At 46.8% G+C, this 57,435-nt stretch carries 48 protein-coding genes, 1 tRNA gene and 2 pseudogenes; 24 read left to right on the forward strand and 27 right to left on the reverse strand.

The features are described from left to right. The 7 genes and pseudogenes from ACO4R2_RS06025 to ACO4R2_RS06055 all read right to left on the reverse strand — a co-directional run. Positions 1-316: pseudogene (locus ACO4R2_RS06025) on the reverse strand (PcfJ domain-containing protein); the annotation flags it as partial. A gap of 4 nt (positions 317-320) precedes the next feature. After that, complete coding sequence (locus ACO4R2_RS06030; protein ID WP_484769556.1) at positions 321-740, reverse strand: PcfK-like family protein; 420 nt, start codon at positions 738-740, stop codon at positions 321-323. Between the two features lie 22 nt (positions 741-762). After that, complete coding sequence (locus ACO4R2_RS06035) at positions 763-1,194, reverse strand: hypothetical protein (protein ID WP_484769557.1); 432 nt, start codon at positions 1,192-1,194, stop codon at positions 763-765. Between the two features lie 354 nt (positions 1,195-1,548). Continuing rightward, a complete protein-coding gene (locus ACO4R2_RS06040; protein WP_315407899.1) occupies positions 1,549-1,896 on the reverse strand; it encodes a hypothetical protein in 348 nt (115 codons plus the stop codon). 137 nt (positions 1,897-2,033) lie between these two features. Further along, positions 2,034-2,501 (reverse strand): DUF1896 domain-containing protein, encoded by a 468-nt coding sequence (locus ACO4R2_RS06045; RefSeq protein ID WP_006046175.1) that lies wholly within the window; start codon positions 2,499-2,501, stop codon positions 2,034-2,036. A 25-nt stretch (positions 2,502-2,526) separates the two neighbouring features. Further along, on the reverse strand, positions 2,527-3,759 hold the full coding sequence (locus ACO4R2_RS06050; protein WP_484769558.1) for a site-specific integrase: 1,233 nt from the start codon (positions 3,757-3,759) through the stop codon (positions 2,527-2,529). Positions 3,760-4,071: 312 nt separating this feature from the next. Next, positions 4,072-4,156: transfer RNA gene (locus ACO4R2_RS06055), tRNA-Ser, on the reverse strand. A 336-nt stretch (positions 4,157-4,492) separates the two neighbouring features. On the opposite strand from ACO4R2_RS06055, the gene fldA reads away from it, so the two are divergent. From fldA to ACO4R2_RS06085, 6 genes are all read left to right on the forward strand, one after another. Next, on the forward strand, positions 4,493-4,981 hold the full coding sequence (gene fldA / locus ACO4R2_RS06060; RefSeq protein WP_484769559.1) for a flavodoxin FldA: 489 nt from the start codon (positions 4,493-4,495) through the stop codon (positions 4,979-4,981). Positions 4,982-5,135: 154 nt separating this feature from the next. After that, positions 5,136-5,459, forward strand: coding sequence for a cupin domain-containing protein (locus ACO4R2_RS06065; RefSeq protein WP_183695271.1), 324 nt, complete (start codon positions 5,136-5,138; stop codon positions 5,457-5,459). A 128-nt stretch (positions 5,460-5,587) separates the two neighbouring features. After that, the gene (eno, locus tag ACO4R2_RS06070; protein WP_484769560.1) at positions 5,588-6,889 is read left to right on the forward strand and encodes a phosphopyruvate hydratase; all 1,302 of its coding nucleotides are present in this window, start codon (positions 5,588-5,590) and stop codon (positions 6,887-6,889) included. A gap of 372 nt (positions 6,890-7,261) precedes the next feature. Further along, on the forward strand, positions 7,262-8,044 hold the full coding sequence (locus ACO4R2_RS06075) for a ZIP family metal transporter (RefSeq protein WP_484769561.1): 783 nt from the start codon (positions 7,262-7,264) through the stop codon (positions 8,042-8,044). Positions 8,045-8,066: 22 nt separating this feature from the next. Further along, on the forward strand, positions 8,067-8,876 hold the full coding sequence (locus ACO4R2_RS06080; RefSeq protein ID WP_484769562.1) for a LytTR family DNA-binding domain-containing protein: 810 nt from the start codon (positions 8,067-8,069) through the stop codon (positions 8,874-8,876). Positions 8,877-9,141: 265 nt separating this feature from the next. Then, the gene (locus ACO4R2_RS06085; protein WP_484769563.1) at positions 9,142-9,687 is read left to right on the forward strand and encodes a tetratricopeptide repeat protein; all 546 of its coding nucleotides are present in this window, start codon (positions 9,142-9,144) and stop codon (positions 9,685-9,687) included. 144 nt (positions 9,688-9,831) lie between these two features. Here ACO4R2_RS06085 and ACO4R2_RS06090 read toward each other — a convergent pair whose 3' ends face one another. Next, entirely contained in the window at positions 9,832-12,252 is a 2,421-nt protein-coding gene (locus tag ACO4R2_RS06090; RefSeq protein WP_484769564.1) for a TonB-dependent receptor, read from the reverse strand. A 203-nt stretch (positions 12,253-12,455) separates the two neighbouring features. Between ACO4R2_RS06090 and ACO4R2_RS06095 the strand changes: the two genes are divergently transcribed. After that, positions 12,456-13,391, forward strand: coding sequence for a LuxR C-terminal-related transcriptional regulator (locus ACO4R2_RS06095; RefSeq protein WP_311490599.1), 936 nt, complete (start codon positions 12,456-12,458; stop codon positions 13,389-13,391). Positions 13,392-13,990: 599 nt separating this feature from the next. Here ACO4R2_RS06095 and ACO4R2_RS06100 read toward each other — a convergent pair. Beyond that, complete coding sequence (locus tag ACO4R2_RS06100; RefSeq protein ID WP_484769565.1) at positions 13,991-14,572, reverse strand: UpxY family transcription antiterminator; 582 nt, start codon at positions 14,570-14,572, stop codon at positions 13,991-13,993. 266 nt (positions 14,573-14,838) lie between these two features. Here ACO4R2_RS06100 and purL point away from each other — a divergent pair, with 266 nt between their 5' ends. Then, entirely contained in the window at positions 14,839-18,540 is a 3,702-nt protein-coding gene (gene purL, locus ACO4R2_RS06105; protein ID WP_484769566.1) for a phosphoribosylformylglycinamidine synthase, read from the forward strand. Positions 18,541-18,658: 118 nt separating this feature from the next. On the opposite strand, the gene ACO4R2_RS06110 is transcribed toward purL, so the two are convergent. Further along, positions 18,659-19,060 (reverse strand): DUF2442 domain-containing protein, encoded by a 402-nt coding sequence (locus ACO4R2_RS06110; RefSeq protein WP_484769567.1) that lies wholly within the window; start codon positions 19,058-19,060, stop codon positions 18,659-18,661. 2 nt (positions 19,061-19,062) lie between these two features. Next, positions 19,063-19,305 (reverse strand): DUF4160 domain-containing protein, encoded by a 243-nt coding sequence (locus tag ACO4R2_RS06115; protein WP_009348446.1) that lies wholly within the window; start codon positions 19,303-19,305, stop codon positions 19,063-19,065. Between the two features lie 1,090 nt (positions 19,306-20,395). Between ACO4R2_RS06115 and ACO4R2_RS06120 the strand changes: the two genes are divergently transcribed. The 4 genes from ACO4R2_RS06120 (at position 20,396) to ACO4R2_RS06135 (ending at position 22,709) form a co-directional block, all read left to right on the forward strand. Further along, positions 20,396-20,623 carry a hypothetical protein gene (locus tag ACO4R2_RS06120; protein WP_484769568.1) on the forward strand — a complete coding sequence of 76 codons (228 nt, stop codon included), beginning with the start codon at positions 20,396-20,398 and terminating at the stop codon, positions 20,621-20,623. A 12-nt stretch (positions 20,624-20,635) separates the two neighbouring features. Continuing rightward, positions 20,636-20,980, forward strand: coding sequence for a hypothetical protein (locus ACO4R2_RS06125; RefSeq protein WP_484769569.1), 345 nt, complete (start codon positions 20,636-20,638; stop codon positions 20,978-20,980). An 80-nt stretch (positions 20,981-21,060) separates the two neighbouring features. Further along, a complete protein-coding gene (locus tag ACO4R2_RS06130; RefSeq protein WP_484769570.1) occupies positions 21,061-21,900 on the forward strand; it encodes a BRO-N domain-containing protein in 840 nt (279 codons plus the stop codon). A 110-nt stretch (positions 21,901-22,010) separates the two neighbouring features. Then, a complete protein-coding gene (locus ACO4R2_RS06135) occupies positions 22,011-22,709 on the forward strand; it encodes a hypothetical protein (protein WP_484769571.1) in 699 nt (232 codons plus the stop codon). Positions 22,710-23,519: 810 nt separating this feature from the next. Here ACO4R2_RS06135 and ACO4R2_RS06140 read toward each other — a convergent pair. The 5 genes from ACO4R2_RS06140 to ACO4R2_RS06160 are packed head-to-tail and all read right to left on the reverse strand — an operon-like array spanning position 23,520 to position 27,544. After that, entirely contained in the window at positions 23,520-24,749 is a 1,230-nt protein-coding gene (locus tag ACO4R2_RS06140; RefSeq protein ID WP_484769572.1) for a carbohydrate-binding domain-containing protein, read from the reverse strand. Further along, a complete protein-coding gene (locus ACO4R2_RS06145) occupies positions 24,746-25,204 on the reverse strand; it encodes a T9SS type A sorting domain-containing protein (RefSeq protein WP_484769573.1) in 459 nt (152 codons plus the stop codon). The genes ACO4R2_RS06140 and ACO4R2_RS06145 overlap by 4 nt, the downstream gene beginning before the upstream one ends. An 18-nt stretch (positions 25,205-25,222) precedes the next feature. After that, positions 25,223-26,044 (reverse strand): DUF2490 domain-containing protein, encoded by an 822-nt coding sequence (locus tag ACO4R2_RS06150; protein ID WP_484769574.1) that lies wholly within the window; start codon positions 26,042-26,044, stop codon positions 25,223-25,225. Continuing rightward, positions 26,037-26,729, reverse strand: coding sequence for a DUF4956 domain-containing protein (locus ACO4R2_RS06155; RefSeq protein ID WP_484769575.1), 693 nt, complete (start codon positions 26,727-26,729; stop codon positions 26,037-26,039). The genes ACO4R2_RS06150 and ACO4R2_RS06155 overlap by 8 nt, the downstream gene beginning before the upstream one ends. A gap of 14 nt (positions 26,730-26,743) precedes the next feature. Further along, positions 26,744-27,544, reverse strand: coding sequence for a polyphosphate polymerase domain-containing protein (locus ACO4R2_RS06160; protein WP_311490607.1), 801 nt, complete (start codon positions 27,542-27,544; stop codon positions 26,744-26,746). Positions 27,545-27,814: 270 nt separating this feature from the next. Here ACO4R2_RS06160 and ACO4R2_RS06165 point away from each other — a divergent pair, with 270 nt between their 5' ends. The 5 genes from ACO4R2_RS06165 to ACO4R2_RS06185 all read left to right on the forward strand — a co-directional run bounded on the left by ACO4R2_RS06165 (position 27,815) and on the right by ACO4R2_RS06185 (position 34,977). After that, positions 27,815-27,985: a DUF362 domain-containing protein gene (locus ACO4R2_RS06165; RefSeq protein ID WP_183697900.1), complete on the forward strand. Its 171-nt coding sequence runs from the start codon at positions 27,815-27,817 to the stop codon at positions 27,983-27,985. A gap of 206 nt (positions 27,986-28,191) precedes the next feature. After that, complete coding sequence (porT, locus tag ACO4R2_RS06170) at positions 28,192-28,905, forward strand: type IX secretion/gliding motility protein PorT/SprT (RefSeq protein WP_484769576.1); 714 nt, start codon at positions 28,192-28,194, stop codon at positions 28,903-28,905. A gap of 158 nt (positions 28,906-29,063) precedes the next feature. Continuing rightward, positions 29,064-30,239 (forward strand): DUF6361 family protein, encoded by a 1,176-nt coding sequence (locus ACO4R2_RS06175; protein ID WP_484769577.1) that lies wholly within the window; start codon positions 29,064-29,066, stop codon positions 30,237-30,239. Next, the gene (locus ACO4R2_RS06180) at positions 30,236-32,017 is read left to right on the forward strand and encodes a phospholipase D family protein (RefSeq protein ID WP_484769578.1); all 1,782 of its coding nucleotides are present in this window, start codon (positions 30,236-30,238) and stop codon (positions 32,015-32,017) included. The genes ACO4R2_RS06175 and ACO4R2_RS06180 overlap by 4 nt, the downstream gene beginning before the upstream one ends. Further along, entirely contained in the window at positions 32,014-34,977 is a 2,964-nt protein-coding gene (locus ACO4R2_RS06185) for a helicase C-terminal domain-containing protein (protein ID WP_484769579.1), read from the forward strand. The genes ACO4R2_RS06180 and ACO4R2_RS06185 overlap by 4 nt, the downstream gene beginning before the upstream one ends. Before the next feature lie 605 nt (positions 34,978-35,582). Here the strand turns inward: ACO4R2_RS06185 and ACO4R2_RS06190 are convergent. Beyond that, positions 35,583-36,842, reverse strand: coding sequence for an acyloxyacyl hydrolase (locus ACO4R2_RS06190; RefSeq protein ID WP_484769580.1), 1,260 nt, complete (start codon positions 36,840-36,842; stop codon positions 35,583-35,585). A gap of 85 nt (positions 36,843-36,927) precedes the next feature. Between ACO4R2_RS06190 and ACO4R2_RS06195 the strand changes: the two genes are divergently transcribed. The 3 genes from ACO4R2_RS06195 (at position 36,928) to bamJ (ending at position 40,547) form a co-directional block, all read left to right on the forward strand. Then, positions 36,928-38,157, forward strand: a complete 1,230-nt coding sequence (locus ACO4R2_RS06195; protein WP_484769581.1) for a hypothetical protein — start codon at positions 36,928-36,930, stop codon at positions 38,155-38,157. A gap of 114 nt (positions 38,158-38,271) precedes the next feature. Then, the gene (locus tag ACO4R2_RS06200; protein WP_484769582.1) at positions 38,272-39,816 is read left to right on the forward strand and encodes a glycine--tRNA ligase; all 1,545 of its coding nucleotides are present in this window, start codon (positions 38,272-38,274) and stop codon (positions 39,814-39,816) included. 68 nt (positions 39,817-39,884) lie between these two features. Continuing rightward, complete coding sequence (gene bamJ, locus ACO4R2_RS06205; RefSeq protein ID WP_484769583.1) at positions 39,885-40,547, forward strand: BamJ family beta-barrel-assembly machinery protein; 663 nt, start codon at positions 39,885-39,887, stop codon at positions 40,545-40,547. Positions 40,548-40,631: 84 nt separating this feature from the next. On the opposite strand, the gene ACO4R2_RS06210 is transcribed toward bamJ, so the two are convergent. The 3 genes from ACO4R2_RS06210 to ACO4R2_RS06220 all read right to left on the reverse strand — a co-directional run bounded on the left by ACO4R2_RS06210 (position 40,632) and on the right by ACO4R2_RS06220 (position 44,999). Further along, positions 40,632-42,761, reverse strand: a complete 2,130-nt coding sequence (locus tag ACO4R2_RS06210) for a family 20 glycosylhydrolase (protein ID WP_484769584.1) — start codon at positions 42,759-42,761, stop codon at positions 40,632-40,634. A gap of 33 nt (positions 42,762-42,794) precedes the next feature. Then, on the reverse strand, positions 42,795-43,217 hold the full coding sequence (gene tsaE, locus ACO4R2_RS06215; protein WP_347719326.1) for a tRNA (adenosine(37)-N6)-threonylcarbamoyltransferase complex ATPase subunit type 1 TsaE: 423 nt from the start codon (positions 43,215-43,217) through the stop codon (positions 42,795-42,797). Between the two features lie 246 nt (positions 43,218-43,463). Next, entirely contained in the window at positions 43,464-44,999 is a 1,536-nt protein-coding gene (locus ACO4R2_RS06220; RefSeq protein ID WP_484769585.1) for a DUF438 domain-containing protein, read from the reverse strand. A 444-nt stretch (positions 45,000-45,443) separates the two neighbouring features. Here ACO4R2_RS06220 and ACO4R2_RS06225 point away from each other — a divergent pair, with 444 nt between their 5' ends. Then, on the forward strand, positions 45,444-48,233 hold the full coding sequence (locus ACO4R2_RS06225; RefSeq protein WP_484769586.1) for a hypothetical protein: 2,790 nt from the start codon (positions 45,444-45,446) through the stop codon (positions 48,231-48,233). 7 nt (positions 48,234-48,240) lie between these two features. Continuing rightward, positions 48,241-48,339 (forward strand): annotated as a pseudogene (locus ACO4R2_RS06230) (cysteine peptidase family C39 domain-containing protein); the annotation flags it as partial. 241 nt (positions 48,340-48,580) lie between these two features. Here ACO4R2_RS06230 and ACO4R2_RS06235 read toward each other — a convergent pair. The 3 genes from ACO4R2_RS06235 to ACO4R2_RS06245 all read right to left on the reverse strand — a co-directional run bounded on the left by ACO4R2_RS06235 (position 48,581) and on the right by ACO4R2_RS06245 (position 50,609). Next, positions 48,581-49,516, reverse strand: a complete 936-nt coding sequence (locus ACO4R2_RS06235; RefSeq protein WP_484769587.1) for an IS982 family transposase — start codon at positions 49,514-49,516, stop codon at positions 48,581-48,583. Positions 49,517-50,037: 521 nt separating this feature from the next. Next, complete coding sequence (locus tag ACO4R2_RS06240; protein ID WP_347719324.1) at positions 50,038-50,373, reverse strand: addiction module toxin RelE; 336 nt, start codon at positions 50,371-50,373, stop codon at positions 50,038-50,040. Next, the gene (locus tag ACO4R2_RS06245; protein ID WP_347719323.1) at positions 50,370-50,609 is read right to left on the reverse strand and encodes a hypothetical protein; all 240 of its coding nucleotides are present in this window, start codon (positions 50,607-50,609) and stop codon (positions 50,370-50,372) included. Before ACO4R2_RS06245 ends, ACO4R2_RS06240 begins: the two co-directional genes overlap by 4 nt. A gap of 539 nt (positions 50,610-51,148) precedes the next feature. Between ACO4R2_RS06245 and ACO4R2_RS06250 the strand changes: the two genes are divergently transcribed. Both ACO4R2_RS06250 and groL read left to right on the forward strand, forming a co-directional pair. Further along, positions 51,149-51,424, forward strand: a complete 276-nt coding sequence (locus tag ACO4R2_RS06250; RefSeq protein ID WP_484769588.1) for a co-chaperone GroES — start codon at positions 51,149-51,151, stop codon at positions 51,422-51,424. Positions 51,425-51,470: 46 nt separating this feature from the next. Further along, the gene (gene groL, locus ACO4R2_RS06255) at positions 51,471-53,099 is read left to right on the forward strand and encodes a chaperonin GroEL (RefSeq protein ID WP_009348470.1); all 1,629 of its coding nucleotides are present in this window, start codon (positions 51,471-51,473) and stop codon (positions 53,097-53,099) included. Positions 53,100-53,356: 257 nt separating this feature from the next. Here groL and ACO4R2_RS06260 read toward each other — a convergent pair whose 3' ends face one another. The 4 genes from ACO4R2_RS06260 to ACO4R2_RS06275 all read right to left on the reverse strand — a co-directional run bounded on the left by ACO4R2_RS06260 (position 53,357) and on the right by ACO4R2_RS06275 (position 57,110). After that, positions 53,357-53,869, reverse strand: coding sequence for a TIGR00645 family protein (locus ACO4R2_RS06260; RefSeq protein WP_347719322.1), 513 nt, complete (start codon positions 53,867-53,869; stop codon positions 53,357-53,359). A gap of 12 nt (positions 53,870-53,881) precedes the next feature. Further along, positions 53,882-55,576 (reverse strand): DUF262 domain-containing protein, encoded by a 1,695-nt coding sequence (locus tag ACO4R2_RS06265; protein WP_484769589.1) that lies wholly within the window; start codon positions 55,574-55,576, stop codon positions 53,882-53,884. Between the two features lie 59 nt (positions 55,577-55,635). Further along, positions 55,636-55,941, reverse strand: coding sequence for a hypothetical protein (locus ACO4R2_RS06270; protein WP_183697873.1), 306 nt, complete (start codon positions 55,939-55,941; stop codon positions 55,636-55,638). A gap of 506 nt (positions 55,942-56,447) precedes the next feature. Next, positions 56,448-57,110: a DUF4923 family protein gene (locus ACO4R2_RS06275; protein ID WP_484769590.1), complete on the reverse strand. Its 663-nt coding sequence runs from the start codon at positions 57,108-57,110 to the stop codon at positions 56,448-56,450. Positions 57,111-57,435: the final 325 nt, after the last annotated feature.

The raw sequence follows: 57,435 nt of genomic DNA on the forward strand, positions 1-57,435 counted from the left end.
GTAGGAACATACGTAATACTTGAAACTCTCCACAAGTGGTAAGTAGGGTGAAATACTGCTTCTGCTGCAACTTGCGCTCATAGGTTTCCTTGACCTGTAACTTTGCCCTGCAATGAGGGCAAGTGCAAGTTTCTTTATGTTTGTTCATTACCCAACTATGCCCACAATCCATACAAGTGGTGCGACCTTTTGGCAAGCGGTAGGCAAAGTGGTCTATGCACTCACGGAATGCCCACTTGCCTTGTGTCTTGGTTATTGGGCGAAGATGCTTGCTTTGTTCCAAAACCTCCTTCTCAAATTTGTTTCTCGGTTTCATAGGCTTAAAAATCGAATAGTGATGGTTGTACTTGGGTTGCTATGTTCTCGGTCTTTTTAACTCGTGCGTTACGGCTCTGTATCTTTGCAAGTTCCTCACGCTGATATTGCTTAATGGCTTCCTGCCTTGCTTCGGCTTTTTCTTCCTCTGTGAGTTCTACAATGTGATTGACGGTAACTTGGCAAGAAATAGCCTTACCCACCTCTATATCGTCTTCATCGTAGTAATGCACAGCCATAGAGAAGATTTCATCATCATCAAAGCCGTTGCAACCGCTTTTCTGCACTTCATTAAGAATGTAGGTGATGCACTCCTCGATATTCTTGTTCGGCTTCATCAAGTTAGGGGCAAACAAGGGGTCTGCCATAGCACGCTGATTGAGATACTCGGCTATTGTCCGTGTGAAATGTTCTGTTCCTTTCATTGTCGTATATGTTTTGATGTTGTTAATACTTGGGAATTTCTACTATTTGATTGATGCGCCCATATAGGTAGGCTCTTAGGCTTGTTCTGTCGGGTGCGTAATACTCTGTCCATTGTCCGTACTGATTGACAAGGTATTTCTTCAGTACATCAAAGAAGTCAAAGCGATAGCCTTGCAGGGGAACGGCTGTGCGGAAATAGGTGTTTGAGTTCACCGCTTCGGCAAGCCAATTCTTTTCCTCACGGCTCATCATTTCGCCACGATAGAGTTTCATACGCAGGAGATATACTTTGCTATTACAAAGGCTCTCCAAAGGGGGAACGTCCCATTGTACAAACTTAATTGCCAACACTTGCTCACTTTTTTCAGCCACAGGGTTAATGCGGTAATGAGAGGAGGAGCTATATCCTTTTCTGTTCATCGAAGATGTTGTATTTACTTTCTGCTTATCCATAGCGACATTTTTTTTTATGCGTCCAAAGATCGGAGTATGCTGATTCCTTTTTGTAGCAAAATAGAGGTAGCGGGGCGGGCTTACACAAGGTTTTGGCGGAAAATACAACCCGTAGGTGTGGAGATTTTCCAGACAAACCAAGCGGCATAGACCTTTTGAAAGCCACAAGCCCCGTACTACCTTTGCGGATAAAAAGGGAACAACATCCGTCTTCTTGTCATCGCATATCGTGGAGCATTGGAAAAGAAGCAAAAGTGCAACGCTCGTAGTGGAAAATAGAAAAGGTGGCTATCTCAATATGCGAGATAACCACCTAATGAACGATAAATGAAAGGTATTGCAGAGCCGTGCTTCTCAAAGCACGCATAGCAGGATGGCACAGAGAATTGCCAGCCAGAAGAGAATGCTCAGCAGCGTAAAGGTAACTTGGAGAATGACTCTGACGATAAAGCGCAGTATCAGAAAACCTGCAATGACTGACACGGCGGTAACGACCTGTGACGTTACAATCTTTGAGATAAGCCAAACAGCACCGATAACGATAGAAAACAGGATAGCGAGTTCGATGAAGCGTGTCCAAGAGAAGCAGCGGACTTGCTTGGGAGAAGTCTGCTGCTGCTTGATATTATCGGTTTTGTTCGATGCGTCTGCCTTGATGAAGGCAGGTGTGTGAACGTCTTGATTCATGATGATTGTATTCATATCGGAGCTTTTAATAGTTCAAGAGCAGTTACAAGATACTCTTCCACACAAAGCCAAGTGTTTGTAAAACTATTGGTGTGTGGAGAAGAGTGGTTATCTTGGCTCTTGACACTACAAAAGCTCCCGATGGTGTTACATCAAGTCATGTTCTCACCGCCTATCGTTGGCAGACCATTGACCTCAATGATCAGAACGATTATCCCTGTCAGTTCAGTGTAGAGTTTCTCATACTCTGGACTCGCCCCAAAGTCGTCTGTCAGTTCATACTTATCGAAAACGCTTTGCACAGCCTTATTCTTCAGAAGCATAGGTGTTAGTCTTTCAGGAAGAGGAGAAGGGAGTTCTTTCTCGAACTCATTTTCCAAGACAGACACAAGCGTGTCGTACTTGGAAAAATGCAAATCTTGGTATAATACTTCACTTGCCATTGTCTCAGCTTCGGGATGCGAGAAGCCCTGTGTCACTGCATCGCAGTAAGCTGTCAATGCTTCGTCGGCTCTTGCCGTTATGAATGATTTGTCACTTAACATTTCGGGGAAATGCTCACTGAGGTAGTTCTCTAACTTCAAACGGAAGTAAGAAAGCTCTTTCTTTGTTGTTGTCATAATCTTCTTGGTTTAGGGTTATACATTATTTTGAGTTGATGCCCATAGCAACATTGAACTTGTCTAACTTGCCAGCCAACTGTTCCATATCGTGTTCTATTTTCTTATTGGTAATGCGAGCATAAATTTGTGTAGTTTTAATGTTGGTATGTCCCAGCATCTTCGACACGCTTTCCATTGGAACGCCCTTACTTAGCGACATAGTGGCAAATGTATGCCTTGCAAGATGAAAGGTCAGGTTCTTCTTGACACCGCAAAGGTCGGCTATTTCTTTCAAATATGCGTTGGTTTTCTGATTCGTTAAGATGGGAAACAGTTTGCCGTTCCGATAGGTCTTATGACTGTACTTGGCGATGATACTCTTTGGAATGTCAAGAAGCAACACATTTGTTTCCACACTTGTTTTCTGCCTTCTGGTCATAATCCACTGCTTATCATCAAGTGTTACGATATTGTCTGGTGTGAGATTGGAAACATCAATATATGCTAGACCTGTGAAACATGAAAAGATGAAAACATCCCTTACTAACTCCAAGCGTTGAATAGCAAGATACTTGTTGGCTATCTTCATAATTTCCTCATCCGTGAGAAAACCACGATTAACTGGCTCCAAGTGAAAACGATGATTGAGGAAGGGGTCGTGAAGAAGATAACCATGTTTTTGCGCATAGATGGTTACGGTCTTGAGTGCCTTCATTTTCTTGACAGACGTGTTGTAAGCGCAGCCTGCCACCGTGCTCAGATACAACTCAAAATCCTGTACCACGGATGGCGTGAACTCTGTGAGTCCTATATCCTTCCTTCCATATTTATGGATAAGGAACTCTGAGAAATGTCTTCTCAAAACACTGTACTTTTGCAAACTATCTTTGCTGATGGTGTGTCCGACACGCTGTCTGACATCTTCGTTGAACTTGTCAAATACCGGGAGAAAAGTCGTGTATTCCCTGTCTTTTCCTACAAAGAAAGAACGGATTTTATCCAATGACAGGGACTCGTCATCCTCAAACTTGTGGTAAATTCCATTCAGCATTGTGGAAATGGAGTCCAATGCGGCATTAGCGGATAAGGCTTCTGCCGTCCGACCTTTGAGCCTGCTGGTAGTGTTATTCCACAGCGACTTGTCCACGAATATTTTCGTAGATCCGAAATTAGCCATCTCTCCGTTAAGGAATACTCGGAGCATTACAGGCGACTTTCCTTCTTTGTTCTCATAGTTTGAGCGTAGGTAGAAGGACACCTTGAAAGTTGTTCTCATAATGCATCATTCTTTTGTGTAGCACTCGGCTGCAAAGTTAATATATAACACTCTGAAAAAGAAAGAATTAATGCCGTCAATATGGTATTCAGAATACCGTCACTGCTACATTTTTTGCTACTGCAATTTTTGTGTAGCAGTTTATGTAGCAGAATTTGACCGAATGATGATTGTCAAAACATAGGGTTATGCCGTCAGGCGATAAAGGTATATACAAAGAAAAATCGTTGTAAAACCTTGATTTTACAACGATTATCTAATTTTTAAAGGCTAAAATGAAGACCCTTGTGAAGACCTTTTAAAGCCTATTAGCGGAGAGAGAGGGATTCGAACCCCCGGTGCCTCTCAGCACGGCGGTTTTCAAGACCGCTGTAATCGACCACTCTACCATCTCTCCTTTCAGTCGCTTGACGCGATGGCTTTTAGTCGAAAAGCGGTGCAAAGATAAAGGTATTTTTGGATACAACAAAGGGAAAAGGCATTTATTTTATATTTTTTTGAAATTTAGTTGATTTGGCCCAAAATAGAACAGGGGACACTGATTCGCGCGCCAAAGCATGGGGATTTCTTTTTCAAAGGTGTTGGGAGGTTTAAGGTGGAGGAAACAAGATGGGAGGAGTATTATACCGCGAAAGGGGTAGTTGAGACAGGAAAGGCTTTGCGTAATTTTGCAACCACCAAAAGAAATGAAAGTTTAGAAATATATTCATTAAAGAAAATAACAAAGAAAATTATGAAGAAGACATTAGTGGTGTTTGGTTCCAGCACCGGAACTCTCGAGGGCATTGCAGAAGACATTGCCAGCAAGTTAGGAGCCGATGTTAAGAATGTATCAGAAATTGATGCAGCTTTACTCGAAGAATATGACAACCTGCTGTTGGGATCTTCCACTTGGGGCGCTGGCGAAGTTCAGGACGACTGGTACGATGGCCTCGAAGTGCTGAAACAAGCTAATTTGGCAGGCAAGACGATTGCGCTATACGGTTGCGGCGACGCTGAAAGCTACGGCGACACATTCTGTGGTGCACTGATCGAGCTCTACAACGCAGTGGTTAACAGTGGTGCCAAACTGGTAGGTGCTGTTGATGCATCAACTTATAACTATGTAGAGTCTGAAGCCGTTATTGATGGAAAGTTCGTGGGCTTGGCTCTCGATGTTAACGAGGACAACGACGAGCGCATCGCCAATTGGTTGGAAGAAATCAAAGGCGAGTTGGCTTAATCTCTTTCCGAAGCTTAGCTGGGCACATTTGTTACCCGACCTGACAGTCCCCTACTCGCGGCATTCCTTTTGTTTAAGGAGTTTGTCAGAAAGAAGATTCCGCTTGCGGAACGAATAAAGGGCTGGTCCCGTAACTCACAAACACATTTTTATTATGGCAAAGTTTGAAAAAGGTAAGATTTTCGTAGCAAACGATTTGGTAGACTATGCAGAAGGTGGCGTAGTAAGTAAGGAATTGGTACACAGCAATGCTGGTAGCGTAACGCTGTTTAGCTTTGACGAAGGCCAAGGTCTCTCCGAACACCTCGCACCTTTCGACGCCTTCATCCAAGTGACTGATGGCGAGATGCTACTCAACGTTGAAGGTACGGACAATCGCATCAAAGCCGGCGAGAGCTTCATCATTCCCAGTGGGGCACGTCACAGCGTAAAAGCTGAACGTCCCTTCAAAATGATTATTACAATGATACGAGGGTAGACACGAGGGGGACGACAACAAGATACAAGGGACGAGCATTAGAGCGGAGATGTTTTCTTCAACCAAGATCTCGTACGAGGTGACTTGCAAAATCGTCCCCCGCCCTTTGTTATAAAACAAAAGAAACAATGAAAATCGAAAAAATTCACGCAAGAGAAATCCTCGATTCAAGAGGTAACCCCACAATAGAGGTAGAAGTGACACTCGAAAACGGTGTAATGGGTCGCGCCAGCGTTCCCTCTGGTGCTTCTACAGGTGAAAACGAAGCACTCGAACTTCGCGATGGCGACAAGGCTCGTTATGGTGGTAAGGGCGTTTTGAAAGCTGTTGAGAATGTCAATAACATTATTGCTCCCGCGCTTCGTGGCGACAATGTGCTCAATCAGCGCGCCATCGACTATAAGATGCTCGACCTCGACGGTACGCCGACGAAGAGCAACCTGGGTGCTAACGCCATTTTGGGCGTGAGCTTGGCTGTGGCTCAAACGGCTGCCAAAGCCCTGAATATGCCGCTTTATCGCTACATTGGTGGCACTAACACCTATGTACTTCCTGTCCCGATGATGAACATTATCAATGGTGGTGCTCATAGTGATGCCCCCATCGCCTTCCAAGAATTCATGATTCGTCCGGTAGGTGCAAGTTCTGAGAAGGAAGCTATCCGCATGGGTGCAGAAGTGTTCCACGCATTGCAGAAGGATCTCAAGAAGCGCGGCCTCTCCACTGCTGTGGGCGACGAAGGCGGTTTCGCACCAGCTCTCGACGGCATTGAAGACGCCCTGCAGAGCATCGTCGACGCCATTCGCAACGCGGGCTACGAACCGGGCAAGGACATCCGCATCGCTATGGACTGCGCAGCGAGCGAGTTTGCCTCTGTTCGCGATGGTAAGTACTACTACAACTACAAGCAACTCTCCAACGGAATGCCTAAAGATCCGAACGGCAAGGAACTTTCCGATGACGAACAGATTGCTTATCTCGAAGAACTCATCACCAAGTATCCTATCGACTCTATTGAGGACGGTCTGGATCAGAACGACTGGGAAGGCTGGAAGAAGCTCACCGCTGCCATTGGCCACCGCTGCCAGCTTGTGGGCGATGACCTCTTCGTCACCAACACGCGTTTCCTAAAGAAGGGTATCGAACTGGGTGCAGCCAACTCTATTCTGATCAAGGTTAATCAGATTGGTTCGCTCACCGAAACTCTTGAAGCCATCGAAATGGCTCACCGTCACGGCTACACCTCTGTAACTTCTCACCGCTCGGGCGAGACGGAGGATACCACGATTGCTGACATCGCTGTGGCTACCAACTCTGGACAGATCAAGACAGGTAGTATGAGCCGCACCGACCGTATGGCTAAGTACAACCAGCTTATTCGTATCGAAGAGGAACTGGGAGCCTGCGCAAGATATGGCTATGAGGCTTAAAAATTGGACAATTTAGGCGGACACTACTATCCGTCCTAAAAAATACTCAAAACGAGGTACAAGAACAGAGAGGTTTTCCCTCCACTTGTACCTCGTTTTTCTTGTGTGCTAAAAGCCATCTTGGGAAATGGCAAAATTGAGAAACACACTCACCGTAAACCACTGACAAACAAGCGTATAAAGAAGGGTAAAAATATCCTTATTGTGTCAGCTGACAGAATAAGGCTGTCAGTTCACGCAATAAGGCTGTCAGCTGACAGTCTTATTGTATTTTTGTCCCCTCATATACTTATTCTTTCCTACCTCAACTCTTGTATTTCGCAGCTCACAACTTCTCCTTATCTTTGCATAAGAAAATCAAAAAGAAGAAATATGACATCTGATATTATCTGGGGAATACTCATCCCCCTCATAGGCACAACGCTGGGTGCCACCTTTGTGTTTTTGCTCCGAAAAGAGTTGACCCTCTCCGTCAACCGAATGCTCACAGGTTTTGCTGCCGGAGTGATGGTGGCAGCCTCTGTGTGGAGCCTTCTCATCCCCGCCATCGAGCAAAGTAGCCAGATGGGGCGATGGTCCTTTGTTCCAGCCGTCATCGGCTTTTGGATAGGTATCCTTTTCTTGTTGCTGCTCGACAAAATCATCCCCCACCTCCACGCAGGAGCCGTTGCACCAGAAGGTCCGAAGAGCCATTTGCAGCGTACCACGATGATGGTACTCGCCGTCGTACTCCACAACATCCCCGAAGGTATGGCCGTGGGAGCTATCTACTCCGGACTCTTGGGCGGCTCCAGCAGCGTGACGGCGGCGGGAGCTCTGACGCTCTCCATCGGTATTGCCATCCAGAACGTGCCCGAGGGAGCTATCATCTCGATGCCACTGAAGAGTGCGGGAATGAGGAAGCCGAAAGCCTTCCTTATGGGCTTCCTCTCGGGCGTGGTAGAACCCATTGCGGCCGTCCTTGTGCTCGTGGCTACAAGTGTTTTGCTCCCTGTTCTCCCCTACACGCTTGCCTTTGCAGCGGGTGCAATGATCTATGTCGTAGTGGAAGAGCTGATTCCAGAGATGTCGGAAGGACCTCACTCCAACATTGGCACCATCTTCTTTGCCGTGGGCTTCAGCGTGATGATGATGCTCGATGTGGCGTTGGGATAAACCGTAGAAAAACAGAAGAAAAATGATGCTACTTCGAAAATACCCCTTCAAGGAAAGCACCTGGGGAGAACAGTTGCTCTATGCCGCCATCGTTTTCCTTATTCTCTATTTGCTGCGCCCCTTTGGGCTGGCAGCTGCCAAAGGCAACATTTTGCTGCCGTGCCTTGCGTCGGGCCTCATCACCTTTCTCCTCGAGATGGTGCATACACTCGTTGCACGGCAGGTGATGAAGCACAAAGCGAAATGGACAATCCTCGACGCCAGTATCGCCACGATTCTGCTCGTCGTCTTTATCGGCGTGGGGAATTTCGCCTTTTGGGGTTTGTATTTCGGGGTGAGTCTGTTTAATCTCTCCTTGCTTCTTACTTTCCTCTATTGGACCTCCATCATTGGCTTTTTTATCACGTTCATCTCCATAGGCATTAGCTACAATCGCCTACTGCGAACAGAACTCGCTTCTATGCTCAACAAAACGGCGGAGCAGCAAACCGACATCCGCGTGAGCATCCGCGATGCAGCAGTGAGGGGACAAGCTCTGGAGTTGCCCATCAACGATTTCCTCTTTGCCGAGTCGGTGAGAAACGACATTATTGTTCACTACAAGCAGCAGGACACCGTTGCCACCCGAACGTTCCGCCTGACCATTGCCGAACTCATGCAGCAACTCCCCTACGACAATGTCTTTCAGTGTCACCGCTCCTTTATTGTCAATCTCAACAACATCACGAACGCCAAGGGTAATTCCAACGGCTATGTCCTCACGCTATCTCCAGCCCAAGAGACTGTACCCGTGTCGCGCTCCTATGTGGCGAAGCTCAAAACGTTCTTATAAAAACAGAGAAAGAAAATCGGATTTATCAACTCAAAGATAGGTCCGATTTTTTGATAATTATTTGCAGAAAAAACTTAGTTGTTCGTCCCCAGAACTCGCTGCTCGTCCCACGCAGTAGTTATTTCTCCCAGAAAGTGGTTGTGCGTCACAACTATTTGCACGGTATTTTTCCCTTACATAATTTTGTTGCAGGAAATCGAACTGATACGGCCGTTTCTCCTTCGATCCAGATTCATTAAAGTTCCACTAAAAAACAACAAAACTTATGAAAACTATCATTTCAAACCTCGCCTTCGCCTTCTTCTTTATTGCAAGTATGAGTTTCTCCGCTTCGGCTCAAACCACCAAGGAAAAACCGCTCGACATGAAGCAGCAAATCAGCGCTTGCCTTAGTCAGATGCAAGCTCCCACGCCCGAAAACCTCCTCAACTGCATTACACAGATGGAGCAAATAGAGGCACAGTTCCCCGACAGTGTACAACCAAAGTATCAAGCGGCGCGCCTCTGCCTCATCTTTGCTGTGATGAATCCCCAAAACGACCAGGCCGACGGCCTCGCCAAAGCGGCAGACCGACGCATCAGCCAACTCCGACAGATGAAAACGGCTTCACCCTCCGATGTCTATACACTGCAAGGTTTCTACCTCACTGCGCTCATCGTGAAAGACCCGATGAAAGAAGGCCCTGTCTATTATCGCGACGCGCTCGACTGCTTCGACAAGGCGCTACAACTCGACCCTAACAACGCGTTTGCGCGACAACTGAAAGCGCGCTTTGTGGAAGAAGCAAATCGGATTACGGGAACTAAATAAAAACACATCGGACTGGTTGGCGTCCTCAGCGCATTGCTGAATGGCTCAACCAGTCCGATTTTCTTTCTTTGAACTTTTCCGCTTTTCTTTCTCGCGCGGAAAAGTTTGCTTAGTCGCAGCTAAGACAGAATAAATAGGAGCGTCCTAAAAGTCTATTTTCACATCGATGCCTACTTGCAACGGGCGCGTATATTGCGCATAGCGGCGCGACATTGAGACAAAGGACATCTCGCTATAATGGGCTTTCGTCAGATTTCTCGCCCAGAAATCAACACTCACTTTACCAGCTAACTCCACTCCCGCGTGGGCATTGAGCACTGCATGGAACGGACTGCTAAACGTATTGGCTTCGTCCCACCAAATACGCCCCGCACCCACCATTTCAGCTCCAACTGTGAAGGCCTCAAAGAAAGCATTCGATAAAGGTTGGCGGAAGTCGGCCGAAGCCGCAAGCGTGTGTTCGGGAGCATAAGGCACAAAATTTCCTTTATAGTTCGTTGCGTGCGTAGCCCCTTTGGCCAGTCCGAGAAAATACTGCGTAAAAGTGCTATGTGCCCACCCATAGGAGGCTTGCAGGCTCAGGCGGTTGTCGAGGAGGGAAGAGCGCACGCTCAGCTCCACTCCGTACGTCCGGCTTCGCCCTGCGTTCACAATCTCGCGCCCCATACCGCTGGGTGAGAAACGCGCCATCTGCAAGTGGTGGGTACTGAGAAGAAAGGCCGCAGCATCCAGTTGCAGCGCGCCTTCGAAGAGCGTGAGATGAGTGCCCAACTCGTGGTTCCAACTGTATTCAGGTTTATAAGCCAATGCGGACACACTCACCTCTCCGGGCATATTAGCAGCAATCATACCGCTCATGCCAGCGATGGCCTTTTCTCGGCTCTCGTCCGTCAGGCTCGGCAGCGTTTGCAGCGTAGCGATGCTGTAGTCGCGCACCTGTCCCATGATGTTTCGGCGTAGGAGGTTTTGCGCAAGGTCGCTGTAGTTCTCCAGATTGTAGCCACCACTGCGATACCCCTTGCTCACTGCCCAATAAACATTTCCGATGCCGCTGGGCAAATCATACTGCAATGCCACCTTCGGAATGAGCTGCCAACTGCCATGATGGCTTTTTCCAGCCAGTCCTGCTTCGTTCGTGAAAGACTGATTGATGTCGAGCCCAAACGTAGGCATCTGGAGTTGGAAGAGATAGTTGTAGGGGCGCGCAGGAGAATTGAGCGTCAGCGCATGGCGGTCGTAGTCGAGGCGAAGTCCTGCTGTGAGCGATAGTCCCTCAAGGAGAAAGTGGCGGAAAGTGGACTGATGGAACAGTGCCACGTTCATCCCCGGAGTTTTCAATGAAGCATCGAACGGCAAACGGGAGTCGGTGAACTGCAAAGTAACGAAACTCGGCATCACACTGCGGAACATTGAATTGAGGAAGTCCACTCCGCCCGCATAGAAATTGACGGGGCAAGTGGTGCGCTTATTCTCGTAGAGAAAGAAAGCCCCCGTGGTCCACGCCCAGTGGCGTCCGTTGCTGCCTTTGAAGTTCAGCTCTTCGCTCACGCTGTTCATCCGCTGCCGCTGCTCAAGAGAAAAGATGTCCGCGCGGATGTAATCTTGGTCCATAAACAGGCGGTCGCGGAGATGGAGGTAGGAAGTAATGGCCGAAAAGGTGAACTTCTTGGCTTTATACTCTACGTTGAGTCCCGTATGAAAGAGTCCGCGGCGATAACTGCTTTGGCGATTCTGGGAGATGAGGTTGAGGAGATGAGGATAAGGCTCAGAAGCGGAGGTTGAACCAAGATAGTAGTAAGGGTTACTATCCTCATCGCTATAAAGATAGGCCGAACTGAAATCGAACCGCAGGCGTTCGTTGGCGCGCCAAACTGCTCGAAAGCGACCTCCGCCCTCGTTGCTGCCATCGGCTTTGCGCCCCGTCGTCGTATTACGGAAGAAACCAGCACTACCCGCATAGAGTCCGCTCAGCGAGATGTCCAACCCTTGGGCGGGGTGAAGGAAAGTGGTGGCACTGATGCGCCGCCCCGTATCTGGTCCAGATGCTCCCAATCGTACGGTCGTGCCGTTATGTCGCGAGGGATCGGCCGTGAACACACGCATCAAACCGCTCATCGAACCGCGCCCGTAGAGCGTCCCCTGCGGTCCGCGCAGGAGGTCGATACGGTCAATGTCGAGAAAAGAAGAGTCGTAGCAGGCTTTATCCGCAAAGGGAATATTGTCAACATAAAGTCCAACGGCCGGCGTATTGATGCGCGAACCCACACCGCGCACATAGATAGCACTCGTAAAGCGCGAACCATAGTTGGGCATATACACATTGGGCGCAAAAGCCGAGAGATTCTTCACGGCCTCAATGTGGTGGAGCGCTATCTCCTTTGTGCCAAACACAGAAGCCGAGACAGGTTGGTGGCGAAAAGCTGTGTGCTCTTTGGGAGAAGCCACAACGACAGCTTCCTCAATATCGTACACCCGCGAAGTATCCACAGGCGTGTCTTCCATAGTGCTCGCACTCACCGTTAGCGGAAAAGCCAACGCGCCGAGCAGCAGTTTGTTATGCCTCATCTTAAATTGTTATTTTGTTTCGCTGGCAAAATTACATTTTTACTTGCGCGCCCGAAATCCTTATTTATAGGGACTTAAAACAACTTAATGCTGTCGGAACACATCTTTTTCCATCTTTTTTACACATTAAGGCAATAAAACATAGTGACTACTACGCTATAAATTCCTAACTTTGCCAACATAGCTCTTCAAAAGGAAAAACAATGAAAGATAGTTATAAAGAAGTAGACCGTATGTACGACGTTCTGTGCGACGAACACCATCTCTTTCAGATGCTAAGTCGCTTCGGAATACCTCTGGGCTTCGGCGAGAAAAATGTGCGCGAAGTGTGCAAGGAGAGTAATGTCGATGTCACTACGTTCTTGGCCGTGGCCAACTACGTTAAAGTGGGGCCAGAAGTAGCCTCTTATTATGTAGATAAAGTTAGCGCGGCTGCCCTTACGGACTATCTCAAGCGTGCCCACTCTTATTTTCTCGATTTCCAACTCCCGGACATTCGCCGACGCTTGGTGAGTTCTATCAACTGCTCCGATGCCAACGAAGTGGCATTCCTCATCCTTCAATTCTTCGATGAGTTCATGCGCGATGTTCGCCACCACATGGAAGCAGAGAATAAGAAGATGTTCCGGAGTGTAGACCAGTTGTTGCAGGGCGGCTCTATTTCCGACACACAATTTTTGCAGTTTGCTCACTCCAACGAGAGCTTTAACCACAAACTGCAAGAACTAAAGAATCTCATCATTAAATACTACAAAGGCGACGGGCCTAACGAACTGCTCAATACGGTTCTTTTCGACCTCTTCAACTGTGAAGAGGATCTCCAGCTGCATCGCGGCGTTGAAAACGACCTTTTCCTCCCCGCCGTGGAACTCCTGATGGAACGAACCAAGGGACAGCCGCTCCAGAAGAACGAGAATGACGAATCGCTCTCCGAACGCGAACGCGAAATAGTCATTTGCATTGCGCGCGGCATGAGCAACAAGGATGTGGCAGACAAGCTTTTCATCTCTATCAATACAGTCCTGACCCACCGCAAGAACATATTCCGCAAACTCGACATCCATTCCATCTCCGGCCTTACTATTTACGCCGTGGTAAATGGCCTTATCACGCTCGACGAGATTCGAGACCGGAAATAACACATTCCTCATCCCCTTCTTTTCGCAAAGGAAAGAAGGGGTTTTCTTTAGCCCTCCCCCAGAGCCGCTCCACTTACTGGGAAAGCATTGAAAGAGAACAATCAGCGCCCTCTTTATTGTCAAGCAGATTCTTATTTTACGAAGCCGAGAATCGCTTCTTTTGCAATGACAAATAAGCGCAGTTCTCCCCTTCGTCCACCTTGCCGAGAACGCAATAAGGATGTTCGCAGATACAATAAGGCTGTCGGCTGACTTCCTTATTGTGTCAGCTGACGCCCTTATTCTGTCGGCCGACAGCTTTATTGTATTTTCACGCCGCAGAAGGAGGCAGAATGAAACATTTAGGAAAGAAAACGGCTTTTTTATGTTGTAGAGCAGTTTTTCAAAGCTATTTTTCAAGAAAAATATCGGAGAGGAAAATAGTTAAAGGTTTTTCACCAACAAAAGGCACGATTTCGCGCTCCAGAAGGAGAAAATAGATTGTCAAATAATACGGCGGTAAATAAAAATAATCCGATGGGTTCATCCCATTGGATTATTCTGCGAAATAGAATCAGTAAAATTAGGGAACAGCAGCTACGCGCGGAGATGCGGGCTACTTAGATTTTCTCGAGCAGTTCGGGCGCGAAAGTGAGTGTGGCAACGGAGACAAGCGTGGGGATAGTGACCACCACCATCTTATTGCGCTTGCCTTGCACCTTTACGAAAACACCCTCCACACCGTCGAAGTCGCCGCCGTGGATACGCACGCGGTCGCCGCGCTCAAAGTCGATTTCCTCCGGACGGAAGTAGAGTATCTCTTCCTCCGCTCCAGCCACTCGCTGAAAGGCGGCCATATCGTCATCGGGTACGATGATGCGGCGATTGCGCCCGTCTTGTCGCATACAGAGATACTGCAAGATGCGGCTGCGCTCCTTCACTTCCTGCACACGTTCCTCCGAGGCACGCACAAAAATGAGGTTGCTGATGGCGGGAATGCGCTGGCGCGTTTTTCGCCCTGCGTAAGTGCGCACCACCGTCTTCATCGGCACAAAGTTCTCAACGCCCCAGCCATCCAACATTTGTTTGACTTTCATCGAGCGGTTGTAAACGGCCGACATCGCCCACCACCGAAGCTCTTCCTTCGTGGTGGCTGCGGACATCTTCGTTTCTTTGGGAAAATCCTCTTTTTGTTCCATCATGAGTATAGTAGTGACGGCAAAAATACAATTTATATCCGCTTATCACTCCTCTTTGTCTTGCTTTTTTCAGTAAAAAGGCAACAAGTGTATAATTCTGCGCAATAAAGATAAGGCGAAAAGTACAAACGCAACAGCTGCGAGGAAGGACAGAAGGGAGATATTTTGCACTCGGTGAGGAGAGAAGCAAAATTTTAATGGAGGAAAGTTTTGAGGTGCGCTAAAGTCGTCGTAACTTCGCTGCTGCAATATCAAAATCATCATCCCCTATGATTCTTTTTTTCAGAACAAAGGAAAAAAGCGTGATTGCCACCGATGTGGATCACAAGCTCACCCCTGACGAAGTGAACGAACTCTGCTGGCTTTATGGCGACGCCGAAGTGCTATCAGGCGAAAGTCTGACGGGCCAATATGTTGGGCCGCGCCGCGAAATGGTCACACCGTGGAGTACGAATGCCGTAGAGATTACTCAGAATATGGGTCTCCGCGGCATTTCTCGTATAGAGGAGTATTTCCCCGTGACAGGCAAGGATGCCGACCACGACCCGATGCTTCAGCGCCTCTATGATGGTCTCAACCAAGACATCTTCACCATCCATCACCAGCCCGCGCCCATTGAGTATGTAGAAAATCTCGAAGCCTACAATGAGCAGGAAGGTTTGGCACTCAGCCCCGAAGAGATTGGTTACCTCCACCACGTGGAAGAACAATTGGGACGCAAACTCACCGACTCAGAGGTGTTCGGTTTTGCCCAAATCAACAGCGAGCACTGCCGCCACAAAATCTTCGGCGGTACGTTTATCATCGACGGAAAGGAGCGCGAATCATCGCTCTTCAACCTCATCAAAAAGACAACAAAGGAAAATCCGCATAAGATTATCTCGGCCTACAAGGACAACGTGGCATTTGCCCAAGGTCCTATTGTGGAACAGTTTGCACCAGCAGACCATTCTACGAGCGATTATTTCATCATTCGCGACATTGAGAGTGTCATCTCTCTCAAGGCCGAAACGCACAACTTCCCCACAACTGTGGAGCCCTTCAACGGTGCTGCCACAGGAACGGGTGGAGAAATCCGCGACCGTATGGGCGGTGGCGTTGGCTCTTGGCCGATAGCTGGTACGGCTGTTTATATGACGGCCTACCCGCGCCTGGATGGCGGTCGCCCCTGGGAGGATGTGCTCCCCGTACGCCAATGGCTCTATCAGACGCCCGAACAAATCCTCATCAAGGCTTCGAATGGTGCTTCCGACTTCGGAAACAAATTCGGCCAACCGCTTATTGCGGGTTCGGTGCTTACTTTTGAGCATCAGGAAAACAATGAGAAATACGGCTACGACAAAGTGATTATGCTGGCCGGAGGTGTGGGCTACGGCACCAAGCGAGATTGCCTCAAAGGCACGCCGGAGAAAGGCAATAAAGTGGTGGTTGTCGGTGGCGACAATTATCGCATCGGTTTGGGCGGCGGTAGTGTCAGCTCCGTTGATACGGGTCGCTACTCCTCCGGTATAGAACTCAACGCCATTCAGCGAGCTAATCCCGAAATGCAGAAGCGCGCCAACAACCTTGTCCGTGCGCTTTGCGAAGAGGAGGTAAACCCCGTTGTTTCGATCCACGACCACGGCTCGGCAGGTCATGTGAACTGTCTCTCCGAATTGGTGGAAGAATGTGGCGGACAAATCGACATGGCGAAACTCCCCATTGGCGATACGACACTCTCGGCTAAGGAAATCATCGCCAACGAGAGCCAGGAGCGCATGGGCCTCCTCATCGACCAGAAACACCTCGAACACGTGCGCAAGATTGCGGAACGCGAACGCGCACCAATGTATGTGGTGGGCGAGACTACGGGCGATGCTCATTTCAGTTTTGTGCAAGCAGACGGCGTTCGTCCGTTCGACCTCGATGTGGCACAAATGTTTGGCCATTCGCCGAAGACGGTCATGGTGGACGAAACAGTTGTTCGCCACTACGAAGATGCCACCTACGAGGCGCGTCATCTCAACGAATATCTCAACAATGTGCTCCAATTGGAGGCGGTGGCTTGCAAGGACTGGCTCACTAACAAAGTGGACCGTTCGGTAACGGGCAAGATTGCGCGCCAGCAATGTCAGGGCGAACTGCAACTGCCGTTGAGCGACTGCGGCGTGGTGGCTCTCGACTACCGCGGCCGTAAGGGTATCGCTACGGCGCTGGGTCATGCGCCGCAAGCCGGACTGGCCAACCCTGCTGCGGGCAGTGTGCTCTCTGTGGCCGAATCGCTCACCAATATCGTGTGGGCACCTCTGTCTGAGGGACTCGACAGCGTGTCCCTCTCGGCCAACTGGATGTGGCCTTGCCGCTCACAGAAGGGCGAGGATGCTCGTCTCTACGAAGGTGTGCAGGCTCTGTCCGACTTCTGTTGCGCGCTGCAAATCAATGTACCCACGGGTAAGGACAGTCTTTCGCTCTCACAGCAATACCCCAATGGTGAGAAAATCATTTCTCCGGGTACGGTCATCGTGAGTGCTGGCGGGGAGGTGAGCGATGTTCGCAAAGTGGTTTCCCCCGTTGTTCAGAACAACCCGAAGACTTCGCTCTATCACATTGATTTCAGTTTCGACGACCTACGCCTCGGCGGCTCGGCCTTTGCCCAAACGCTGAAGAAGGTGGGTAGCGATGTGCCCACGGTGAAGAATCCCGAATACTTCCGCGATGCTTTCAACGCCGTTCAGCAATTGGTGGAGAAAGGCCTCATCTTGGCGGGTCACGACATTAGTGCGGGCGGTCTCATCACTTGCTTACTCGAGATGTGCTTTGCCAATACGGAGGGCGGACTTGAGATCGACCTCGACAACTTTAAGTGCGACGACCTCATCAAGGTGCTCTTCGCTGAAAACCCTGGTGTGGTGGTGCAGGTGGGCAACGCTAACAAGACGGCCTTTAAGAAAGTGCTCGATGAAGCTGGCGTGGCATACGTCAAACTGGGACAACCCACCGACGAACGCCACATTTTGGCCACAAAGGATGGTGCTACTTATCAGTTTGGTATCGACTACCTCCGCGATGTTTGGTACGAAACATCCTATATCCTCGACACGAAACAGAGTTTCAACGGCTGTGCGCGTAAACGTTATGAAAACTACAAGCAACAACCGATTGAGTTCAACATTGTTCAGCCCAACTGGAAGGGCACATTTGAGAGCCTCGGCATCACACCCGAACGCCGCACGCCTACGGGTATCCGCGCTGCCATCATCCGCGAGAAAGGAACGAACGGTGAGCGCGAAATGGCCTACTCCTTATACCTGGCGGGCTTCGACGTAAAGGACGTGATGATGACCGACCTCATCAGCGGCCGCGAAACCCTCGACGACATCAATATGATTGTGTTCTGCGGTGGTTTCTCCAACTCCGATGTGCTCGGCTCGGCGAAAGGCTGGGCGGGAGCTTTCCTCTTCAATCCCAAAGCAAAGGCAGCGCTTGATCGCTTCTATGCTCGTGAGGATACCTTGAGCTTAGGCGTTTGCAACGGTTGCCAATTGATGGTGGAACTCAACCTCATCAACCCCGAACACAAGCAGCGCGCCCGTATGCTTCACAACGACAGCCACAAGTTTGAGAGCACGTTCCTCGGCGTTACTGTCCCGACGAACCGCAGCGTGATGTTTGGCAGCCTCAGCGGCGACCGCCTCGGCATCTGGGTAGCACACGGCGAAGGCAAATTCTCATTACCCGAAGCAGAGGACAAATACAACGTTGTCTTGAAGTATAGCTACGACGAATACCCCGGCAATCCCAACGGCAGTGATTACAGCGTGGCAGGTATCTGCTCGGCTGATGGGCGCCATCTGGCTATGATGCCGCACCTCGAACGCTCTTGCTTCCCCTGGCAGTGTGGCACTTATCCCGAGCCACGCCGCGCCGACGAGGTCACTCCTTGGGTGGAAGCCTTCGTGAATGCTCGCAAATGGATTGAGGAGCGCAAATAAGTCCTCCCTTCCATCGCTCAACAAAATAAAAATGCGGAAATCCCTCAAAAAGATTTCCGCATTTTTCTATTCCATAATGGTTTGGCAGAAGAAGAAAAGCGCCTTTCCTGATACTGTTCTACAAACTTACAGCCATCAATTCCGCACCGATATGGCGTATCTGCTCGGCAATTTGCTTTTCACGCTCTGCTGATGGATGCTTATTGCCACTGATGTATTGAGCAAACAAGCTTTGCGAGATACCTAAACGCCGAGCAATGGCAGAAGCATTGAGTTCTGGATGCTCCATGAAGAAACGATATAAGGCGGTATGCTCTTTCTTGTTGAAAAATCCCTCAAAACTCAAATCCTCATCCAAAGCTTCCCAGTGCAGGCCATAAGGAAGCACTTCATAAGCTTTCCGCTCCTCTTGCGTTGCGTCTCTCAAGCGTGGATAATCGGCAAAGCGTTCAAAGCCTCGTGTTCCATCCTCACGCTCAATCCAGATTTCAGTGTCGGTTGTCCATACTTTTACTTTCATAATCACTTATTTCCATTAAAGAACGTATTCCAACGTTCAATGATAATGTCCTTGTTCTCTTCAACTATTGATTCTACCAATTTTAACTCAGCTGGTTTCATTCCATTGTTTTCTACCAACACGACATCGGGCAATACATTAAACTTGGCACTTACTCCTCCTCTAACTGCGTGAATATGAATGGGGGTATGATCGTTTGAGTAGAACATAAACTTGAAACCAAATAGAATGAAAAGCGTAGGCATCGTCTTTAGTTGTTTTATTATGCCACAAATATAGGTAATGAATTTATTACCTACAAACTTTTGAAAAACTTTTTATTGCCCTCCTCCCTGCCTCTTCCGCTTCACCGCAGCATTCCAATCTGCCAACACCTCAATAGCTATCTTTTGCAGCTCCTCTTGCTTCTCAAACAAGAGCAAACCCCAGCAAGCATTTCCATATATCTACGAGAGAAGGCGTCCTGACTTGAGCGCAAATTTCCTTATTGCGTTTGAGAATGCAATAAGCGCGTCGGCTGACGGAATAAGCCTGTCAGCTGATGCGCTTATTGTAGCGGAGGGGGGCAAAAGAGGAAGCTGAATATGGGCAGAATCTCTCTCCTCTCCAGATATTGTTTTTGTGTTGTCACGTCGTCACGTTGTCACACTCGAGGGGTAAAGCGCTGAAATGGTTTGTGTTATACGCGTGACAACAGTGTGACAACAAAAATTTTATTGTCACACGCCTGGCTTATTGTATATCTGCGCATTATTTCATCCGTGACAACGTGACAACAAAAATGATTTTTACGGGTAGAGAACAGGTGAGATTCCCGCTCTTTGCATGATTGACTTTCGCTCTCCTCGCTTGCAGTGCGACGCCGCCGGCGTCGGAGGTCTCTTAGTCCATATCCCCACGGGTTCACCCTCGCTTTGCTCGGGCATCACCCGCGGTTAAGCATGGTGCGCCTCCGCCAGAGGCGGGACTTCACGAAGATCATGCTTACTATTTGGAAGAGGAAATACTATCTCTTGCAAAGTAATTATTATCCATAGACTAAAAATCAAATCGGTGCAAATTTGGTGATTTTCTCATATAAATCGGCTCAAGCTGAGCTAAAAACACATCAAAAAAAGGCTCTTTTTGAGCCGATTCTCTCTATATATTATGAGTTTCGGGCATTATCTGCCTCTATATCACAACGGAAAAACGTAGGGAAGTAATAGAAAAAGAATCTATGCGCAATAGGCTCGGCTCAGTATTTACATTATAATATAATAGCTATCTTTGCAATATGAGAATAAAAGAAATATTAAAAGAAAAGGGTTAACTCTTTCGCAACTTGCTGATACTATGGACGTAAGCCGTCAAGCATTGAGTCGCCAAGTGGCAGGAAAGCTGCTTGTAGAAAAAGCAGAAGAAATTGCCACCGCTCTCAATGTCCCTATATGGCAGTTGTTCGTTTCTCCTAATGAAGTAGCAGGGGGTGGGGATGAACTTACTGCAAGTATCAGATATCAGGGGAAGTTCTTCAATACTACTTCAAAGGAGGAACTGAAACAATATGTAAACGATTTGTAAATTTTGAATAATATGAAGAAGTTTCTGTTATTTTTATTGGTAGGAATATTTTTCTTATCAAGCTGTGGTGATAGTGAAGAAGAAAAAGCTATTACAAACGCCATCTACTACAAATATAAGGAAGATGCTATTAACTCAGATACCTATGTCCATTTTGAAGTACCATCTATTAAGATTAAAAGTAAAGAGGAGTATGGGGATACTATAAAATATAATGTTGAATTTGGAATTATGGAAATGTATCCAGACCGAAATGCATATTATAAAGGTAATGCAGATGTGGTATCAATAGGACATTCGGCATTGAGAACAACTTCTTTTTATTATAGTACTTGTACTCTGAAAGATTTACCATAGAGGAACAATGGGAACTAAAGAAAGTAACTTCTGTCGAGAAACTTGAAAGAATAGTGAACGAACTGAAAGGAGATTAATAAATGGGAAACAAGAACATTGTTAAATTATTCGACGACCGAAAGGTACGCACAATTTGGAATGAAGACGAGGAAAAATGGTACTTTTCTATTGTTGATGTGGTTACGGTATTAACAGATAGCGATAATCCGCAAACATACTGGAGAGTGTTAAAAAATCGTCTCAAAAAGGAGGGAAATGAAACCGTTACAAATTGTAACGCTTTGAAACTTCCTGCGGCTGATGGGAAAATGCGAAAGACAGATGTTGCGGATATGGAGCAACTATTCAGATTAATACAATCAATACCGTCTCCTAAAGCAGAGCCATTTAAGCAGTGGATGGCACAAGTTGCCAGCACACGCATAGACCAAATGCAAGACCCTGAGCTTTCTATCAACCAAGCAGTAGAGGATTATAAACGATTAGGGTATTCTGATGCGTGGATTAACCAACGTCTGAAAAGTATAGAAGTAAGAAAGCTCTTAACTGACGAATGGAAACGTGGAGGAATAACAGAGCATAATTTATATGCTATACTTACAAATACAATTACCCGCGAATGGAGTGAGTTGACTACCAAAGGATATAAGAAGCTGAAAGGATTGACAAAAGAAAGCCTTAGGGATAATATGACTAACGTAGAACTTGCTCTTAATACCCTTGCAGAAGCATCAGCTACCGAAATTTCAAAGCAGAATAATCCGAAGGACTTCAAAACTCATAATCAGGTAGCAAGACAAGGTGGAAGTGTTGCCAAAGCTGCACGAAATCAATTGGAAAAGCAACTCGGACGTTCAGTTATAACAAAAGAAAAGGCAAGTGATCACATATTGCCAAATCACAAAAAAGAAGAGACATAGAAAAATTATATATAATAGTGCAGGAGATTAAAGAAAATAAAGAATAGTTTGCACATTTATGGAATAATCCATACTTTCGCAAAGTAAACGATAACTAAAAACATAAATATATGGGATATTTACTATTGTTCGTGTTCTTTATCGCAATATGTTTTATTGTTGGTTGGAATACATTAGGTTGGATTCTTATAGCTGGTTCTGTAGGCTTAATAATTCTTATGATAGTCGTTTCTTTCCAAGAAGCAGAACGGAAGAAACTTAAGCAAGAGCAAGATGAGGAGAAGAAAATAGAACTTGCTAAACAAAAAGAAATAGAAAAACAAGACTATAAAAAATGGAAATCTGAGCTTGTCGAAAAATATGGTCAGATAGACAAAGAAATCACATTGTTAGAAGATAATAAAGATAATGTGATTTTAGTTTTCTCAAAAGTTTCAAGAATATGGCTTATTGGAAACGATTTACCAATGAGCAGCATATTAAGTTGTAACCTTTCTGATGCATCTAAAACTATAAAAGGAAAGTCTACTATTCAAACTAAAACAAATACAGGCAATATGGCGAAACGTGCAGTTGTCGGTGGCGTTTTACTTGGCGGTGCAGGTGCATTGGCTGGCGGAGTTACCGCAAAGAAGGACGGTACTATCATACAGGAAGGTGATAAAATTATTCATGATTATACGGTGTTAGTGAATATAGATAGCCTCTCAACCCCAATAATTCGTTTGCAGTGTGGTACAAATGGAACTCTTGCTAATGAAATAATCGGCTTATTAAATGTAATAATCAATAGAAATAATAAAGGGTAGCCGTTAAGCTACCCTCTTCTTATGTCCTATTAGTTGGGTTCGGTTCAATAAAAGCAAACCCAATCTTTGCAAATGTCCTTTCTACATTCCTCGCAAACGTACAGCTATTCTCAGTATATTTAAGATGATAAATATCTGAACTATCATCGGGGACTTGTATAGTAATATCCCCTTTTCACATAACCTTCCGCAAAAGCTTTGTTTTTGGCGGTGAAATCAGATACGCTATTATCTTCAACAGTAAAATTAAGCGTAAAGTTTCACCCACTCATTTTGAGCAATCCGATATATTGCACTCCGTCGTGCGTTTAGGGGGTATTTGTGATATACTCTTTTAGTTTTTAATATCCACTTAATGTATCGAGAAAGTCTTCTCCCTTTTGTGCCCCATCCTGTAAAGAGAGGCACCCCCTTCCCTCCCCCCTCTCAGTGCGACGCCGCCGGCGTCGGAGGTTTCTTAGTCCATATCCCCACGGGTTCACTCTCGCTTTGCTCGGGCATCACCCGCGGTTAAGCATGGTGCGCCTCCACCGGAGGCGTAAGTTGCTCTGCGAGGGTGCAACTGAGATAGTAAAGGGAGATTATGTGTACTAAGATAGATGGAGGAATCCCGAGGGTGTCCCCACTGTCCCTGGAGGGGACACACCATGCGTAACCGCGGGTGATACCCGAAGTTTGAACCCGTGGGGAAAGTAATAGAAAAAGAAATTATGCGCAATAGGCTCGGCTCAACTCTTTATAAACAAAAGCCGAGAGACTTTAGACGAGGCTAAAAATCTCTCGGAATAAGAAGTCGATAGCAATTGGGCGTTAGCCAACTATTGCAGCAGAAACGGGGCAGTTGATAGTGCCACTCTTGTAATAGTAAGTACCGTCCACAACAACGGCTTTTGCTTTTGGGCCGGGAGTGGAGACGTTGATAGTTCCACCATCGAAAGTGAAGTCGCGATCCACCTTAATGCCGCGCGTCTTGCTCTCATCTGCCTGTCCCTTGTTGTAGGTAGTACCCGTGAGCGTGATAGTAAGGGTTGGTGCAGTTCCCGAGGCGTTGTTCACCAGCAAGTTGGTTGTAGTCTTTATGCCTTTTTGTCCGTTGCCCGTACCAGTGATGGTAATGTTACCTCCGCTGATCGTTATCAGACTGTCAGCTTTGAGTCCCTTCACATCATGGGCAGCATCGAGAGCTATCGTCAGCGTTCCGCCAGAGATCTTCACTTGTCCGTTGTTCTCATCCGTGGAATGGTTTGTTGCCGCCACATCGATAGCATCTGATTTTACGCCTGCAATCGTGAGTTTTCCTCCTGCCATACGGAAATACTGCCCAATATGGAAACCATCCGTCACCGCAGAAGCCACATAGATATGCCCCAGAGAAGAATGCAGTTCGGTGTATTCGCCAGAAGCAAAGGCGTGTGCTTTGCGACCTGTTAGCGTCAGCGTGCCACCACCCGCAATTTCGGCGTGTCCGCGAACATAGAAGCAGGCTTTCTGAGAGCCAGAAGCGGCATCGGTCAGCGCGTTGGTCGTTCCATCAGCCAGCACCACTTTGATGCGCTTGCCGTTCTGCACATTGATGGCAGCACCAGAGGAAGAAGTGAGATCCACCCCTTGGAGCGTGAGCCGCATCTTATAACTACCCGTTTGCGTGAAACTACCATCGGAGCTTGTTCCGCTCAGAACGTAGTTGACTTCCTGCGTCAGACCTGCGGCTGCCGTGATGCTCACGTGCGCACCACTGACGGAGGTCGTCAGATAAGGGGCAACATCGCCCGCCATAAACACGCGCGCACCGCCGTTGGAGTATGACACTTCCACCTGCCCTGCCGTGACGGGGCGGCTATTGACAACGATGGAATCAATATCGGCAATGGTATATGTGCGCCCTGCAACGGTCAGCGTTGTACCGTTGTCGTAGGTCATATCGGCGGCATCGGCGGCTGAAACGCCCACGCAAACCGAACCTTGGTAGATATTGAGTGTTTGTGCCTCAACTGCCAAGGCGCAACACATTGTGATCAAAAGGAGAAAAAGCTTTTTCATCGGATGTAAACTTTAGAGGTGACACTGCCAACACTGACGAGGTAGAGACCGCGCTCCAAACCAGCGCATATCTCTTCTGTCCCGTTCCAACGCTTGCGGAAGGTGGTGAGCAAACGACCGTCAGTGGTATACACACGAATGGTGGTGCCCACTGGAGCCGACACGCTGACGCTTCCCTCCCCTATCGTGACGAGCGTTTGCCCATCTGTGGGATTGAGAACACCAGACACTTCGGAGGTGAAGAACATCTTGGAGAGATCCGTCAGAGCCAGTGTGGTTGTTCCTTCCATGCTGGTGGCGGTCAGTGTGTTTCCAGAAAATGTTATCTTCAAACCATTGGCGGTTAGGCTTTTCTGCGTTCCATCTGTATGCTGGAACGTCAGATAGCTATAAGTTTGTGCCTTTGCGCCCATCGTGAGGAGCAAAAAGGCAGCGAGGGTAAAAATACGTTGCATAAGCGAGAGTATAGAATCTTAAAAACTGAAAGTATAGCCAACATTGATGGCGAAGGAGTTGGCATCATTGTCGCCATCATCGCCATTGGTGAAGACATAAGCCAAGGAAACAGAGTGCTGGCGCGCCACCTTCCAATCGGCGCCCAGAATCCAGCGGCGTTTGTCGAGAGAAAAGCCATTTGCCAAATTGTTGCTAATCTCAAAGGAGGTGAAAGGCGTGATGGGACAGCGCGCTATGTTGTACGACACTCCGAGGCGTGAACGCAAGAAATGTTTTGTTTTAGCATCTTTTTCCTTTGTTTTGCTCTCTCTGTAAGCATAGACGTTGTCGTTGAAAGAGCCTTGATAGGTTGCTCCCTCATAGGTGGCGGGATCGGACACTATGCCGCGGTATTTGTTCTCCGTCACCGTGACAGCCATGTTACGAGTGAGCTGATAGCGTTCGCGCAGAGAGAAGGTAAAACGTCCCACACGGTATTTTCCTGTAGCATCGAAATGGAAGCGATGCTTTGTGCGCCAATAGGACTGTTTCACGTCGTAGCCGTTCATCCCTTTGGAACTGTTGTAGTGAACTTCCTCCTCTGGTCCAGTATAATCGCGAATGAAGTCGTATCCCACACCGAGTTTCAGAAACTTAAGGAGCTTATAGTCCACTCCTACGCCCAAATCGGTGCGCGTGAGGCGGCTCACAGCATCATCGAAGCGCATGCCAGCAGAAGCCTCAACAGAGAAGCGCCCCAACTTTTTCTCTACGCCCACTTCGGGCCAAAGGCCGAAATCATCGGCGGCAGCGGGCAGCGACAGCATGGTGGCTACCAGTAATATAAATGTTTTATTCAAACGCATTGTCGTCTTTGAGGTTAGTCATGTGATCCACAGTCTTTAGGCGGTCGGAATTGTCGATATAATAGACACGGAGCATGGTCATATCTTTGATGAAATCCACAGCTCCCACTTCCACACGCTGAACCTTCACGCCGAGTCGCTTTTCTAAGTCGGCCTTGAGTTCTTCGCTCTTGTCGGGGGTGATGAGTTTGATATTATCATACTTCACGTACTTGCATCCCACTTTATTTTGCAAGGCAAAACGCTCTGACCCCCATACCACACCGAGAAAGATTACGTTTGCCATGAGTTTCTCCAAGAGGTCCATGTGGTCCGTGGAGCCATTCACCACAGAGATTGCAACGAGATAGAAAAGATAGGTCATCTCGCGAATGGGCACACTCTCTGTGCGATAGCGCAAAATACCGAATACGGCAAAAAGTCCCAATGCAGCACCAATCTCCATCTGCGATCCATTCATCAGATAAATCATCATGAAGATGGCCACACTCAGAAGGATAAACGTGAAATAGTAGTCGCGGCGATGACCTTTTGGATAATAGAGGAAATGGCAGATGACCCATACCATTAAGAAGTTAAGGCCAAAGCTAAGGCTTAATTTGAGAAGTTCAAGCCCTGCGAAAGTTTCTTCAGGGTCGAGAGGAGTGAGAAGCTCAGAGATGTTAGTTAAGAGAATCATGATGTTTTTTAAATTTATATCGTTGGATTGTCTTCAGCTCCTCGCATAGCGATGCGCTGAATGGTATGTAGTTTTTCTTTGATGAGATTTTGTCGCAAGGCATCGTTGGTAAGTGCCGAACCAATACAGTATTTGCTAAATCCGCTGGGCTTGATGCGCAAAAGGCGAAGGTGGTCGAGCACGGGCGAAGCCACGCGGCCATCGCGCTTGAGTTCTATGACGGCAACGTTCTCAAGAGCAGCTCGGCGTTGCGTCTCAAAATTGTCAAAATGGAGGTTAAAATCTATCGTCAGACGCTCCGTCTTCGCACGGTTCACCAGCGTGATGCGTTGAAAGCGGTTTCCCACGGCCGGAGCGAGATTGGCAAACGAAAGCCCCGTTTGTTCGTTGAGAAATTCTTCCCCAACTCCCTCTTCGGCAACGGCTTGAATGGAGGGCACTTCTATACGTTTCTTTCGTGTCTTACCGTGATTATTTTTCTTTTTTATTTCTAAAAACGACAGCTTCGATTCCACATACGTTCGTGCCCTTACCTTCATGCGTGGTAAGCGGCCTGTTTCGTGAGTATGATAGAGAAGATGCTCGGTAAGTTCGTCCCAATACACAGTGCGATACGAGGTGATGCGCAACCCTTTCACTTCCTGACAGAAATAGTCCTCATGGAGCAGCGCGAGTAGGCATATCAGCGTATTCGCATCGGTAACAAACTTTTGATCCATACGCTTCATGAGGCGTATGGAGGACATTTCCTCCAGAGAAATAGGCGACATTGTCTGCACAATACTCCTTAGTTTTTGTGTTTGGTGGTCTGTCATGACATTCCTTATGTATATGAATGTGAATTCAAGTCGCAAAAATAGTTAAAAACGCCTTGTCCGCAAACACTTTCTATGAAAACGACAAGTAGAAGAAGCAAAAAAAACATATTCTCCCATGCTCCAACCATCAGAAAACTGCTATACGTCCTTTCTTTCATAAAAAAGCAGAAAAAGTTTTGAGAGTTTCGAGCGAACCACTAACTTTGCAGTCCATTTCCTTTTGGAAACATAACATAACAACAATTTAAATTTTTAATTTTTACTACTATGGCTTATGTAATTAGCGAAGACTGCGTTGCATGCGGCACTTGCATCGACGAATGTCCCTCCGGCGCAATTTCCGAAGGCGATCGTTACTCTATTGATCCTAACTCTTGTGTTGACTGCGGTACTTGTGCAGACGTTTGCCCATCAGGCGCAATCGCTCCAGGCGAGTAATCCTCTGTTTCAACAAAACAACAGACTCAACGGCTCAAGTCTAATATGGACTTGGAGCCGTTCTTTTTTTATCGCGCCACTACAAAAGCATACCGTTCTTCTTCTCATGTTCCTTTCTGATTAGGAACAGTGCGTTTCAAACTACACATTCTAGAAGGGCAGAGCATACACAATAAATACCGCGACCCGCCGTTAAGTTTAGAGATATGACTCCACTCAAACACATATATTGCCTACTGCTCGCTATGCTGTTCGCTCTGAACGGCATCGCCCAAGAGCGCAAAATCCAGAACAAGCCCTACATCGATGAGCGGCAATTCCATTACGGTTTCTTCGTTGGCGTTCACGATCAAGGTATAAGACTGCAAAATAGTGGCCACATCGACCCCAATTCGGGAGCACAATGGACGGCGGAGAACGATGGGCAGAACTTCGGCTTCAGCGTAGGCATCTTGGGCGATTGGAAACTGGCCTCTTGGCTAAACCTGCGCCTCAGTCCGGGACTCCATTTCGGTTCGAAACACATCAAATTCCGCAACCTCTCAGATGGAGAAACCAAGACACAAGACATGAAGTCCTGTTACATCGGAACGCCCATCGACCTAAAAGTATCCGGCCCCCGCTTCAACAACTACCGCCCCTACGTGATTGCTGGAATCGCGCCCATGTATGACCTCACGAGCGGCAAACAAACACTGCTTCGCTCCACTCCCTACACCACAACCCTTGAAATAGGTCTCGGTTGCGACCTCTACCTCCCCTACTTCAAGCTCATCCCCGAACTCAAATTCAGCTTCGGCCTCAACAATATTCTCCGTAAGAATCGCCCTGACCTGACCGATTCTTCACAATATCTCTTCACACAAAGCGTTGACCGTGCCACTTTCAACATGGTCTCCCTCTGCTTCTACTTTGAGTAGAGCCTTAACATCCCTGCAAGAACCGAAGAGAGAGAAAACGAAGATGTTAATAATTGAGCATTTCATCTGTAAGTGCTGAGTATAGCAATTACATATCGCCTCTCAACTACCGCTACTGTAAATGTAGACACTTTTAAGACACTACTACGAGAAACAAAATGAAACTGGGATATATACATAGCAACAAAGAAGAACAGGCTCGAGTGTTGCAAGTTTTGAAGATGACTTCGGAGTCGGTCGCACTTGAGGAGCTGGGTATTGGGCGTATTCGAGACGCTTTTGCCGACAAGATGTTTCCAGGTGTATCCACCCTGCAAAAACATATAAAATACTTTTCGCTCATGCCGCAGCTCTATCGCAAAGCTACGGAGAAACGCTACAATCGCCCCAATGAAGTGAAAACTGAAATAATACGGTTGGAGAAAATTATGACAAAAAACCTCTATGAGGGAAGCACAGACAAACGGGGCATTACGGGGAGCGACATGATCAATAAGAACTCCAATAATTATGTAAAATACGACCCCGCCTACATCTACAATACGGGGCTGCAAACCTTTGAAATCTTACGTAGCACGCAATTGTACGAGCTTATCTATTCGGCTTCAAAAGCTCTTCACAATGAACCAAAAGCTATCAAGAGCGAGGATGAAGACACGAATAATGACACGGGAGAAAAGCCCAATATCTTTCAGTTCTGCTCCTTCCCCAATGTTGATTATGATTTCACGCAGCGGTGTTCTTTAGACCTCACTGCGGAGGATAAAGCTTTTATCATTGACCATATTCTTAATGCCAAAGAGTGCAAAAACTCTTTGTTGCGCTACATTGTGGACAATCCAGATTTCCCGATAGCTGAAACTTTTGAGCAAATCCCGGCCGCTCTTCTTCCCGCAGATTTAGCAGAAACTCAAGACTTAGCGAGGCGCTTCGCCGACTTTATGTACATGATACATATTCGCTACAACTATATTTTCTCTCAATATCAAGACGAAGAATTGCGCACGCTCTTTGAGGAGAAGCTCGCGGAATTTCGCAATAGCGGCACAGATATCGACAAGGTTCTAAATGCTATTACCATCAGTGAGAATAGCAGTAAGAGATTTTGTAAAAACATTACGGAACAACTCTTTGCCAACGAAACGCAAGCGGGAGGCGCCTTGGATCAACTCATCATCAAGCGTGAGAGAGACATCAAGAAGTCGCGCCGAAAAATAGGAAATCCTGCTTACACCTACAATCCTAAAAAACGCATCCACTTCTACAAACTTTCCTATCGATGGGAAACAGTGAAGATTTTTGCGGATGAACTAAGAAAAGACATAAAACCATGACGGATACTTTATGGAATGATATTGTCTATACCGAAGTGATGCAGAGCGATGGCTTTGTAGTGGATTATGCAATCTGTACCACTTATAGTCTGGATATGCCTACGCTGCTTTCTGTTCCTTTCATGTTGGGAACCATGGTAGACTTGACCGAGGACACCATGCGCTCACCACACTTCATTTTAGAAACCATCAACCGCTCCGCGGATAAATTTGCAGTGTTCTGTAATGCAGGGTGCATTGCAGTACCACCAGCCAACTCCAAGTTATACTCACTTCTGGAACGCAGCATTGTGCAAGTGACTTTGCCCAATAAAGGTAACGGCTACATCAACTTCCACCCGAAAGTATGGGTCATCAAAGAGACAAATCCCGAAACGGGCGAAAAACAAATCAAGCTGGTAGTACTCTCGCGCAATCTAACCTGTTCGCACGATTTGGATGTAGTGTGCGAAATGGTTGGGAAAATCGAAACGGAACCTGCCACTAAGAAGGCACAGGAAAAACACGCCCCACTTGCCGACTTCCTCACATGGCTCATCGCTAAAGTCGATAGCCCTACGATGGAGAAGAAAATAAAAGCCATTTGCAAAGACATTCGTTACATCGAAAGATTCAATTTAGAGGACTCTCCCTTTGAAGACTACAGCTTCTTTCCTATGGGTATCTCCCAGCACGATGGAACCACAGCATGCTTAGAACAAAACATCTTGAAGCACGCGGCGGAGATGCTCATCATCTCTCCGTTTGTAGACCACAACGTGCTCAAGAAAATGGTGAACTGTACTCCCAACGCAAAGAAAACTTTGATCACAAGACACTCTTCCATCAAGCCAGATATGATACAAATGTTCAATGATGGCATCTATACGCCAAAAGATATTTTGACGGACAAAGAGGAAAAAGACGTGATAGTAGACTTGCACGAAAAAGTGTATTTCATTCGCTCTCAAGAAGGCAACCAAAGTTATAACCGCCTCTATCTTGGTTCTACCAATGCTACGACAAATGGTTTTGGACGCAATGTTGAGTTCCTACTCCAGTTGCAGTTTTCTCCCTATAAAACATCTTATAGCAAATATCGCAGCGAATTGATCAATGACAGCGATGAATGTATGTTTGAAAAGGTGGTAGCAATCCCCGATGATGATACAACAAAGGAAGACGTACCCAACGAAATAGTACTGCGCACTGCCATTGCTGCCATACAAGAAGCAGAAATAAAGCCGTGCAACTCTCTTTATTCCGTCACCATTCACTGCCGCCAAAACCAACTCCCCAAACAGTCCCTTTCTCTCTATCCTTTAGGGTGCGAAGGAATAGAATCAAACTTAGCTGATGGAATAGTATTTACTGATTTGGAGCTATCAATGCTCACTGAGTTCTATGTCATCCAAACAGGCGACTTACGCCGTGTGATAAAAATTCCAACAACTGGAATGCCTGAAGAACGCGACAAAGCTATTTTCCGCTCTATTATCAACACCAAGGCAAAGTTCATCAACTATCTTTCCTTCATGCTCACCGACGACATAGAACAATACATCGTGGAGACTCAGCTGTTGGAAACCGAAAACAACAGCGACAAAGCTTCCTCCTTGGAACAAATAATCTGCACTTCTCTCTACGAAGATATGGTCAGAAAAGCCTACATCAACCCCGACCGTATCGCTGCCATTCGGCAACTCCTCGATAAGGCAGAAGAAAAGGTGATCCCAGGGAATTTCAAAAAGATGTACGAAACTTTTGAAAAAGTTATCCAACAGATCAAACGCTTATGAGCCAAGACATAAAAGATTTCCAGCGCGCCACTGCCGAACGCATTCTCCACATCTATAAAGATTTGGGGCATCGCCGTGTGTTGTTGGCCGATGAAGTGGGGTTGGGCAAAACCTTTGTTGCCCGACAGGTCATCCAGCTGGTGAGAGAGTGGCACAAGGAGATGAACGATGATTTCTTCAAAGTGGTCTATATCTGTTCTAATGCAAACATAGCCGACCAAAACATAAAGAAATTAGGCATTGACAACTGCATGAGCATCAGCGATAGCCGGCTTTCTATGCAGCACCTCCACATTAAGTTAGCCGAAAAGCGCATCGCTCAGCAGCAGAGCACGGGAAATATGCCCGAATCCATCATTCCGCTCACTCCGTCCACCTCTTTCCGCTTCTATAGTGCGCAAGGCATAGCCAAAGAACGCGCTTTGATTTGTAATATCTTGTGCCGGATGGATTGCTTTACTGTCCATAAAAGTGAAGTGCAGAAATTTCTCAGTTGTGGCGTAAAACATTGGCAAGAACTTATCAAGAGCTACAACTCCTCCATCCAACAATGTGGAGAGGACTATCTACAAGAGATCCATAAAAAACTACAAACAAAGCTCTCCAACGAAACAGTGAACCAACTCTTGGAGTGCGCCCAAAATGGTTGTGACTATCAACAACGCTCTTCCATCATCAACACGCTGCGCCGCATCTTTGCAGAGATAAGTATTGATATGCTCGATCCCGACTTAGTTGTCATGGATGAGTTCCAACGTTTCAACTCGCTCTTGGAACAGGGCGAGGACGAACAATCTATGCTGGCAAACAAGTTCTTCGACGACAAACGCTCCAACACGAAGATTCTGCTGCTTTCGGCCACTCCCTACAAACCTTATTCTACACTCGAAGAGCTCAACACTGACGGCAAGGATGAACATTACAACGACTTCGTGAAAGTGATGGATTTTCTCTTTGCCAGCAAAGACAAGACAAAACAGTTCCAGCTCATCTGGCAACGCTATTCTGCTGCGCTCAAACGCACCGATGTGGTCAATTTGCAACCAATTATCACGGCAAAAAACTCGGCGGAAGAACAACTATACAGCGTGATGTGCCGCACGGAGCGTTTCAATAGTCATATCATCAATGATGACCATGTGGAGGATGTGCAGGTACTTCCTGAGGACATTCTTTCCTTTGCTGAATGCCAAAAGCTGATGGATTCTCTTTCGGAGGAGAATCCTAAAAATCGCTTAGGAAATGTTCCGATGGAGTATGTCAAATCTTCGCCGTATCTGCTTTCCTTCATGGACAAATACGAACTGAAGGAAAAAATAGTGAAGGCTCTACAACAATCTGATGCAAAAAAACATCACAAGATGGATACGCTGCTGCTCTCCAAGTCGGCCATCAACAAATATAGGCCTATAAAAGCCGGCAGCGGCAAACTAAACTATCTCCACGACCTCATTTTCGGGGCACACCGCGAAAAGAAAACACAATTCTTGCTGTGGGTTCCGGCTTCTTATCCCTACTATAAGGCGGAAGGCGTTTTTGAGACTGACGAAGCCAAAAGTTTTTCTAAGATTCTACTCTTCTCTTCATGGGAAATGGTACCCAGAATGATTTCCGTGATGATGTCCTACTACGAGGAACTTTACACTTTTGGCAAATTGAGAGAAAGCGATAAGCAAATACGCTATACCGCCCAGAAGAAGAATCGTTATGGTGAGAATCGTTTGAAAGCTGATAATCTTTTAGAATATCCTTGCCAAACACTGGCTTCTGTCTTCTCCCCTGCCGATTTCTACGGCAAAGAACTTTCTACCATTCGAAAAGAAATCAAGCAAAGGATTCAACAGAAATTTTCCGAACACGAACTGCTCAGTTCGCTACCACAACGCGGACCAAACAAAGCAGAAAACCTCCTCACTATCATGAAGATTCTCGATAGGGAGACGCCCGAAGACATAAGCAATCTGTACATACCGCCCAATGCTTTAGACGTTCTGACAAATATCGCCATCGCCTCGCCGGCTGTCTGCGCCTACCGAAAATCAAAGAATAAAGATGACGCCCAAAAGGTGGCTAAAGCCATTATTTCGGTTTTCAACAAACCCGAAAGTGCTGCCGTTATTGATGTTCTATACAGCAAAAAAAGCGAGGAGAAGTATTACGAATCCGTCCTCGACTACTGCGCCGTGGGCAACTTGCAAGCTGTGCTTGATGAGTATGCCCACATGCTAGAAACCGACTTCTTGGGCGAAAGCATCACCGAGGCGATTATCGGCACCAGCAATCTGAGCATCGACACCAAGGAGTCCTTGGAGAAGGAGGAGAAAAAACTGCAGATGCGCTGCCACTTCGCCATTCCTTTTATCGACAAGACCATCACAGACAAATCCGTGGCGCGCTCCAAAAACATTCGCATGGCTTTCAACTCACCTTTCCGTCCTTTCATCCTTTCCACCACATCCATTGGGCAAGAAGGATTGGACTTCCATTGGTACGCCCGCAAGATAGTGCATTGGAATCTCCCCTCCAACCCCGTTGATCTCGAGCAACGTGAAGGCCGCATCAACCGCTATAAATGTTTGGCCATTCGCAGAAATGTAGCAAAACTATACAGTAGTGAAACTTATCACACGTGGGACGAACTCTTCGACATGGGATACGCCGAATTGAAAGGTAGCTATTCCGAGATTGTTCCCTACTGGTGCTTACCGATGGACCAATTCACAGAGGAACAGCGCGAAAAGCTCGAACGCATCGAACGAATAGTGCCGCTCTACCCACTCAGTCGCGACAAATATAAATACCAACGCCTCATCGATGTGCTCACTTGGTATCGTATGACTTTAGGGCAACCCCGCCAAGAGGAACTATTAAACCTCTTGAAAAATATGCACCTATCAGATAAGCAACACAAGGAACTCACCATTGATCTCTGCCCCTATAACAGGCAGAAGCAAAAGTAGCCTCACACCCCGCACACATAAACCACTGATTATAAACAACTAACACATCAACTTACTGAAGCAAAAAATATCCTTATTGCGTCAGCTGACACAATAAGGCTGTCAGCTGACGCCCTTATTGTATTTTCAAACGCTATAAGGATATTTACGCCGCGCTCTATCGCACCTTTTCTGCTCCTTCAGAAAGGGTGTAGAAAAAGCACTGGAGCGAATGACAGAGTTAGCGGCAACGTGGATGCAGTGCGACACAGGCGGTGTCGGAAAGTTCTATATCACTTACCCACGGGTTCTCCCTCGTTCTGCTCGGGCATCACTCGCGGTTAAGCATGGGGTGTCCCCGCCGGGAACAGTGGATGAGAACATTCCGATAAAAGGTGATAGGTACACAAAAGGAGGGAGATCGCAAAGAAATAGTGGACAAAAATAACTCACGCCTCCGGCGGAGGCGCACCATGCGTAACCGCGGGTGATACCCGAGCAGAGCGAGGGAGAACCCGTGGACTGTAAGCAGCACCATCCTCCGACACCGGCGGTGCCGCACTGAAAGCGTGGACAGAAAAGCCACACAAACGGGAGAGTAAGTGGGAGACTACTGTATGGGATTTTCAAAACTCCATGCCTATAACAAATTCGGTGAAATCGGCCTTGGTGAGATGGGCTTTCACATCGCCGCCGAGATAGAAACCCTTCCAGCGCGGGAAATGGTAGCGCAGACCGATGCGCTCATAGTAGGGCTTTTCCTCCCACTTGGCTTCCTGCCCCATTTGGCGGTGGAGATAAACGCCTAAGGACATAGCTAACGAGAGGTTGTGATAGAAAACTTCATGACGCGCGGCAAGTCCCACCGACCACGGGGAATGGGGCAACTGAATACCTGCTGCACGGTCGAGCGCGGCAATATGGTGCGCCGCCTGCGCATAGTTGAGATCGAGCCCCAGGCCACTTGCCCAGCGCCGCGCATAGCGATACATGAAATTGAATTGCAGACTGTAAGTGGGATAGATACGGAAATGTCCCGTACGATAGTCGGGGTGCGACGGAGACGTGTTATACTGCGTTTTGAGCCAATCCTCCAAAAGAGATTTTCCGCCTATGCCCAACTGCGCCCCCCAATAGAAGCGGCTCACAAAGGAGGACGGCGCTCCGCTCTCGACCTGCTGCAGTCGGAGATCTTCCGCGGGAGCTGAAGGATAATAGAGGAGAGTCAGACTCGGTCCCACTGAGTTTTCCCCCTTATTGGGACGATCGAGCGCACCATTACTGTGGTGGCGAAATTCCATGCCCAACTGCATCGCCCAATGCGGCGAAAACCAATAGGAAGCGCGAAGACCAGCACCGAAATAAATATTCCAACGACTCCCCAAGAGTTCGTTATCGACATTATTATGCCGATTGTAGAAACGCGAAGCCATGCCAACTCCAAAATTGAGGGCATAGTCCACCTCCCAATGAGGGCGGCGGAGCAAAGGGCGCAAGAAACCGCCATAGAGCGTCCACACCTGCCCCATCCGCGACACATAATCGACAGGTACGGCCTGTCCCCAATCGGGTGCTGCTTCTTTGTGCATCGTCACATTATGGTAATTTCCCCAAAGCAACCCAACGGAGAACGTCGGGTAGTTGTAGTCCGCCGCAAAGGAGTCGGCATCCTCGGGGCGCGTACGATAGTTCAGTGCCAGCCCTACGCTGATGTTCTTGTTTCCATGCAGCCACATCCGCTCGTAAGGGTCGATTTTGAGCACACGGCCGGGCATCACTTCCAGTGCCACGCCCAGATGGGCACTATCGGGACGGAACGTTGGCACCGCGGTTTGAGCCACGGCGCAGAGGGAGAAAAGGGACAAAAAGAGAGATAGAATTTTCAATGCGTCGGAGTTTTGAAAGCGCAAGATAGGAATTATTTTAGGAAAAGTTTTGACCTAACGAAAATAAACACGTATCTTGCGCAACATGATGCTATTGAACTTGTTGACAACCTTGCTTTCTGTCCTGCTGTGGCCGTGGCACGACACACCCGCTACGGATGCACGGCAGGAAATCTACGCCGATCTCTATCGTGCGGCGGGGAGCTTATATGTCTACAAGGAACCGCGCCAAGAGAAAAGCACACCTATACCCCGCGGCTATACTCCCATTGCGCTCCAACTCTTTGCACGCAACGGTTCGCGCTATTTGATGCAGAAAACGGACTATGAGCGGCCGCGCCAAATCTTGCAGCGTGCTCAGGCAGCGGGAAAACTGACAGCCTTGGGCCGAGAGGTGCTGGCAGAGGTGGATTCGCTTGCCACTTTGGCACGAGGCCACTACGGAGAAATCACGCGGGCTGGCATCGAACAGCATCGGGGCATTGCGCGCCGCATGTTCTATCGACACAAAGAGATATTCGGCCGCGCCAAAACCATAGAGGTGGTATCAACGCCTTCGCTCCACTGTCAGCAATCTATGCAGAGCCAATGCGCACAATTATTGGCACTCAACCCACACCTGCAATTCTCCACCGACATCGCCAGCCACAGCTGGTTTTCAGGCCTCATCAGTGCCCACACAACGGAACTGACTTCCGTCAATCCCTATCGGCTGATGGGTTGCCTTTTCAACGACACGATTTACATCCGCCAACACATCGAGGCCTGCTCTCTATTTCAACAGCTCTTCTTGCTGGCAGCCAACATCCAGAGTTTGGATTGCCGCCTCGACCTTTTCCGCATCTTCACACGGGACGAATGCTACGCCTACTGGCGGGACGACAACTACAGCATCTTCCGAAAATACATGCGCTCCCCGCGCTTCGAATCGGGCAAGGAAATGACTGAACTCCTCATGAGCCGCATCGAGCAACAAGCCCAAAAGAGTTTTGACTGTCAGCAGCCGAGCGCAATGCTCTGCTTTGGCAACGAAGAGAATCTGCTGCGCCTCTGCGAAGCGCTCAACCTCAACGGATGCTCGCTGCAAGCCCCCACTTCGGAGGAAGTGGCCACGCATTGGCGTAGCTATCAGCTTTTTCCGCTGGGTGCAAACTTGCAACTCGTGTTCTACCGTTCTCGGAAAAATCCGCGCATACTTGTGAAGGTGTTGCTCAACGAACGCGAAACTCGCATCCCTATCCCTTCCGACACTGCTCCCTACTACGATTGGGAACAAGTGAAACTCTTTGTGCATCAAATGCTGGCAAAGCAGTGAGCTGCCTCTCTATGCCTCCTCATCCGAAAGACCTACAAAAATCTTTAATTGCTTTGCTTTCCGAGGGGCTTATGGTATCTTTGCACACAATAATCAATCAATTAAATAGCTATCATGGCTCAACAAGAAGACGTTTTCAAGAAAATAGTATCTCATTGTAAGGAATATGGCTTCGTATTCCCTTCTTCCGAACTCTACGACGGACTCGGCGCTGTATATGACTACGGTCAGAACGGTGTGGAACTGAAAAATAACATCAAGCAGTATTGGTGGCAGAGCATGGTGCTGCTCCACGATAACATTGTAGGCCTCGACAGTGCCATCTTCATGCACCCCACTATCTGGAAAGCCAGCGGTCACGTGGATGCTTTCAATGATCCCCTCATCGACAACCGCGACTCAAAGAAACGCTATCGCGCCGATGTTCTCATTGAAGATCAAATTGCTAAATACGATGAGAAGATAGAGAAAGAGGTGGCCAAAGCACGCAAACGTTTTGGCGACAACTTCGACGAAGCGAAATACCGCGAAACAAGCGAACGCGTGCTTGAACACCAAGCAAAGCGTGATGCCCTCGAAGAGCGCTACAAAGAAGCTATGAACGGCACCGACCTGCAAGCACTCAAACAAATCATCCTCGATGAGGAAATTGTCGACCCCATTAGCGGCACGCGCAACTGGACCGATGTACGCCAGTTCAACTTGATGTTCAAAACATCTATGGGCTCTACTGCTGATGGTTCAAGCGACATCTACCTCCGCCCCGAAACGGCACAGGGTATCTTTGTCAACTATCTCAACGTGCAGAAGACGGGCCGCATGAAAATTCCTTTTGGTATCGCCCAAATCGGTAAGGCTTTCCGCAACGAGATCGTTGCCCGTCAGTTCATCTTCCGTATGCGCGAATTCGAACAGATGGAGATGCAGTTCTTCGTGAAGCCCGGAACTGAAATCGACTGGTTCAAAAACTGGAAAGAGATGCGTATGAAATGGCACCAGGCTCTGGGCTTCGGTGCGGAAAACTATCGCTTCCACGACCATGAGAAGCTGGCTTTCTACGCCAATGCAGCCACCGACATCGAGTTTAAGATGCCGTTCGGATTCAAAGAGGTAGAAGGTATCCACAGCCGTACGAACTACGACCTCACACAGCACGAGAAATTCAGCGGAAAGAGTATCAAATACTTCGATCCTGAAACGAAAGAAAGCTACACGCCGTACGTCATCGAAACAAGTATCGGTGTGGACCGTATGTACCTCTCGGTGATGTGCCACTCCTACCAAGAAGAGCAGCTCGAGAATGGCGAGACGCGCACAGTGCTCAAACTGCCCGCTGCCCTTGCTCCGGTGAAGCTGGCCATACTGCCACTCATCAAGAAAGACGGTCTGCCCGAAAAGGCGCGTGAGATCATGAACGATCTGAAGTTCCACTTCAATTGCGAATATGAAGAAAAGGATACCATCGGTAAGCGCTATCGCCGACAGGATGCTATCGGTACGCCGTACTGTATCACTATCGACCACGATACGCTGACTGACAACTGCGTAACGCTTCGCGATCGCGACACAATGCAGCAGGAGCGTGTGCCCATCAGCGAGCTTCGTTCGCTCATCGAAGACAAAGTATCCATTACTAGCCTCCTCAAAAAATTGCAGTAATAACAAAGCTGTCCCGCTCCTCAGCCAATGAGGAGTGGGACAGGTAATTTCCTTCGACAATCAGCATTATGAAAAATCTTTTCAAAATCCTGCTGACGGCAGCAGCCTTGGTGCTGACCTTCGCCTCTTGCTCGGAACATCTCAATTCCGAAAACGACGATTTCGCCAACAACTGGAAAGGACAGAATACAGCTGCCTTTGCCGAACACATGAAGCAAGCCAAAGCGGCCATCGCTACGGCTAAGGCGCAGTATGGTTCCGATTGGGAAGCCCACTGCAACTATCGCATCTATCGCTACTTCGGCTATACGGACAATACAAAAGCTTCCATCAACGACTCTATCTGCGTGGAGATTGTGAAGCAGGGAACTGGCAGTGGATGCCCACTCTATACCGACTCCGTCAGCATGAACTATATGGTGCGCCTCATCCCTTCGGCCAGCTATCCCACGGGGAAACTCATCGACCATTCTGGTCAGACAATCCGTGAAGAGGACATTTTCAGCACAACCCATTCAGCTCCGCGCCACTTCCTCGTGAGCGCCCAAATATCGGGTATGCAAACAGCTCTGCAACACATGCACATCGGCGACCGCTGGCGCATCTATATCCCCAGCGATTTGGCGTATGGATCTAACAACCTGCTTGGCAGCTCCGGTATTCCGGCCTACTCCATGCTCCGCTTCGACGTTGAACTCAAAGCTTATGCTCGCGTAGGGACGAAGCTCTGACGCTGACACATACACACATAATAATAGCCGCAGTAATTTCATTTACCGCGGCTATTATTGTGTTGAAAGACGCCCTATTCTCCTTTATTTCTCCTTTAGTTCTTCCGACAGATTTACGGCGATTCCGCGACGCTGCTGGTCGTCGGTGAGGGGACGGAGTCGGCGGAGGAAATCGGTGTAGTTGCGGCGCGAAGGATAGCTCCAACCGGCTTCGGCCAAGGCGGCGGCGCGGGGGAAGGCCTGATAGTAGATACGTTCCGTGGAGTTGATACATTCGCTCCAAAGTGTGCCACTAACGCCGAGCAGATTCTCACGCACAAAGGTGCTGTCCTGTCCCCATGCGGGATCGAGGCAGTAAGTCTGCTGAAGCGTGGTGACGGGCATTCCCCAGTTCACCTCCGGCATATCGCCGCGCTGCTGCGGATAGTCGAGGTAGCAGTGTTCGCCAGGACAGAGCATGATTTGAGCTTTGTTGCGCACGGCTGCATCGATGGCCGTCTTTGTCAGACCATGGCGCCAAGCATAGACAACGCAACCAGGTTGTATCGTTTTGAATTCTTGCTCGTACCAATACATCGGCGTCTTCTTCAGCGCCTTGAGGCGATCGATGACGCGGTCGAAGAGATACTGCTGCAACTGCCAGTTTTCCGTATATCCCTCCTTGCGTTTCAGCTCCTGACAAGCGGGACAATCGCTCCATGCGCCCAAAGGTGGCTGACCGGCTTCGTCACCTCCCAAATGGACATAAGGAGCTGGGAAAACATCGGCCAACTCCGTAAGGACGTTGTCAAGAAATTCATAGACGAAAGGTTCGGCGGGGCAGAGCAATTCGTTGCTCACGCCACACGTCAAGCGAATGGGTACAGTTTTTTTGGCACACGACAGTTGCGGGAAACAATGGACGGCAGCCACCTCATGCCCCGGCAGTTCTATCTCGGGAATAATCATAACGTGATACTGCGCGGCAAAGCGAACCAATTCACGCATCTGCGCTTGGGTGTAGAAACCACTGATGCGCTCGGGCATATCATCCATGCCCACACGGTCGGAGGCTTTCTGCGTGAGCTGCGGATACTTCTTGATTTCGATGCGCCAGCCTTGATCGTCCACCAAATGGAGGTGCAGCGCATTGTATTTATAGCGAGCCATCTCCACGACAAAGGCTTTCAGATCGGCAAAGGGAATGAAATGGCGCACGGGGTCGACCATCAATTCGCGGATCTGCGTGCGTGGTTGGTCGGCAATGTGCAAGGCGGGGATTTTCTCAGAGCGCGCCCCTGTTCCGTTACCGATGCAGAGCTGTTCGAGCGTCATCAGTCCGCGGAACACGCCGGCGGCTGTCTTGCCTTTGAGCACTACGCCTTTTTTAGAAACATCCAAGGTATAGGCCTCATCATTGGGAAGAGAGGCGTCGAGTTGGAGCTGAATGGTCGGACCTGTTTTGCGACGCACTTTCATATAGGCCGTGCGCTCTGCGAGTATGCGCTCAGCTTGCAACTTCTCGTTGTTCAATCCCTGAGGGGCTTCCACGCCAATCACATCGGCCCAACGGAGGGGACGATGGCGGATGCGTTTCCGCTTGCCGCTGCTCTCCGCTGCTTCCTCAAAGGTTTCTTCGGGAAACACCTCCAGCGTGAGCGGTTTGGGGACGAGAATCTCCTCGGGACGGCACACGTTTGCCATTTCCTTTTTGCCAAAGAAATGTCGCCAGCCTGGTGCGCGGCGGTAGTCCTTGCGAGCCCGCTCCGGAACAATGAGTTCCACGCGGCGGAGGTCGATACCGTCGAAGGCATTGTCGGCGCAAACGGGTGGCACAAGGGCCGAGAGGCGCACAGTGCGGAGGCCGCTGCAATTGGCAAAGGCAAAAGGAGCGAGGCGCGTAGTTCCCTCAAAGGAGAGTTCGCGCAATTTGCTGCAACCGTTGAACGCTGAAGCCTCTACCACGCGGGTAGTGGCGGGGAAACGCAAGCGTCCACCGATGCCCTTGCAGGCAAAGAAAGCTTGACTACCCACGGAGTCGAGCTGCAACGGCAAAACGAGCGACCGCAGCCGATAGCGCGAGTGCATGGCGTTGCGGGGAATCACCGTGCAGTTGGTTTTAGAAAGGTCGAGGGAGGTTTCGTTCACCTTCACGTCGCGCAGTTGGCGGAAATTCTGCGCACTGGTTGGGAGACCAATGAGTAGGGCCAGGAAAAAGGCGGAAAGTGTTTTCATGTTTATGCGTTACTTTGAGGGATATGTGCGGGATTATTGCGGGTCGTCCATTGTCAGCGTGCGAGTGCCGTCCTCGTTTTCCACGATATTGACGCGCACGGCATCCTCGGGGAGCATATCTTCGATGAGTTCGGGCCATTCCATGAAACAGAGGTTACCCGAATAAACATAGTCTTCATAACCGATGTCGTAGACCTCTTCTTCTTTCTTGATGCGATAGAAATCGAAATGGAAGATAGGACCTTGCGGCGTGGCGTACTCATTAACGATGGCAAAGGTGGGAGAATTCACCTCGTCGTCCGTACCGAGCGCGTTGCAGAGTTCTTTGATAAATGTGGTCTTCCCTGCCCCCATTTTTCCATAAAAGGCAAAGACTTTTCGATCTGCCATAGCGGCGATAAACTGCTCAACTGCTTGCGGCATTTTCTCCAGCGAAGGGATTTGTATTGTTGTCATATCTTTCTGTTTTGTCATTTTCGGCGAAGATAGCATAAAACTACAAAATAGGAAAGTATCCCCGCCGCGGATTAGCACCTTGGAACCGATATGAGCCACTGAGTTGGACGATGTCCCATCGAGGCAGCCTACCAAAAGAAGTTTTGCCGCGCTGGCTCTATCTGGGAAGCAGAAAAACGCCTATGGAGATGCAGGGAGGCACGTCCATAGGCGGAAGAAGTTTTACAATATGATTCTTACAAGAAATCAGCGAATGAGTTTCTTTATCCCTTCGATGAGCTGTTCGAGCGGCATACCTGTGCGGTCGCTCATGGCTTGTATGTCTACTTTTCCTATCATGAGCCGACCAAGCGGCGTATTGAGCATTTTGAATTTGGAATCCAATTCGGGCAAACGACTTTTGAGCGCGGGATATTGCGTAAGGAGATCTTTCAGGCGCGTTTGTGGCGTGATCTCCGTCACGGTTTGCGTTTCGGCAACTTCGGTTTGTTCCGTCTCAACTTGGGTGGGTGCTTCGGCAGCTGCTGGGGCATCGCCATTGCTCCAGGTGAGCAGCGTTTGCGAACCTTCCAAAGCGCGGATGTGTGTGCAATCCTGCATCATTTCGAGCACACCGCGGAAGTTGCCCTCCTTGTCGCGCACAGCCACATATATGATATAGATGAACAATCCTGGCTTATTGATCCAGAATTCGGCCTTGTCTTGCTCGCCACTTCTGAGTTTGTCGATCACTTCGCGAACGATGTGGGCACTCTTGCGCGGATGGCAATTCATCACTTCGCGCCCGATGACGTTCTTACTACGCGGGAAAATGCGGTGGTCGGTGTCGGAATAGAAACAAACGAGTTCGTTCTCGTCCACAAAGGAGATGTCGATGGGCAGGTGCTTGTAGATCAGATTCACCTGCTCCAGGGTGAGTTTTCCCGTTGCAACGTCCAAAATGTTGTTGCCTTTGTCAGCATAACCATACTTAGCGAGCAGGGCTTGCAGGTCGTTGGCAAAATCGTTCTGAGCAGCGGGGGCAGCTTGCGGCTTCACTTCGGTAGCGGTATGCTCCACCTCGAAAAAGGCAAAGCCAATTTCTTGGTCACCACTCTTCATATCCTCAAATTCTTCGGCGCTGATGAGAGCGAGAGATGTGGGATAGAGGATGAATTCTTCCTTCTGCATCAAATCGCGCGCGTATAGCAGCACGCGTTCTTGCTGCTTGATGAAAGCATCTTCGTTATCCTCGCGCAACAGGCGTTCGGCTTCTCTGATTTCATCGCGCACCATGTCATCGAAAGTCCACATCGTAGTAGTGGGACGGGTAAAACCTTTCTGCTCAAGCACGGGGTAGAGCTGATTTTGCTTGCGCTTGTAGTGTAAGGGGTATTGACTGATTTTCTCGTAGAGTTCTAACCATTGGTTTTTAATCATGGGATATTGCACCAAATCCTCCACCGCCAAGAGCAAACGCTTCATCTCTTCGTTCTCTTTGAGATAGTGCATAATGGGGTGGTCGGCTGGAAGATTGGGCAAACTATTGTCGATGGCATCGCCCAGCATATCTATCACGGAGTGCACATCCTCGCGGATACATTCATCGCTACTTTCTTCCGTCATCGTTTGTTCTATGTAGGCCACATGATAGGCACTAACTTTTCCCACACGTTCTTTGATCTGCTGTTGGGCTTCGGCAGCCAACAGTTTACCAGCTTTGAAGGCATTTTCTATCTCGAAAAGCGCATTGAGCTTTTCTGTATCCATAGGCGGAAGGTAATCTTTCATTCTATTGTCCATATCGTATTCAATTTTATTATTTGCAAAAATAAGCATAAATCAGACAAGAAAAAAACGCTACACAGACAAAGGAATAAAGACTATCTGCACACTACCCTCTTTCTTCACTTCCCTAACATTTGCCGAAAAACAGGACGTTTATTCTTTCCCTCCAAAAGATTTCTCTACCGTTCAATATGATGTTCCCAACGACACTATTAGCTCTTACTTCCTGACAATCAATAACACTTAATATAATGCTGTGTTTTTAAGGTGTTGTTGAGGGAGAGAGCTGTAAAATCAAACAAATTAGATCCGAAAACTCTAAAATAAATATAAATTGCTCTAAAGTTTCCTCTTGTTAATTTCTTTTTATAAATTATTGCATAATAAAAAAGAACTCTTTATATTTGCCACAAATAGAATAAATACCCTTAAATTAAATATACAAGTTTAATCGAAATTATGAAACGTTTCTGGCTCACGTTACTCTTATGTATATTCTTCATCGCATCTTCTGCCCAACAGCTCATCTTTGGGTCAGTGCGCGATGAATTCTTAAAAACTCCACTCGCAAAAGCTCGCGTAACGTTGCTTACCACAGACAGTGTTATCGTGCAAGATTCCATTAAAGTCACTCTGAATAAACCTGAAGGGAAACGTTGGGGCAGTGCCGACTTCTGCATCAAACTGCCCAAGAAGACCTCCACCTATCTGATTCGGGCAACCCTCGACGGATATTCAGATGCTTGGCAAACCCTTTCCGTCAAAGCAGAAATAGATGATGCATGGGGATTGGATAAACCGCTCGAACTACGTCGCATTCGTGAGAAAACACTTGGTATGGCTACTGTCACAGCCACAAAACTCAAAATGTTTTATAAAGGTGACACCTTGGTCTACGATGCATCGGCCTTTAAGTTGCCGGAAGGCTCCATGCTTGACGACTTGATTCGACAAATGCCCGGAGTTACCATGAACGATAATGGTGAAATATTCGTCAACGGGCGTAAAGTTGACGAATTGCTTTTAGGTTCACGCTCATTTTTTGGTGGAAACAGCAAAGTATTACTCGACAATCTTCCCTATTATACCGTGAAAAATTTGAAGGTTTATGAAAAAGAGAGTGACCGCAGCCGAGCCGTTGGGTACGAGATAGATCCAAAGACATACGTCATGGACATAAATCTCAAAGATGCCTACCGAAAAGGTTATATTGGTAATGCAGAAGTGGCCGGAGGCACAAAAGAACACTGGCTTGGACGCGTGTTCTTACTGAACTATATAGATAAAGTCAGATTTACATTTTTGGCGAACGCAAACAATGTGAATGAAAAACGACATATCGGAGAATCAAGCAGTTGGAAACCGGAAGAAATGCCACGCTCTCAACTTACGACCAAAAGCGTAGCTGGTGAAGTGGACTATCAGTCGAAGGATGGTAATGTAAAAGAAAACTTCATGGTTGATTTTTTAGCTTCGAAAGACTATGAAGAAACTGTTCAACGCCGAGAATTATTTTTAGATGGAAGTAGACCATATTCCACTGTCAAAACATTCAGAACATCATACGAAAACCGTCTCTTGGTGAAGAACAGTTTCAAGCTGACTATTCCGAAAAAAATCTATACTGATTCAGGTGTGGAATTTGTTTATAATAAATACAAAGGTAATAGCATGTCCATTTCAGAAGATTTCCTTGATAACATCAACACTCGTTTGCGCAGCACAGGCTATAATGATGGCTATTCTTATCGCTTGAATATAGGCGGAATGATCTTCCCGAAAATCGATAATTTTCTTCGCTCATTGGATTTTGCATACGGCTTCAAACAGTACGAAGACAAGAACGAAACAGCTCGAGGCTTCATTACCGAACAGTTTATGAATCCGTCAACCCACACACAGTACAATGCCAACGACTATCACCACAGAGAAACCTCCGCAAGTGTCCATCTTTTTTGGAATAGAGAGCTGAATAAGAACCTTCGGTTGGAGATACAGGATCGTCAAGAGTATATCAAAAAGTATGAGCGCGATAATCTATATCATCCCGACACGCTTGCTCTACCCTCTCAATTGGATGCCTTGGTAGCTATTACCGACCCCGGAAACTCCTATGAAAGCAATTTTCGAGAATTTTACAACGTACCGACTTTCTTTTTAAAATGGAAGAAATTTATTCCGGGAAAATACATGAAGATGGAGTATATTTCTTGGAACTTTGTCTTTTCCAACATATTAAGTTCAGAGCATCTATCGTACAGTCGCAACAATATTACGCAGGAAAAGAAGCGTATAAGCTATAACTTTTCCCCCTCGTTCAGCTTCAAGATTCTTCCAACAAAAAAGCAAGGTGAACAATTGAGTTTCCAGCTGGGATATAATCAGGGCCCCGCCTCCATCTTCGATTTGCTTAACTACAAGGACGATGCTACACCACAGATTGTAAAACTCGGGAACCCCCACTTAAAAGGTTCTGCATCTACCACGTTCAGCGTTAACTTTACCGACTGGGAAAGCAAGCGGAAGGGACAACAATACCACCTCAATGGAAATTTCAGCTACTACCACCGACAAGTGGCACAATCAGTAATATTCAATCCGAAAAACTCTCAATACACCTATCAGCCCAAGAACGTACGTGGAGCTTATGACGCCTCGATCCGATTTGACTTCACCCGTTTCCTTGACAAGCGACAATATTGGTCTTGGCAGACGGATCTAGATGCCGCTTACCACCATTCCATTGACCATGTGATGCAAACCGGCATGACGGAAAGTACGCCCAATGCTGTCAATACGCTAACCTTACACGATGGGGTTTGGCTGCAATATCAATATAAAGATTTCAGCATAAGAGTAAACGGCGACTTCCGCTGGCGGCACTCTGAGGGCAAGATGCGTAACTTTTCCATACTTAATACTTTCGATTATCAGTACGGCATAGCAGCACGCTATACCGTACCCGTTATAAGAACGTCAATTATAGTGGATGGTAACATGTATAGCCGCCAAGGATATGGTAGCAAAGACATCAACAGAAATGATTTCGTGATGAACGCCTCCATTAGCCAGCCCTTCATGAAAGGTACGTTCGTCATAAGTGCTGAAGCCTTTGACTTGCTGCATCATTTGTCTTCAACCCAGTATGTCATCAACGCACAAGGAAGAACAGTAACATGGAATCGATCACTTCCAAACTACCTTATGCTACATGCCGTCTATCACTTCAGCCGACAACCGAAAAAATAGAAATTGAATGTCATTGAAATCTTTTCCCCACTACCAACAACAAGAAGCTGCCGATTGCGGACCATCTTGCTTGCGGATGATAGCTAAATACTACGGGAAAGTCTATTTTCATTCGCAAAATATCTACTGCCGTTCAAGTCGCTCGGTTTGCAGCTTATCTTTGGCTTGATTGCCGGCTGCATCATTCAGCTTATACTTCCTTTCCTCTCACAAGCAATGGTGGACAAGGGAATTAACAACCCCAATTCGGTTTAAGAAACGCTCTTTCATGAGTTTGTTAAACCGCACACGCATCCTTTCGGCCTTGACCTAAAACCGAAGTATAATTGTTTCACGCAAATTATAGGTTAGAATAAAGTGAGCTGTTTTACACCCTGCTTTTCTTCCCTCTCAAACTCCATATTGATGGAAGGTTTGGTGTCGTAGAAAGCATACGCAGCAATGCCAGCTAAAAGGTTAACGATGAAATTAGAGATACTTCTATGGCGTGTGTGAACTATCTGTGCAACGTTCTTCAACATATCATTGATAGTCTCTATGATACTTCTCTTGCGAAGCATGATTTTATCATGCACATCCATTAATCTGTTCTTCATATTAGTTCGTATTCCTGTTACGATGTGTACACCTCTATCAAAGAGTGAAGCAAACAGTGATTGAGAGATATAACCTTTATCGGCATATAATTTTCCAAATAAATCCTTCGTTAAATCGTTGAATACTTTTGGATTACGGTCGTCTACATTGGCTCGGGTTAGAGCAAAATTGAGTAGTTCACCTCGTTCATTACACAAAAGATGAAGTTTGAAGCCATAGTACCATCCCATAGTACTTTTTCCTTTTTGAGCGTACCCTTTGAATACGCGATTACGGGATTGTCTCTTATTTTCACACACTGGAATACGTGTAGAATCGATAAAGGTTATTCCTGTACACTCTCCCATTAATCCCAGTTTGAGAAATAGCAATAAGGGTATTGCAACACGAGGTATACGCTCAACAAAGCGTGTATAAGAGAGCAGGTCGGGAAACTCTTTTTTTAGTTCTCGGCAAACATAAAAGAGATAGAAATGTTTGAAATTCCGAAAAGTATTGCTGTGGAACAATATGAGAATTGTGATCATTTCAGCATCACTCATTCGCCCTTTTCTCTTGCGGTGTTTTGGACTATCGGCAGAGGGATTTGAGGGAGAAAGAGAGGTTTTGTTTAATTCTAAATGATATTCTTTGCAAAAATCATCTGCAATACAATAGATTTCCGTAACTTTGCTGACAAGTTTCATGAGGATTGTTATTTTGTTATATGATTGATTATCAACAGTAAATATACAAAAAACAATCCTCTTTTTAGGCTTTTATTGAAACTTTTTTGAGGAAAAAGAAGAACTGCTTATCCCGAATTGGGGTTAACAGTAAAGATTTAGTGTTCTGTATTGAATAAGGTTGTCAGCTGATAGCCTTATTGTGTCGGCTGGCTTCCTTATTGCGTCAGCTGACACAATAAGGAGGCAATTAAGAGGGAACATACTCTTCCCCAATATTTATTTTTTCGTTGTCATGTCGTCACGTTGTCACACCTTGAGCATAATTAACTGAAAATATATGGATTGAGAGCGTGACAACAAGGTGACAACAAAAATAAGTTTTTCTTGGTAGGAGTGATAATAATCCCAATTCGGGATAACATTAAATACTCTCGCATATTTCCGCTATCCCTACAATTGCTATTAAAATTTGGATTAGACTCATCTTCCTACCAAAATGTAATCCAGTTAGTCTTATTCTTATATAAAAAGTTCTGAGGTCAGAGCAGCTCGGTCAGCAAACTCTTGAGATAGCTATCAGAAACGTTGGCGAGTTCGCTCTTGTCATAAATGGTGAGCAGATTGACTTCAATATGCTCGTGCGTAAGAACCACATGATAGGTTATCACTCTTGCACCGCTACTCTTGCCTTTGCCTTTCGATGCAATAGCCATCCTCACCTTGCGCATGCCATTGCCAAGGTCTACCCCTTGCATAGGGTCAGTTTCCATGGCTCGCATAAAAACCTTGAAGTCGTTTGTGAGCGAATGGTATTTCTTCGCCAATCGCTTGAACTGTCGCTTAAACTCCTCGCCAAGATAAATCTCCACAGTCATACGCCTTCTTCAAGTTCCTTGATGAAATCTTCAGCCGTCTGCATTTTCGTGTCTTTTTCCTTCGCTGTCTTCAATTCGTCAACGGCGCGTGTCAGTGTTTTCTTCACGTACGCCTTGCGTGCCTGCTCCTCTCCTTTATAGATAGAAGTGGAAGCCACGCCACGAAGCATGCTTATTGCGCGTCGTATGCTCTGTGCGGTAGAGTCTTCGTCAAGTGTTACCAAAATCTGTGTCATATTCTTGCCTTCTGTTTTCTGCAAATATACAATTGTCCGTCAACAATTCCAAATATCAGAGGAGTTTTCCGTTTCCGTTGTGTATCAGTATGTCAAAGAGCGAAGGGAATAGTGAAATCAAATGAAGCAAAAGTAGACTATCTGAAATGTATTTCAAATATTTGTACACTAATCCCAGAACTGCGAGAATAGTTTGAGCATAACAAACTGAAAAAGTAAGAATTGAACGCGCTACAACAACATGACAATGCTGTGACAACAAATATTTTTTTTACGGGTAGGAGTGAAAATAGAAGCAACAGTTTTTGTCCACTGTCCCCAGAGGCGTGAGTTACCATACGAAAATCCAGCTGCAGGGATAAAGGAGCTGCGACTCAGAGTTTTTTACGACCGAACATTGCCTTTCTTATGGTACACAACATAGCTTTTTTCTCATTTCTCCTAAATCCATCTTCTTTTTTCTACCTTTGGCACGCTTTTAGTATAAAGGCTTTGTCGCAAACAAATACGTAAATGATCAAAACTAAAATACAAGTATTATGAACATTCAACCATTAGCAGACAGAGTTCTGGTGCAGCCACAAGAGGCTGAAGAGAAAACAGCCGGCGGCATTATCATCCCCGACACCGCAAAGAAAGAACGTCCCATCGAAGGTAAGGTGCTGGCCGTTGGGCAAGGCACAAAAGACGAGGAAATGGTTCTGAAAGTGGGCGATAAGGTACTCTATGGAAAATATAGCGGTACGGAAGTGGAACTGGACGGCGAGAGTTTCCTCATCATGCGTCAGAGTGACGTTTTGGCAGTAGTGAAATAATCGTTTTCAAGAACTAACATTATACATTTCAAAATAAAGATTTATCATGGCAAAAGATATCAGATACAATGTGGATGCGCGCGAAGCGCTCCGCGAAGGTGCTAACGCTTTGGCAAACGCAGTGAAAGTAACCCTCGGCCCTAAAGGTCGCAATGTGGTTATTGATAAGAAATTTGGTGCTCCGCGCATCACGAAAGATGGCGTTACAGTGGCAAAAGAAATCGAACTGGAAGACAGTTTCGAGAATGCTGGCGCACAGCTCGTGAAGAGCGTTGCGAGCAAGACGGGCGACGATGCCGGCGATGGTACTACGACTGCTACCGTCTTGACGCAGGCCATCCTGACAGAGGGTATGAGAAATGTGGCAGCTGGTGCTAACCCGCTCGATCTGAAGCGCGGTATGGACAAGGCTGTGGCAAAAGTGGTAGAAGGTATCAAGGCACAGGCCGAACAAGTGGGCGAAAGCTACGAGAAGATTGAGCAAGTGGCAAGCATCTCTGCTAACAACGATGCTGAAATTGGTAAGCTCATTGCCGATGGTATGCGCGCTGTCAGCGTGAATGGTGTTATCACCATTGAGGACGCAAAGGGTCGCGACACGGTACTCAAGACTGTGGAAGGTATGCAGTTCGACCGCGGTTACCTCTCTCCCTACTTCGTAACCGATTCTGAAAAGATGCAGTGCGACATGGAGAAGCCGTACATCCTCATCTACGACAAGAAGATTTCTAACTTGAAGGATTTCCTCCCCGTGCTCGAACCAGCAGCACAAAGCGGCCGTCCTCTCCTCGTTATTGCTGAGGATGTGGACAGCGAGGCGCTGACTACGCTCGTAGTAAACCGCCTGCGTGGTAGCTTGAAGATTTGCGCTGTGAAAGCTCCTGGCTTCGGCGATCGCCGCAAGGCCATGCTGGAAGACATCGCTGTGCTGACGGGTGGCGTTGTTGTGAGCGAAGAGAAGGGCTTGAAGCTCGAACAGACTACGCTCGAAATGCTCGGTTCTGCCGATAAGGTGACCATCTCTAAGGAGAACACGACCATCGTGAACGGTGCTGGTCAGAAGAACCTGATTCAGGATCGTATCAACCAAATCAAGAACGAGATTGCTAACAGCACATCTTCTTACGACAAGGAGAAACTCCAGGAACGCCTTGCAAAACTGAGCGGTGGCGTTTGCGTGCTCGAAGTGGGTGCTGCTTCTGAAACTGAACAGAAGGAGAAGAAAGACCGCTGCGACGATGCTCTCTGCGCTACGCGTGCAGCTATCGAGGAAGGCATCGTGACAGGTGGCGGCGTAAGCTACATTCGCGCACAGAAGGCTCTCGATGATCTGAAGGGCGACAACCAGGACGAACAGACGGGTATCGCCATCATCCGCCGCGCTATTGAAGAACCGCTCCGCCAGATTTGCTATAATGCTGGCATCGAGGGTGCTGTGGTTGTAAACAACGTTCGCGAGGGCGAGGGCAACTATGGCTACAACGCCAAGACTGAGAAGTACGAAGATCTCCGCGCTGCTGGTGTTGTTGACCCCGCAAAGGTGGCTCGCGTTGCACTTGAAAACGCTGCTTCTGTTGCTGGTATGTTCCTCACCACCGAGTGTGTCATCTGCGACAAGAAGGAGGAAAATCCTGCTCCCGCAATGCCCGCTCCCGGCATGGGCGGCATGATGTAAGCCAACCCCATCGCTTCATAGCGAAGAAAGATAAAAGCAAGGGATAGTTACACGATAGTAACTATCCCTTTTAGTTTGCCTAATATTGCAGAATGGAATAAAAATCAGTACACAAAGTTGTGGTAAAATTACCGACCTGAAGAGTTCAAAGGATACGGATTGACCCATGGAGAAGAAATGAGATAAAACGAATGGCAGAAATGTAGCTATAAACGTTTACTTTTTCTTTCGCCCGAACATTCCTCTCTATCCGTTATTTAATGTTCTGCATGCCCTATTTTATCCATGTATGTAATACCCAAAGCAGACAAAACGAATACGACATGAATACTGATTTGCATAATCGTGTGTTGTGTGTCAATATTCTCGGCTACAAATGTTTCCAACAAATGGACGGCAGAAATACTAATGAGCGATATCATCAGCTTGTGCTTTAATGCATTTGGATTTATCTTTCCAAGATAACCGAACTGATTATTGTCCTTATCCTTCTCAATAATCTCCAATCTGCTGACAAACGACCAGTATCCTCCAATTACGCAGACGATGATTAAATTCAAAACCATAGAAACATCCACCATACCTATAGCCAACATCAGGATGGTTTCTTCTGTGAACGTCCCTATATGTATCAAGCTATGTACAACTTCTTTACAAAAAACGAAAGAGTACATTCCCATAACTACGCACATTCCAAGATACACAGGAACTTGAAGCCATCGACTTTGAAAGATACACCACTCTATGGCCTTTTCTAATTTATCACTCATAAAAATATTTTTTTAAAGTATTTGCATTAAGTAATCAACGATCTTTGTGTGACGCTGACGAATTTTTTCTTTGTCCCAAAGTTGGTCTTGCTCCGTCATTCGCTGAACTTCCAACTGCTGTTGTAAGTATGTATAACTATCACGCTTTATCTGAAATCTGCCATTGCTCAATGACATATTATGACTGCCAGACAGCAGCAAATAGTTGCCCAAACATTCCAAATATCGGTTATAGAAGTCTTCATCATAAGGGCAATAACCATTATCAGCTTCTTTATTTTCGGTTTGTGGTGCGATGTGCTCGAGGTGTGGAGTCTCAATGCTGTCATATCTGACAGGACTATAACCAGACTTTCCGCTGGCTATCAGATAGTTTTCGTATTTCCATAAGAGAAACTTTGCGGTTTGATGATTCATCCCCATATTGAGGCAACGAGCAAGCTCTTCATTATTCCAATATCCCCACCAATCATTTCGGTTTTTCATCCATTCAATATGATTGACAACCGTCATGGCATTAGATCCCATTTCCTGATAGCATTTATTGAGACGCCACAGTAAATTAGCACGAGTACCGATAATACGATTGCGCAAGAATATTTGTTCCAGAGATTTTGCCAATAGGTTTAGTCCATCTTGTTCCATAGCATTACGCATGGCTTTAATGACAAATGGGAACATGATACCTTTGTCTGCCGACACCAACAAAGCATGATAGACCATATTTCCTCTTTCTTGCTGGAGGAATTTAGCTGCTTGGGTAAAGCAAGAAGCCAATAAACGTGTGAAGTCACGTATAAAAGCAATACTATCGGCTTTATTTAAATTTTCATTTACGAAGTCTGTGGAACTGATATCGTCCAAATTATTTCTATAAATCTTAACGGTATAATTCAGAATATTATCTTCATCGAGATAGTTCTCTATTAGACTAATTGATTTATAGATATGCTCAAATCTTTCTGTTGTGTCTGCCAATATAGATTCTGTTTCTTCAGCTGGCGCATGTAAATGTATATGATACATAAACTGAGCCTTAATGATTTCCAATTTGGTAGGTTTCTTCCCACGATTGTTTTGAAAGATAAACATCTGTACAGCCTCGGCGGCATCCTTTACCACATGCGTAGTGCATGCAGCATGGGTGATGGCGTTGAGAAGAGCTAAGAGATCTTTCTCTTCGATGTCTGCGAGGCGTGCTTTAAAATAATCAAATGCATCCGCAATTCTCGCTTTTGAAAGAGTGTCTATTTCACTACGATCAGTGGACGTTTGGTCTATGATATAGTCACGGAACATCTGGTTGTCATAATCCACTGTTGAAAAGCGATATTTACTTCTCTGTTTAATGGTGTTACAATAGGCTATATACAAGTCATCATCGAAATCTTCTACCTTTACAATGCTTCTAATCTCCTTCAATCGTTTATAGAGGGCAGACAGAAATATAACGGTTGTTGTCAATCGTTGTTGTCCATCTATAATAGCATACTTGTTTTCTCCTTTCTCCTCAAAAAGAAAGTGACCGAAATAGTATGGTGTAGAGGAGTGGCTGTTTACATAATCTTGTATGTCTGACAGGAATGTGTTGACTTGTTTTGGGCCTTTGTTTGAGAGATCTGTATCCCAGGAATAAGCTCGTTGATAGTTAGGCACACTAATTGACTTTCCTGCCAACAGTGTTGATATGTTTGTTGATGATTCCATAATGATGTTTTATTTTATCCTCCAATTCAAAATTATGAATTGGAGGCTAAAGAATGGATTTAACGTGCAGAACGTGTGTTTATCTTCTTCCCGAAGCGATCATAGGTGTCTAGCCATGAGCTACGCCGCACAACGAAAGTGTCGCCTGTAACACTGACAACAATACCAATTGTCTCACTTAGCGTTTTGTACTTTTTGCCACTTTCATCGTAGAGGTCGTACCAAGAGCTACGTCTAACTATAAAGAAGTGTGGACCATAACCCACCACTTCACCAATAGTTTGCGATAATGTTTTTACCTTTTTCCCCTGTTCGTTGATAATGTCATACCAAGAACTACGGGGTTCAATCATTGAAATAGCCATAATAGATTTCTTTAGGTCGTACAATTCCTATGGACCGTTTTATTTAATAGGTTAATATGCAAGAAGCGTGGAACTGTATGCTCCACGTCCTAATGCTCAGGCCCTGAGAAAACCTTAATAGACAGATGTGGGAATAACAGCCCCACGCTATATGCGTGGAGACCATTACGACCTTTCTTGTCTATTATTGCTTTAAGTTTCTCAGGCTTCGAGCATACAAGAATAGGGCATAACGCCTCTTTTACCAAAATATATGAGCAGATAATACGCTCACATCGCAAAGATATTTTTTTCTTTCAATATACCAAAGAAAACTAAAATATTTGATACAAAACTAAAAGAAATCCTTCAGAAACAAGGACAAGGATGAACCTGCACCACTATTGATGTAGATATCCATTTACTCTTTTTGTTTGAAGTTTAACAAGTTATCAACAAAAAAGAACAAGGAACGGAGTCGACATGGACTTCTTCCTTGTTCTTTTATACAGATATAACGGTATCTTTTACTTCTCCATTTGGAGACCGAGCTTCATACCATCGTAGCTTCCAGCGAGTTTAGAAAGCGTGGAGAGGGTAGTATTCCCAGAGGCCGAACCAAGGAGAGCGGCAAGCTTGAGAAGGCGATCGCTATCAAACAGCAAACTGATTTTGCCGTTGCTCTTAGCTACGTTTGCAGTCATAGAGCCAAGGCCAAAAAGCGTAGAAAACTTGATCGTTTTGTTCTTGCTATCAAGAGCGTAAGTGCCGCTGAGGTTGCGGCCGCCAACATTGGCCTTAAACGTCTTATCCTTATTAAAAGTGAACGTACAAGCTCCTGGTTTAATACCCACCTTACTCAACTGCTCATTGATTTCGCTCTCAATTTTATTGGCAGCCACAGCACCACCTGCCTTCTTCAGGAGATTCTCCGTTTCAAAAACGCAATCGGTACCAGTGTACTTCCAAGTGCCATACAGGTCCTCTTCTGTTACCGCCTTGTTGCCTAAAAAAGAACTGAGGATATTACCAAACAAGCCAGTAGTACCTCCGCTTTTCTCACTATTATTCGCTGTAGTTGTCGTTCCGCCAAGGATATTAGAAAGCGCAGCGCTACTCGTTGTTCCGCAGGATGTCAGTGCGAACCCAGCAGCAACCACCGCAGCTGCCAAAAATACTTTTCTCTTCATTTTATCTTAAATATTTATCATGTTTAGTGCCTGCAAATTTACACAGACTAAAACAGCTCACCAAATGAAACAGTCTCATCCCTCCTCAATTTTTGGAATAATTAAAAGTATCTCAATCAAAAACAACAATACAGCAGATTATTCCAATCCTCTTCAGCCCAGCTTCTCCACTCAGAAAAGTAAATCTGCAAGCCTCTGCCTCAAACACACAAAAAAGAGACTCCCATCAGATGATTGCTCTGATAGGAGTCTCTTATTTCAAAAAAGGCAGCGACCTACTCTCCCGTCTTGTGGACAGTACCATCGGCGCGACCGGGCTTAACTT

It is taken from the genome of Alloprevotella sp. (assembly GCF_057240785.1).

Coding starts and splice junctions, on each gene's coding strand:
- ACO4R2_RS06030 (WP_484769556.1), bottom strand. CDS start 740: ATGAAAGGAACAGAACATTTCACACGGACAATAGCCGAGTATCTCAAT.
- ACO4R2_RS06035 (WP_484769557.1), bottom strand. CDS start 1,194: ATGGATAAGCAGAAAGTAAATACAACATCTTCGATGAACAGAAAAGGA.
- ACO4R2_RS06040 (WP_315407899.1), bottom strand. CDS start 1,896: ATGAATACAATCATCATGAATCAAGACGTTCACACACCTGCCTTCATC.
- ACO4R2_RS06045 (WP_006046175.1), bottom strand. CDS start 2,501: ATGACAACAACAAAGAAAGAGCTTTCTTACTTCCGTTTGAAGTTAGAG.
- ACO4R2_RS06050 (WP_484769558.1), bottom strand. CDS start 3,759: ATGAGAACAACTTTCAAGGTGTCCTTCTACCTACGCTCAAACTATGAG.
- fldA (WP_484769559.1), top strand. CDS start 4,493: ATGAAGAAGACATTAGTGGTGTTTGGTTCCAGCACCGGAACTCTCGAG.
- ACO4R2_RS06065 (WP_183695271.1), top strand. CDS start 5,136: ATGGCAAAGTTTGAAAAAGGTAAGATTTTCGTAGCAAACGATTTGGTA.
- eno (WP_484769560.1), top strand. CDS start 5,588: ATGAAAATCGAAAAAATTCACGCAAGAGAAATCCTCGATTCAAGAGGT.
- ACO4R2_RS06075 (WP_484769561.1), top strand. CDS start 7,262: ATGACATCTGATATTATCTGGGGAATACTCATCCCCCTCATAGGCACA.
- ACO4R2_RS06080 (WP_484769562.1), top strand. CDS start 8,067: ATGATGCTACTTCGAAAATACCCCTTCAAGGAAAGCACCTGGGGAGAA.
- ACO4R2_RS06085 (WP_484769563.1), top strand. CDS start 9,142: ATGAAAACTATCATTTCAAACCTCGCCTTCGCCTTCTTCTTTATTGCA.
- ACO4R2_RS06090 (WP_484769564.1), bottom strand. CDS start 12,252: ATGAGGCATAACAAACTGCTGCTCGGCGCGTTGGCTTTTCCGCTAACG.
- ACO4R2_RS06095 (WP_311490599.1), top strand. CDS start 12,456: ATGAAAGATAGTTATAAAGAAGTAGACCGTATGTACGACGTTCTGTGC.
- ACO4R2_RS06100 (WP_484769565.1), bottom strand. CDS start 14,572: ATGATGGAACAAAAAGAGGATTTTCCCAAAGAAACGAAGATGTCCGCA.
- purL (WP_484769566.1), top strand. CDS start 14,839: ATGATTCTTTTTTTCAGAACAAAGGAAAAAAGCGTGATTGCCACCGAT.
- ACO4R2_RS06110 (WP_484769567.1), bottom strand. CDS start 19,060: ATGAAAGTAAAAGTATGGACAACCGACACTGAAATCTGGATTGAGCGT.
- ACO4R2_RS06115 (WP_009348446.1), bottom strand. CDS start 19,305: ATGCCTACGCTTTTCATTCTATTTGGTTTCAAGTTTATGTTCTACTCA.
- ACO4R2_RS06120 (WP_484769568.1), top strand. CDS start 20,396: ATGGACGTAAGCCGTCAAGCATTGAGTCGCCAAGTGGCAGGAAAGCTG.
- ACO4R2_RS06125 (WP_484769569.1), top strand. CDS start 20,636: ATGAAGAAGTTTCTGTTATTTTTATTGGTAGGAATATTTTTCTTATCA.
- ACO4R2_RS06130 (WP_484769570.1), top strand. CDS start 21,061: ATGGGAAACAAGAACATTGTTAAATTATTCGACGACCGAAAGGTACGC.
- ACO4R2_RS06135 (WP_484769571.1), top strand. CDS start 22,011: ATGGGATATTTACTATTGTTCGTGTTCTTTATCGCAATATGTTTTATT.
- ACO4R2_RS06140 (WP_484769572.1), bottom strand. CDS start 24,749: ATGAAAAAGCTTTTTCTCCTTTTGATCACAATGTGTTGCGCCTTGGCA.
- ACO4R2_RS06145 (WP_484769573.1), bottom strand. CDS start 25,204: ATGCAACGTATTTTTACCCTCGCTGCCTTTTTGCTCCTCACGATGGGC.
- ACO4R2_RS06155 (WP_484769575.1), bottom strand. CDS start 26,729: ATGATTCTCTTAACTAACATCTCTGAGCTTCTCACTCCTCTCGACCCT.
- ACO4R2_RS06160 (WP_311490607.1), bottom strand. CDS start 27,544: ATGACAGACCACCAAACACAAAAACTAAGGAGTATTGTGCAGACAATG.
- ACO4R2_RS06165 (WP_183697900.1), top strand. CDS start 27,815: ATGGCTTATGTAATTAGCGAAGACTGCGTTGCATGCGGCACTTGCATC.
- porT (WP_484769576.1), top strand. CDS start 28,192: ATGACTCCACTCAAACACATATATTGCCTACTGCTCGCTATGCTGTTC.
- ACO4R2_RS06175 (WP_484769577.1), top strand. CDS start 29,064: ATGAAACTGGGATATATACATAGCAACAAAGAAGAACAGGCTCGAGTG.
- ACO4R2_RS06180 (WP_484769578.1), top strand. CDS start 30,236: ATGACGGATACTTTATGGAATGATATTGTCTATACCGAAGTGATGCAG.
- ACO4R2_RS06185 (WP_484769579.1), top strand. CDS start 32,014: ATGAGCCAAGACATAAAAGATTTCCAGCGCGCCACTGCCGAACGCATT.
- ACO4R2_RS06195 (WP_484769581.1), top strand. CDS start 36,928: ATGATGCTATTGAACTTGTTGACAACCTTGCTTTCTGTCCTGCTGTGG.
- ACO4R2_RS06200 (WP_484769582.1), top strand. CDS start 38,272: ATGGCTCAACAAGAAGACGTTTTCAAGAAAATAGTATCTCATTGTAAG.
- bamJ (WP_484769583.1), top strand. CDS start 39,885: ATGAAAAATCTTTTCAAAATCCTGCTGACGGCAGCAGCCTTGGTGCTG.
- ACO4R2_RS06210 (WP_484769584.1), bottom strand. CDS start 42,761: ATGAAAACACTTTCCGCCTTTTTCCTGGCCCTACTCATTGGTCTCCCA.
- tsaE (WP_347719326.1), bottom strand. CDS start 43,217: ATGACAACAATACAAATCCCTTCGCTGGAGAAAATGCCGCAAGCAGTT.
- ACO4R2_RS06220 (WP_484769585.1), bottom strand. CDS start 44,999: ATGGACAATAGAATGAAAGATTACCTTCCGCCTATGGATACAGAAAAG.
- ACO4R2_RS06225 (WP_484769586.1), top strand. CDS start 45,444: ATGAAACGTTTCTGGCTCACGTTACTCTTATGTATATTCTTCATCGCA.
- ACO4R2_RS06235 (WP_484769587.1), bottom strand. CDS start 49,516: ATGAAACTTGTCAGCAAAGTTACGGAAATCTATTGTATTGCAGATGAT.
- ACO4R2_RS06240 (WP_347719324.1), bottom strand. CDS start 50,373: ATGACTGTGGAGATTTATCTTGGCGAGGAGTTTAAGCGACAGTTCAAG.
- ACO4R2_RS06245 (WP_347719323.1), bottom strand. CDS start 50,609: ATGACACAGATTTTGGTAACACTTGACGAAGACTCTACCGCACAGAGC.
- ACO4R2_RS06250 (WP_484769588.1), top strand. CDS start 51,149: ATGAACATTCAACCATTAGCAGACAGAGTTCTGGTGCAGCCACAAGAG.
- groL (WP_009348470.1), top strand. CDS start 51,471: ATGGCAAAAGATATCAGATACAATGTGGATGCGCGCGAAGCGCTCCGC.
- ACO4R2_RS06260 (WP_347719322.1), bottom strand. CDS start 53,869: ATGAGTGATAAATTAGAAAAGGCCATAGAGTGGTGTATCTTTCAAAGT.
- ACO4R2_RS06265 (WP_484769589.1), bottom strand. CDS start 55,576: ATGGAATCATCAACAAACATATCAACACTGTTGGCAGGAAAGTCAATT.
- ACO4R2_RS06270 (WP_183697873.1), bottom strand. CDS start 55,941: ATGGCTATTTCAATGATTGAACCCCGTAGTTCTTGGTATGACATTATC.
- ACO4R2_RS06275 (WP_484769590.1), bottom strand. CDS start 57,110: ATGAAGAGAAAAGTATTTTTGGCAGCTGCGGTGGTTGCTGCTGGGTTC.